Source organism: Microcoleus sp. B9-D4 (assembly GCF_036705105.1).
GTDB lineage: Bacteria > Cyanobacteriota > Cyanobacteriia > Cyanobacteriales > Microcoleaceae > Microcoleus.
On sequence record NZ_JAUBTS010000054.1, the window covers coordinates 1 to 50,677 of the forward strand.

The following is a 50,677-nucleotide window of genomic DNA, read 5'->3' on the forward strand; positions in this document are numbered from 1 at the left end:
GTCCAAAAAGGACGGGCGGGACGCCCATCCCACAATAACAATTAAAATTGTAAGTTATTTAATTCGCGATCCTAAATGACAGACCGTTCGCAGGAAATACGGGAGAAAATGTCAGGTTATCACGCACCCTAAAATAGGTTCTGATACACAATTAATATGATATCCGTTGCAATTGCCCCCCATCTGACCACGAATTTCAAAGGTGGTACCCGCCACGTGATTTATCCGTGGAATCAATCCAAAATCGAAAATCGAAAATCCTCTAGAAAGAGCATTTATCCCTGGGGTCGCCTCTAAAATCTAAAATCTAAAATCTAAAATCGATTGACGGTCGAGGGGGTTTACGCTCATCTGTGAGTAATATTATAGATTTGTGGTGAACTGGCCCCTACAAGAATTATGGTTAATTTACCGCCCATGATTTAACAGCTTATCCTAACTTTTAACTTTTAACTTTTGCGAAATCGGCAGTTCTATCGCAAATTCTGTTCCCCGGCCAACTTCTGAATGACACTCCAACTTACCGCCGTGGGTGTCTTTCACAATTTGGTAACTAATCGATAACCCCAAACCCGTGCCGCTGCCGGTCGGTTTGGTAGTAAAAAACGGGTCAAACATCCTTGACTGAACTTCGGGACAGATACCGGGCCCACTGTCAAAAATCCGCACACACACTTGATTTTCGCTGCTGAGTTCAGTGCTAATGCGAATCAGAGGATTTTCATCAAAAATTTGTCCAGAATCATTTGTAACTGTTGGAATGTTGTTTACTAAGGACGAATGACTGAGGACGAATGACTCTTCACAAGCATCGATCGCATTCATCAGCAAATTCATAAATACCTGGTTTAATTGAGCAGGATAACACTCGACTTTGGGCAGTTTTCCGTAATATTTAATAACTTGAATTTCCCGACGTTTTGGCTGTGACTGGAATCGGTGCTGCAAAAGCACCAAAGTGCTCTCTATCCCTTCATGAATGTCTATTACTTTGCGCTCTGTTTCATCTAGTCTCGAAAAGTTTCTCAAAGACAGCACTATCTGCTTAATTCGGTTAGCACCTTCTTGCATTGAAGCCATTATTTTCGGAAAATCGCCAGCAATAAAATCTACCTCGACTTCGGCCAATTCTTCCTCTATTTCGGGAACTGGTTCAGGATAGTATTGCTGGTAGAGTTCAATCAATTTTACCAAATCGCGAGCATACTGTGCGGCAGGAATAATATTGCCGTATATGAAGCTGATGGGGTTATTAATTTCGTGGGCTACTCCCGCTACCATTTGCCCAATACTTGACATTTTTTCTGCTTGAATAAGCTGAGATTGAGCTTTTTTTAAGTCGGCCAGAGTTAGTTCTAACTGTTGCGCTTTTTCTCGTTCTCGCTGTTCGCTAAATTGCAACTCTACTTCGGCTTGTTTGCGATCGCTAATATCAATATGCGTACCCGTCATCCGCAAAGGATTTCCCGAAGCGTCGTGTTCCATGACCTTCGCTTGAGCTAAAATCCACTTCCACTCGCCGGATTTTGTCAGCATCCTAAATTCCACTTCGTAAGTAGGATTTTTGCCTTCCAGGTGAGCATTTAGCGCTGCTTTAGCCGGAGACAAATCCTCTGGGTGTACCAGTTTCTCCCAGGATGCAAAACTATTTGCTATTTCCTCTACTTCATATCCCAGCATCATTTTCCACCGTGGATTAAAATAGACTTCTCCCGTGGCCAAATTCCAATCCCACAAGCCCATCGCACTGCCTTCAAATGCCAGATAAAAACGTTCTTCGCTAATTTGCAAAGCTGCTTCGGCTTGTTTGCGATCGCTAATATCCATCACTGTTCCCAACAGTTTGATTACTTCCCCAGTATCGCTAAAAACAGCTTCTCCCCTTCCTTCCACGTATATAATTTGACGGCTAGGATGCAAAAATCGAAACTCTCTTTTGTAGGCAATGCCTTGTGAGATAGTTAGGCTGACTGTTTGTTGAAATAATTCTCTGTCGTCGGGATGACACATCTTTAAAAGTTTGGCAGATGTCGGTTCAGTTGCACTTGAGTCAAGACCAAAAATGCGGAATACTTCTTCTGACCAAGTAATTTTATTGGTGACTAAATCAAATTCCCAACTGCCGATGTGGGCAATTTTCTGGGCTGCTGCTAGACTAGCTTCGCTTTGTTGAAGTTTAAGTCGCTGTTGTTTATCTTGTTCCAGAAGAGTTGCTTGAGCGATCGCAATTCCCATCTGTGCCGCCACAGCGCTCAATAATGTGATCTCCTCCTGCGTCCAGTGGCGGGGGCGATCGTACTGATGCAAGCATATCATTCCGTTGGCTTTTCCCTGGTAGGAAGTGCGGATGGATATCATCGATTTTAAGCCTATTTGACAGCACAAATCTCGGACGTTTTTTAGCAGTGGCTCAGAAAAAACATCGTCAGAAACTACAGCTTGATCTTGGGATAATAAAAACTGAACGTGAGGATTGCCCTGTACGGGAATTTCTAAATCTAAAAGCGATTTGGATGCGGATTTTCTGTACTCAGCGACATTATAAATTCTGGGAATAGGGTGTTCTGTGTAGGTGTGAACCAAGCAGCAATCAGCATTAAAAATTCTACCTATTTGGGCAGTAGCTGTTTGAAAAACTTGCTCTTGATTTAAACTGTATCGAATTTCAAGAGTAATTGTTTCTATTAAAAACCTTTGTTTGATTTGCCGTTCTAAAGCAGATAAAGCTGTTTTTAGTTCTAGTTCTGCTTGTTTGCGATCGCTAATTTCAGTAGCCGTCCCCAAAATTTTCCAAGGTTTGTCGTCTGCTGTTCTGGCAAACACTGTATCCACGCTAACAAACCACCGATATTCACCATTTTTGTGCTGAATTCGGTACTCACACTCAAAGCTTTCACCGTCTTTTGCTGCCTCAATCCTGCTGAGGTGTTCTGAGAATCCTGGCAAATCTTCAGGGTGTATTAAGTTAGGAAGAAATCCGCCTGCCATCTGCTGGATTTCTTCAAAAGAATAGCCAATATCGCTATATATTTCGCGGTTGATATACAAAGTTCGCTGTTCAATCAAATCGGAAACGTACAAAAGATTAGGATGTGTTTGAATTACTGCCGACAGCCAGCGTTGGCTGTCTCGGAGTTCTGCTTCGATCCGCTTGCGTTCTTCTATTTCTGCTTGCAGCCGTGCATTTTGTGCTAAAATTTGTTTATAAAGACGGCTCAGAAGCAGTTGATTTTCGACGCGGCTCACCACTTCTTCTGTTTGAAATGGTTTACTAATGTAGTCAGCCCCCCCCAGCGAAAAAGCTTTGACTTTATCAAAAACTTCATTTAAAGAGCTAATAAAAATCACAGGAATATGTTTGGTTTGCGGACAAGCTTTTAACTTTTCGCAGACTTGATACCCATCCATACCGGGCATCATGATGTCCAGCAAAATCAAGTCTGGTGGACTCGACATAGCAAAGTTAAGAGCCAATTTGCCATCTCGTGTCGGTCGCACTTTATATCCCCGCTTAGACAAAAGCTGGGATAAAAGCCGCAAGCTTTCTGGATGGTCGTCCACCATTAAAATATTTTCTTGTAAGACAGTGTTTTCAAGTCTAACTGTTTCTAGTCTTGGATTTTTATCGTCAGTTGTATTCACAGCAAACCCTCAAACTATTCAAGTTGTATATGTGGGAATATTTTTAAAGTCATTAACCGCTTGTAGCTAACACTCTCAGATAAACCAGCACAACTATTGGCTCTCTAGCACACTCTTAAATTATCTGTCATTATATCAAAAGTAACGATCTTTTGAAAATGTTGGTAGCTCAAATTATCGGAGTCTGGTGAGAAAACAGCCTAGATGCCTCTAATCACAGGCTAACCAAGCAATTTTGATTAAATAAAGGTAAAGATTTTATTTTTAGACTTTATACGACCATGTTTTGCAGCCCTTGATCGGGTGCTTTGTGTTGTGATTTTTCATTAGATATCCTCACTGAGAAGGTTAATTTAAACAAGCCGGAACATTGGTGTCAACTTAAGACTAAAAATTATTTTTTTCTGTTTTCTGGTTCGTATCCAAGTTGTGAGTCCCCTAAATTCCCCTTATTAAGCAGCCCTAGGGCAGTGTAGGCATAATTGTCAAACAGTTACCGTTACAAATTATGAGCTTAAGTTGACACCAATGGGCCCTGAAAAACTCCTACAATATCTTATATCTTATTTGCGGGATGGGGCTGATTTATGGTATCTTTGTCTCGGCCTGCAATTCCCCGCAAGCGGCGTAAACGGCTTTCACGTTATACCAATTCAGAAAAATTCGAGCAATTTCTAAAGCTAGCTGGGGCTTGCCTTGGTCAATCAACCACTGTAAAAAAGGAGTCATCGTTCGCTCGTTCAGCATCCCGCCCAAGGATAAAATGCCCCACAGTATTTGGTGCAGAAAAGTCATTTGAATCATCATCCGTACTTCCCAACTTGGGTGTTTTTGATAAAACAAAACTCCCATTCTCCCGCGCTGAATTTCTCGCTCAATCATGCCTGGAATTTGCTCCAAACTAAAAGGTGGATGCCAGTGATAGCCGACAGCAGCCGGACATTTAATGAGTTTTAAACCTAATTTTTTTAACCTAACTCCCAACTCTAAATCTTCCCATCCGTACAGTTTAAAGCGAGTGTCAAAAAGTCCAGCGGCCAGCAGCCAGTGGCGGGCGATCGCCACATTTCCCGTAGCAAAATAAGCCGCCGAAAAATCGGTTATTTTGTATGGCTCTGAGGTAGGATTGTCGAAATTGCAAGTATTAATCACGCTGCCGTAAGTAAAAACCGCATCAGTATCTTTGTAACCCTGTAGTAAAGCATCAGCGTGTGCTTGCAAAAAATGCTCCGTTACCACCAAATCGCTGTCAATAAAAATAATCGTATCGCCCTTAGCATCTTCAACGCCCAAATTCCGGGCCGCCGCCGGGCCCTGGTGAGATTGACAGATCGATCGCACATGGGGCAACAAGTCGGCATTTGCGGCCAACCACTCCAGCGTCCCGTCCGTCGATCCGTCGTCCACGACAATTACTTCATACTCTCTGACAATCTCACCGAACTGCTGATTTTCCAAAGCCAGTAGACATTTTGCCAAAATCGGTTTACGATTATACGTCGGAATTACAACACTAAAAAACACGATTTTTCCCCATCGCCACAGTTACCGTATCCCACGGTAGCAGATTTTCAGCAGCAACTCCTCCGGTAAATAGCCAAGTTTATCAAAAAAAGAATATATAAATCTGTACTATTTCTGACAAGAATCGATCTCAATTAGGTGCATAATGAAAAGTCGGTTAAATATCACATCTTGCACCATTCTCCAGAACAGGCAAGATGCCTGTTCCACAAACATTTAATTTTATTGTGGGGCAGGCATCTTACACCATTCTCCCGAACAGGCTTTCTGGCCTGTTCCACAAAAATTTAATTTTATTGTGGGGAGTAGGGGTTGGGCCGGAGAGCCCGCCCCTAAAAGGCAGATTCACAGCGGGTGCAAGATGTCAGTTAAATTCAGGATGTAAAGAACAATGAGTCGCGCTAAAAAAGTTGTCCTAGCATATTCCGGCGGAGTCGATACCTCCGTCTGCATTCCTTACCTCAAAAACGAGTGGGGTGTTGAAGAAGTAATTACTCTGGCTGCGGATTTGGGACAGGGAGACGAATTAGAACCGATCCGCAAAAAAGCTTTAGCATCCGGTGCTTCGGAATCTTTAGTTATTGATGCTACGGAAGAATTTGTCAAAGACTATGCGTTTCCAGCGATTCAAGCTAACGCACTTTACGAAAACCGTTATCCCCTTTCGACTGCCCTGGCTCGCCCGCTGATTGCTAAATTGTTAGTAGAAGCTGCGGAAAAATACGGTGCAGATGCGATCGCCCACGGTTGTACAGGTAAAGGAAACGATCAGGTGCGGTTCGATGTGTCGATCGGCGCGCTCAACCCCAAGATTAAAATCTTAGCACCAGCGCGGGAGTGGAAAATGAGCCGCGAAGAAACGATCGCATACGGCGAGAAATGCGGTATTCCGTCGCCCGTGAAAAAGTCTTCGCCTTACAGTATCGATCGCAACTTATTAGGAATGGCAATTGAAGCCGGAATCCTAGAAGATCCTTGGGCGGAACCGCCGGAAGAGGTGTATTTGATGACAAAGGCGATCGAACAAACTCCCGACACACCCGAATACATAGAAATCGGTTTCGAGTTCGGAAATCCTGTCACTTTGAACGACAAAGAGTTATCACCAGTCGCCTTAATTTCCCAACTCAACGAAATAGTTGGAAACCACGGAGTCGGCCGGATTGACATGATTGAAAACCGCCTCGTCGGGATTAAATCGCGGGAAATTTACGAAACACCAGCGATTTTAGTTTTGATGCACGCGCACCGAGACTTAGAAAGTTTGACGCTGACAGCAGATGTGACGCGGTACAAGCGAGGCATCGAAGAAACCTACAGCCAAATGATTTACAACGGCCTGTGGTACAATCCTTTGAAAACAGCTTTAGACGCATTTATTCAGGACACGCAAAAGCGAGTAACTGGAACCGTGCGGCTCAAACTATTCAAAGGAAATGCCACGATTGTCGGCCGCAAATCTGACAATTCTCTGTACAGTTTCGACTTAGCAACCTACGGCGCAGAGGACGAATTCGATCACAAAGCTGCCGAAGGATTTGTCTATGTTTGGGGACTACCAACCCGCATTTGGTCGGAGAAAAATAGAGGTTACAAATAGGAGGCAATTAGGGTTAAAAACCTGATGTTAAGCCAATACGGCTCAGTTAAGCTCGATCCCCCCTAGCCCCCCTTAAAAAGGGGGGGACAAGAAATTACTCTTGCGTCCCCCTTCTTAAGGGGGATTTAGGGGGATCTCCGAGGAATAAATAGTTTTAACTGAACCTTATTGGATGTTAAGCCGCCGATTCGCGGAATTAAAGTAGGGTGTACATGGCGCACCTTATTTGCCGCAGTCGCCCAACCTGTGCCAATTACCTAAGTTATGAGTTAGTAAGATACAGTAATAATTGGTAATTGGTAATTGGTTGTTTTCCTAATAATTTGTTAAACTGTCTTCAGACAAATTTAGCTTTGAGGCAGGGGTTTAAACCCCTGCCAGATTACTGTCAAATCGAGATTTTCGCCTGCTTTCTACCTTCCGATTACAGCCTCGGATCTACAGGTTCGCTCTCCATCGCTAAAACTCCGAAAACGCACTCGTGAACTTGTCTCAAAGGAGCACCCCCAACAAATCTCTCCAATGCTTCTACACCGAGAGCAAACTCTCGCAACGCCAAAGAACGCTTGCCGGAAAGCCCGCGCGATCGCAATTTTTCTAAATGTTCCGGCAAAGAATATTCCAGACCATAAATAATTCGCAAATACTCTTTACCGCGACATTTTACCGCAGGCTGTACGAGTCCTTTCCTATTTTTAACAATAAAATCCATTGGTTTAACAACCATTCCTTCGCCTCCCGCCGCCGTCAGTTTTTCCCACCATTGAATCCCTGCCAATTGGCTGTCAAAATCTGCAATTTCAACTATTTTGTATTCAGTAGCTAACAGGAATTCCGGGTCAGCTTTACAAATTTGTGAAATCTGTTCCATGTGCCAACAGTGATTTTTGTCAGTGTGAACAGTTCCCTCGGTTGCCAAGATGTGGAAAGGTGCTAATTTGAGGTCTGAGATGGATTTCACTGGCCAGCAGTAGCGCTGGTAGGCATGAACATAGCGATCGGCTAGTTCGGCTCGCTCTTGGTAGCTGGTTAGCAAAGAATTAATTTCAACTCCCCGCTGCTTTGCCTGTTCTAAGTTCTTAATCGCCTCCGCAAACCCGTGACGAGATGCTGTTCCCACGGCGGCGTATTGCTCTTTCAATAAACCTTGAGCTTTGGCTGACCAAGGCATTAATTCGCAGTCCAAACACACCCAATCGGTTTGAAAATTCTCCCAAAAATTGCTCGCAGTGAGAGCGACATTTACCCGCGCTAAAAATTCTGTTTCTAAGGTAGAATTATCGAAAAAATGCCGTCCCGTGCGGGTGTAGCAAATGCCGATACTCTCACTGAGAATGCCAAAGCGGCGTAAAGCTGCCTGTGCGTCGCGGCAAACAATCACAACTGCACGGGAACCCATGTGCTTTTCTTCGCACACAACTGTCGGTATGCCCTGCTGTTGGTAGTAGCTAAATGCTTCGGCTGGATGTTCTAAAAGTCCAGGTTCGTTGGAGGTAGCAGCGGGAGACATTGTGGGCGGCAAATAAATCAGCCATTTGGGATTGGCGGCAAACCGACTCATTACTTCTAGGGCTGCGATCGCATTTTCTTCTTTAATCGTAATGTTACTTTGCAGGCGAGTGGAAATAATGCGTTTTCCGAGTACGTCGCTAATGTCCAGTACGTCATCAAACTGCTGTTGGGCGGTGATATTCACTGCGGCCAAACCGCTATTGAGAAGGGGTGAATTAATGTCTCTATTGTTAAGTGGAGTTCGGCTGTCTTGAAAGAGGATCGGTTTGGCAGGTTCGCAGTAAATTCTAGCAGCAGGAACGCTGACAAATTCTCTTTCGGGATACCGCAAAGCTGTTAGTTTGCCTCCGAAAACGCAGCCGGTGTCAATATCAACAGTATTGTTCAACCATTCTGTTTCTGGAACGGGGGTGTGTCCGTAAACAACCGCTGCCTGACCTCGATATTCGGCGGCCCAATTGTAGCGGACGGGCAAGCCGAATTCATCGATTTCGCCAGTTGTTTCTCCGTACAACGCGAAATCTCGAACCCGGCCCGATGCGCGTCCCTGAAATTCAGCTTTCATCCCGGCGTGGGCGACGACTAATTTTCCGCCATCGAGGACGTAATGCCCAATCAAACTATCTAGAAACTGGCGGATTTCTCGTACTGCTGATTCGCGGGATTCATCCGGTAAAGCGGCAATTTCTGCTAAGGTTTGTTCGAGTCCGTGGTTAATTTTGACATTTTTGCCGCTGAGTTTTCGCAGCAGTTTGATGTCGTGATTTCCAGGCACGCACAAAGCTGTTTCTGCGAGTACCATGTTTCGCACGAGTTTGAGGGTGTCGAGAATGCGCGGGCCCCGATCGACCAAATCGCCCAAAAACACGGCTTTACGGCCTTCTGGGTGCGCGTAGGTGGGAAAATTCCCCAAATCGGATTCGCTGGATTTTTCGATAATTTGATAGCCCAACTGTTGCAGCAATTGTTCCAATTCGTCGCAGCATCCGTGAACGTCGCCGATGATGTCAAAAGGGCCGCAGTCGTGTTTGCGATTGTTCCACAAAGGTTGTCTCTCGATTTCCACCGCGTCGATTTCCTCTGGGGAACGGAGGACGTAAACGTAGCGAAATCCTTCCCTATCTAGAGATTTGAGCGATCGCTTTAAATTCTGAACGTGGCGGCGAATTACATGATTTCCAAAATTGCGGTTTGCACGTTGTTGATTGCGATCGCCACACAATTTTTCTGGTAAATCTAGCACAATAGCAACCAAAAAGCAATGGTATTTTCGGGCTAATTCCACCAAAGGTTTACGGCTTTCCGGCTGAACGTTGGTGGCATCAATCACAGTTAGCTTACCTGCGGCCAGACGTTTAGCAGCGATTAAATGCAATACTTCAAAAGCATCAGCGGTGGCCGCTTGATTGTTTTCGTCGTCGGAAACCAACCCGCGGCAGTAATCCGATGAAATGATTTCTGTAGGTAGGAAATGCTGGCGCGCAAAGGTGGATTTGCCGGAACCGGATGCACCGATGAGAACGACTAGGGATAGTTCTGGAAAAGTAATTTTCATTGTTTAATAATATAGATTTTTTACTCGTTTACTCGTTCGTTTACTCGTTACCAGGCTGTGCCTGGTAACGCAGATCCAGAGGCTCTGCCTCAAATTCTGATCGAACCTCGCGAGGCAGAGCCTCTGGGCATCGGTTCCCAGGAATATCCTGGGAACCAGTTAATAGATTTTTTACTCGTTTACTCGTTACCAGGAATATCGTGGGAACCAGTTAATAGATTTTACATCTCGAATATTGCCATTTGCGTAGGCGAACCTACTTCTAAATCTTCGCTTCCCACACAACGAAACTCTACCCCACAGCCAAACCGTTCGGCAACCCCTTTCGCCCAAGTTTGAAATTCGGCCCTTGTCCACTCAAAACGGTGATCCCGGTGGCGAAATTTACCCGCAGGCAAGTTTTCAAACCGAACATTATATTCAATATTTGGAGTTGTGACGATCGCACTTTTGGGTCGGATAAATTCAAACAAAACCCGCTCAAAAGCAGCTAACCGTTCTAAATCCAGATGTTCAATCACTTCAATTACCGTCGCTGCATCAAAACCAGTCAAGCGGCTGTCCCGATAAATCAGCGAACTTTGAATTAGTTGAATGCGAGATTGCTGTGCGGGAGACAATCGATCGATTTGCAAACGTTCCCTGGCAATTTCCAATGCACGAAAGGACACATCGACGCCTGTAATTTGTTCGATCGAGCTTTCTTTCAAAAGCAATTTCAGCAGTTTTCCCTCACCGCAGCCCAAATCTACCACTCGCTTAGCACCACTTTGCTTTAAAACCTCCGTCACAGCTTCCAAACGCTCTTGATTCAAGCTAATTCGCTGTTCTAAAACTTCCTCTTCTTGCTGATGAGAAACTTCGAGATACTCAGGGTCAATATTATCTTCTTCTGCTAATTGTGCCACAGCAATTCGCGTCAGACGGCGCTGGCGTTTCAGATAGCGGTTGGCAATTTGTTCGCGGGCGGGATGCGCGTTCAACCAACCTTCGCCGTGATGCAATAACTTCTCAATTTCATCATCGCCCACCCAATAATGTTTGTCGTCATCCAACACGGGAATTAGCACGTAAAGATGGCTTAACAAATCCGCCAAACGAACTGTATTTTGCAGTTCCACAGAAAAGTAAGGACTCGCGCCCCACTCGGGAAATTGCTCGTCAAGAATCAGGGGTTTTGCTGCGACTTGATAGCCCAGCGGCTCAAACATTTGCCGCAGGAACTTCTCGCCACCGCGACAGGGCAAAACCGACAGATTAACTGTCAAAGGAATAGCTGTTTCTGCGAGTTCTGGGCGGTCTTTGCAGCGACCGGATAGAGCTGTACTAAAGACTTTGGCGAGGGCGACAGACAGAAACGAAGAGGCAACGTAGGGGCGATCGTTCACGTATTGTTCGAGGGGGCGATCGCCCGATTTCGACTTGCCCCGCACCAAACCCACCGGATCGACATCTAAGAGTAAAGCCGCCGTGCACCTTTCTGCATTTGCCTCTGGATAAAACACGCTGGCTTGCCCGAAAGTCATCGGAAAGGATTGATGGCGATCGGGATGTTTGTGCAGCAAATAACCTAAATCTGTAGCAGGAACGCGAGTTGTAGAAATCGTTAATAACATAATATTAGGAATTGGGCATCGGGCATCGGGCATCGGGCATTGGGCATCGGGCATCGGGCATCGGGCATTGGACATCGGGCATCGGGCATCGGGCATCGGGCATTGGACATCGGGCATTGGTTATTGGTAGTTCCTCACAAATAACAAATAACAAATAACTACTCACTGTCGATAATTAATCCGTGTATCCGTGTCAAAATCCGTGTCGTGCCTTCTTCCTTTTTGCTTCTTCTCACTGCAATTTCTGTTTTTCCACACTGCCCAAATCCAACTTAGCCCGCAACTCTTCCTTAATCCGATTTAAAATAGAATCCTCATCCAAAGAAGACAAAATCTTGCTCACAACAGCCTTTGGCCCATCATCTCCCCAAGAAGCACCATTAGCCAAATAAGCCTTAGTAACTTGACCGATTCCGTAGGAAGAAACCCCCGCGATCGCAGCTTGCGTCACCGCCACAGACAAATAAGGCCCTAAAGCCAAACCCCCGGTCGCCGGCGTCGCCAAACCCAACAATCCTTTCAACGAGCTCAAGCCAAAATTAGCCAACAATTCACCCGCAGTAATTCCCCCCATACTAATCGCAATCTTTTGCAGCAATTCCACCGCACCTGCTTCCGTCATCGCAATGCCGTAAACTTTAGATAAAGTTAATATCATCACCACATCAATTACCGCACCGCTAAGAATATCAACTACAGTAATTGGATTAAGTGCGATCGCCACAGCTTTAGTCATTACCCCGTTCCAGATAATGCGATTAGCTGCGTCATCTCGAATCTCCATTTTTCGCTGCACCAACTGCTCGTTAATATCCCCCGCACAGAGCATCGTATTCAGCGCGACCAAAGATTTGCCTTCTCGGTCTAAAATCTCCAAAATCTTTAATTTTAAATCTTGCACTTGTGGCAAACTGCGAGTCATTTGCACGCCCATACTTCCGTCGGGACGGCGCACCGCCCTCGCCGTCAAAGGGGAAGCCGCCGCCATCACAATTTCATCGGGAGACAACAATTCTCTTACGCGATCGTCTCGAATTTTATGATAAATTGCCAGCCTGTCTGCATCAGGATATTGGTCAATTTTATTAAACACTAATAACATCGGTTTTCCGGCTTCCCGCAACTGCGAAAGTGCTGCGTATTCCACCTTCGTAATGTCGCCAGCCACCACAAACAAAATCAAATCTGCTTGTTGAGCAACGCGGCGGGCTAAAAGTTCGCGAGTTTCGCCGTCAACTTCATCTATTCCCGGAGTGTCGATTAATTCTACTTGCGACAAACGGTAAATAACTGGCGAAAGTCGTAGCGTAGCGGGGCGTAAGCCATCGGGCAAATTCTCATCAATTCCCTCTCCGACATCCCACTGACCGATAGTCGTCGTGCGAGTCACCCCGTGAGTCGGGCCAGTTTCAAACACATTTTGACCTAGCAGCGCGTTCAAAACCGAAGATTTTCCCCTTCCCACCATCCCAAACACAGCTATTTGCACGCAAGCGCGCTCTAGCTTGTCGAGCATTTTCTCCAACCCGCCAATTTCCGGTTCTAGTCCAGTTCGCTCTTGCACTGTCAAGTCGAGATTTTCTACTATATCTCGCAGAGCATCTTTAGCGTGGCGCAGGTTGAGTTCTGCCTGAATGTCTGCGAAGCTTAAAATTGTGTCATCTAATTCGCGATCGACATTTGAAAAATCCGAGGCTTCAGTCATTGTTACCTGATGTTATAGCTTTGCTGCACTTAAAGTTTCAACCGATACGATGCCATTCTAGCTTTTTCCCTCTGCTTTGTACATTCTCTCGGATTTATCCAACTCTAACTCTCGGATTTACTCAAGCCTGACTCTCGGATTTACTCAAGCCTGACTCAGCCAAAAGTTCTCGCATTCACCCGCAAGCCCGCCGGGGATTTAAATCCCCGTCTTATAGCAAAAGTCGGTTAAAACCGACTGCCAACCTAAATTAGATTGTGATAAATTTCAGTCCTCTTTGAGAGGACTTTCGCTATGAGACAGGGGTTTTTAACCCCTGTCGGACTATCCGACAGACCAATAAGCCGATTTACCCAATTTCAACTCATTTACAACAATGATTAACCGCCTCCAAAGAATAGCCAGTTATCCATTTCCTCTACGTGTGATAATTTTCCTATTAATATTGCTAGCAATTTGGCTGCCGCTAGCAGCACCCATTTATCTCTTAGTTAAAGATAGTAACCTAGCAACTATTCTGACAATGGGATTGTTGTTTACTGAGTTTCTGTTCCTAGTGCCGCGCTGGGGAAAACAGGTTTACGGACAAACCCAATTACTCAAGAGTTACGGTTTAATCAATACGCGAAAAAACGGTTTTGAGCTTTTAATCGGATTGGCGATCGGGCTTTTGCTCACTTTCAGCCTATTTGCGGTGCAAGGGCTGTTCGGCTTAGTCGCGTGGCAAAATTCTGATAATTTGCCTAGAATCATCGTAGAAGGGCTGTTAAGCGCCCTTGGAGTCGGTTTTGCCGAGGAGTTGGTATTCCGTGGTTGGTTGCTGGACGAGTTGCAGCGGGATTACAATTATAAAATATCTCTGTGGGCTAATAGTCTGGTGTTTGCCCTATCTCATTTTATCAAACCTGTTGCGGCAATGCTGCGGAGTTGGCCGCAGTTTCCGGGGTTGTTGTTGCTGGGTTTGATTCTGGTTTGGGGAAAAAGATCGCGCCAAAATCGCCTCGGTTTGTCGATCGGGCTTCATGCAGGTTTAGTCTGGGGATATTACATGATTAACATCGGGCAGTTAGTGCGATATTCGGCCTCTGTTCCTGACTGGGTGACAGGAGTTAATGGCAATCCGCTAGCTGGGGCGATCGGGCTGTTGTTTTTGAGTGTATTGGCCTTGGGAATGCGAAAATCAGCCAGTAGTCAGTAGTCAGTTGTCCGTTGACTGTTGTCCGTTGACTGTTGTCATTTTATCAATGACCAATGACCCATTCCCAATGCCCAATTCCCAATTCCCAATTACCTATGAAAGTCACGATTTTTGCCGCAGCTATACTGCTAATTAGTGCCAGCTTTTCGGCTCCCGCCAATGCACAAAATACCGAACCACTCAAGCCAAATACTTCTTTAGTTCAAGTGCAGCAAACGCGAGAACAAATTCTCAATGCTTGCGTGCAGAATCAGGCTGAAACCCTGCCAAATCCTTTTAGCGATGTACCTTCCAATCACTGGGCTTACAAAGCTGTTTTGACAATGTATTATTGCGGGGCTTACCGAGAAGGGATGAACCCTGCTTTAATTAAAGAATTACTGGAACCGGGAGATACTACTAGAGAAAGTTTGCCTTCCCCAGCGCTTTATCCCTTCCCATTACCAAGATTTTAAAACTCAGCCCGAACCGTAAACGAATAATCCCCACCTGGTTCTAATTGATAATCCCATTTTTCCAGAAAACGGTGCAGCGGTTCCTGAATCAATGCCCTACCCTGAGAAGGCTCAAGTATCAGTGTTTTTTCTGCTGTGAAACGCCACTGAAACTGCCACTCAAAATTGCCGGCAGTCACTTCACCCTCAATCGTGCCTTTTTGCCAAGATTGGCCAGTAACCCGGACATATGCAGTTGTTTCTGGCAAACGTCTCGAACTCACCTTTTTGTTTCCGCGTTTGTTTCTGCAATTGTGCGACTATTGTAAAGGCTCATGGCTTTTTCTACTCCTTGGTGCAGACTTAGTTCCACAGCTTCTACAACCAGTTTAAGCACTTTCTCTACTAACTGACTTTCCTCTGAGGAAAATTTTCCTAACACGAAGGAAATCGTATCTTTCTCATTTTTAGCAGCATCGTTTTGAGGTTTGCCGATGCCAATCCGCAAGCGGGGAAATTTGTCTGTGCCCAAATGAGAAATTGTCGATTTCATGCCGTTGTGTCCGCCGGCAGAACCCGCAAGTCGCATTCTCAATTTCCCGATCGGCAAATCCATATCATCGTATACTATTAATACCGACTCGGCAGGTATTTTGTACCAATCCGTCGCCGCCCGAATCGCTTGACCCGACAGATTCATGTAAGTAAGCGGTTTCAGCAAGCGGATTTTCTGTCCCCGCTGTCGGTTTCCCTCGCCAAATATGCCTTGAAATTTGCGATTTTCCGACAGGGAAATCTGCCAAGATTTAGCCAAGGCATCGACAGCATTAAAGCCGATGTTGTGTCGGGTGCGATCGTATTTAGGTTCGGGATTGCCCAACCCAACTATTAGCTGGGGAATCACTAACTCCGCTGGTGTTTCCGACTTCTGAGGGTTATTCATTTAAATGTCTGTGCTATCTTCCTTGGGAGTAGCCGCCGTGAGTTTTTCAGTTTCCGGTTTGCTGCTAGTTGCTACTGCTTCTTCTAACTGCTTAGCTTCCCGCGTGAACTCCGACTCAAAATCCCGCGAAGCGTCTTGAAAGCCCCGAATTGCTTTCCCCATACTCCGACCGATTTCAGGTAATTTTTTCGGACCAAATACCAATAGGGCGATCGTAAAAATAACGGCCATTTCGGGCAAACCAATGCCAAAAATATTCATGGTTTTTCTCCAGCAATTTGTTTAGTTACTTTTTGTTTATTTATGGCAAAAGTAATCGGAAAGGGTAAGGAAAAACGGGAAAACTTAGCTTTTGCCCTTTCTCCTCAACCCTCAGCTTTTACTTTTAGCCTTACTGTTTTGTGATCAATTTTTAGCGGCCGAGACTCGACCAGTCCATATCCACACTCTCCAGAATCAGAGAAGAGTTGTAGATTTGCAAAATAATCAACAAGAACACGAAAAACAGTCCAATGAACACGCTCATCAACAGCGTGGTGCCCCAGCCGGGGGCTACCTTGCCGTATTCCGAGTTAAGGGGTTTGAGTATATCTCCTAACCAAGTCCGTTGTGCCATAAGTCACCTGCAATGAATCTCTACAGAAAAGTTTGACATATTTCTACCGCTAATTGCGATCGCAATTTCTCAGAAATGCTGCAGGGGGGACTCGGAAAACGGGGAGTGGCGGTTGGCTGCCATACCGTACAGCGCCTAAAATCACGAGACTTTCAGACGGATTGTTATTTTTTGTAATATTATAGAGTGGAGCACTCATAATCGATCAAAAATATGGAACCCGCAGCAGTTCTCGGCATTTCACTGGGCGTGTGTCTGGTGGCAATCACCGGATTCTCGATCTACACCGCTTTCGGTCCCCCTTCTAAGGAATTGAGAGATCCTTTTGAAGAACACGAAGACTAAAGAAGGAAGAAGAAGGAAGAAGGAAGAAGGAAGAAGGAAGAAGGAAGAAGGAATATTTTTTTATCTCCCTCTCTCGCCATCTCCCTCTCCCCATCTCCCTCGGAGATATTTTTATACTGGGAAGGGAGTGATGCTGTGGGGCGATCGCCTGTCGCCTACTCGTCAAATGGTATATTTTTCATAAATACAGTAAATCTCTATTCCATTTAAGCTAAAAATTATTAGGTGTCAGGCTAAAGCATCATGGGGAACACATTTGGGCATTTATTTCGGATATCGACATTTGGGGAATCTCACGGCGGCGGTGTGGGAGTAGTAATTGACGGTTGCCCGCCCCTGGTGTCGATCGACGCATCGGAAATTCAAGCCGAACTCGATCGCCGTCGCCCTGGCCAAAGCAAAATTACTACGCCCCGCAAAGAAGCAGATACCTGCGAAATTCTGTCGGGGGTGTTTGAAGGCAAAACTTTGGGAACGCCGATCGCCATTTTAGTCCGCAATCAAGACACTCGCCCCCAAGATTACGGCGAAATGGCGACAACTTACCGCCCCTCCCACGCTGATGCTACCTACGATGCTAAGTACGGAATTCGTAACTGGCAAGGTGGAGGTCGCAGTTCGGCGAGAGAGACAATAGGTAGAGTAGCAGCAGGGGCGATCGCTAAAAAAATTCTCAAACAAGCAGCAGGAGTCGAAATAGTCGGCTACGTCAAACGCATCAAAGACTTAGAATGTGTCGCCGACCCGGACACTGTTACCTTAGAACAAGTAGAAAGCAACATCGTCCGCTGTCCAGATGCCGAATGTGCCGAAAGAATGATTGAACTGATCGAAAAAGTTCGCGACAGCGGAGATTCGATCGGCGGTGTAGTCGAATGCGTCGCCCGCCATGTACCCAAAGGGCTGGGAATGCCCGTATTCGACAAACTCGAAGCCGACTTGGCCAAAGCCATCATGTCCTTGCCCGCCAGCAAAGGCTTTGAAATAGGTTCCGGGTTTGCCGGGACTCTGCTCAAAGGCAGCGAACATAATGATGAATACTATACTGATGATAAGGGTGTAATTCGTACAGTGACGAATCGCTCTGGTGGAATTCAGGGTGGGATTGCTAACGGCGAAAATATCATTTTGCGGGCGGCATTCAAGCCGACTGCGACAATTCGCCAGCAGCAGCGCACCGTTACCCGAGAAGGCGAAGAAACGCTGCTGGCTGCCAAGGGACGGCATGACCCTTGTGTTTTGCCAAGAGCTGTGCCAATGGTGGAAGCGATGGTAGCTTTAGTGTTGTGCGATCATCTGCTGCGCCATCACGGACAATGTGGAACCTTAAAGCCTGAATTTTAAAATGGAAATCAGCTTGTCCTCTGTAGCGGCAACTCCCGTTGATTGCCCTCAACCCTCCGAATCAATAAAAGGTATAGATGATTTTGTCGTACAGTTCTGGGGCGTGCGGGGCAGTGTTCCGACACCCGGACAGGAAACTGTTCGCTACGGCGGCAATACTTCTTGTTTGGAAATGCGAGTCGCTGGCAAACGCTTGATTTTTGACGGCGGAACAGGCTTGCGGATGCTGGGAGACCAGTTGGTGCAAGAAATGCCTGTGCAAGCTTATATGTTTTTTACTCACTATCACTGGGATCACATTCAAGGTTTCCCGCTGTTCGCCCCAGCTTTCATCCGGGGCAATAGCTTTGATATTTACGGGGCGACTCCGCCGGATGGAGATTGCATGAAAAGGCACTTCGTTGAACGGGTGCTCCACTCGAATTCGCCGGTGCCGCTGATGGGTTTGCAGGCAGATTTGAATTTTTACGAACTCAATCACAACCAGACGATGATGCTGGACGATATTGAGATTAGGACGGGTTCTCTGAATCACCCTAATACTGCTATGGGATATCGGGTCAGTTGGCAGGGACGATCTGTTGTTTATTGTTCGGATACTGAGCATTTTCCCGATCGACTAGATGAGAATGTCTACAATTTAGCCCTCGACGCTGACGTGCTGATTTACGATGCGATGTACACAGACGAGGAATATCACAACCCCAAGTCTCCGAAGGTGGGTTGGGGACACTCGACTTGGCAGGAAGCGGTGAGAATGGCTAAGGAGGCCCGGGTGAAACGAGTGGTGATTTTTCACCATGATCCGGCTCATACTGACGATTTTCTCGATCGCATCGCCGAAGACGTGCAAATCGCTTTTCCGAAGGCTGTCATGGCCCGCGAGGGTCTTATTTTGCCGATCGGCTTCTGAACATTCGCCCTTGTGAGATCGATCGAACCATCAACCGATCAAACCATAATTGTTATGTGAATATGTGGATCAGGTCTCGCGCCCCGATCCACAATTTTTTTTAATATGCAGCAAACTCTTAACTGCATGGTATAATTCTTGCTTGTTAAGTTTTTAGGCACAGTATTTAAGGTTTTTTTTATTCTTCAACCGCGTCCGCAAGACGCCAAGACGTAAGATAATTGGAGGATTGCCAAGGGTGAAAAGGAGACAGTTTTGAATGTCAACAAACACGGGGAGGCGAGGATCTCGCACGCCTGAGTGCTAGTCTGAGGCCAGTAGACTTCCAGAAGCCTTGTTACAGATTAATTATTAAGGACAAAAACTGAAGTTATAGCTCGGATCAAATAAAAGCGCGATCGGTTTTTTGGGCTCATGAATATTGACAAATCTCAAAAGCTAATAGCTTTTAGGTACAAACTGAGAAAATTTTCAGCAGTCAATTTGACTAACCAGAAACAAACGATCGCTCTGGCGTTTGGCAGTAGCTGCGGCAAGCGAATGTTATGACTTGACTATCAAAATGGGAAATTTACGTTTTAGATCTTCAGCAAATCAATACAGATGGATTGCCCTAGGCAGTTTTGCTGTAATTATGGGTATTTCAGGCGCCCTGGCCTACCGCCTCGCCCCGCCCCCCGGATTCATGGCTCAAGGCACTCTCACTTCTAATAATCCGCCAGTCAAATTTTCGACCACGGGCACGACAATTCTCAAGCAGGGAGAGCAACTCACCCCGGAGGTTCTCCTAGCAGATAATGTTGTCAAAGCAGTGGCAGATGCAGTTAAGCTGTCGCCCCAGCAAGTTCGACAAAATGCTAGTGTCAAAATTTCTAAGCCGGAACAACCCCTAGAAATTGTGGTTGGGTATCGCTCGCTCGATCAGGAGCAAGCAATCCAAACGGCGGATATGTTGATGAAGGGCATGGTTGAAAAAAGCCGCCTGATTAACAGATATCGGTGGCAATCAGTCAATCAGTCCCTCAACCAACGCTTGGCACAAGTCACTCAAGACCTGAAACAAGCTCAGCAAAAACTCGACCAATACGAAAGAGAGCGCGCTCGCCTGTTGCAGCAAATGAAGCTTCAGCAAGACTTTTACAACAAAACTCAGCTTGCAATGGCGGATACGCAAGCGTCGGAAAAAGAAATGGTTAGCAGTTTGGCCGCCGCTACAGTGCCGCAAATTGTGGCGACGCCTACGAGCGATCCGACAGTGCCTCTGATTTTGGGAATTGGCTTGCTGTTGGCAATTTTGGTCAGCCGCGGTTTGATTCCTTCGGTGGCGGATTGGAGGTACAAAGCAGCTTTTCAGCGAGAAGAGAGCGAAAGGCTCCAAAGTGCTTTGTACCGACTGATCAAAGAAGGCCGGGGCGAAATAACTCTGGTGCGGTTTGCGATGGAAACGCGGCTGTCGCCGGATGTGGCTCAGCGTTTTTTGAACCAACAAGCTGAAGTTTTTAATGCCAATTGCGAAATTAAAGACGACGGCAGCATTTTGTATCACTTCCACATTTAAAGGGCTGGGGCGATCGCGCTTTACAGAAAAATTTAGCCGATCGGGCCCTGACAGCTCGATCGGCTTGTTTTTTTCTTAATCTGATATCTTGCACCATTGTCAGCAACAGGCTTTTCGGCCTGTTCCACAAGAAAATTTATATGTTGTGGAACAGGCCGAAAAGCCTGTTCATAAAAGACTAATTGAGAATGGTGCAACATCTCAGTTAATAGGACTTATATCAGGTTCGGTCGATCGACTATCCCCCTCTAGGTGGGCGCGGCTTTACGGGATCTATAACTTATACTACACTACAGATTTTGGTGAACCCGCCAACGCGAGCTGGCGTTGCGGTGATTTTACCCGACATGATATTACGCTCAACCCCAGGCCAGCAGTTTCGGGGCAACCACGGGGAGTAGGGGTCGGATTGCCCCTACGGAAAACGATGATTTTGACTCTTGTCGTGCCTTTCTTTGCCTACCCTCCCCATCCACGATTTGCGCTCGTGTTTCAGAGATTGGGGCAGCCACTCTTTGCTGCCCCTACAAGAGAATGAAACAGCCCTGCCCTCAACCCGGTTTCTTAGCTTGTAGGATGCCCAGGAGCTAAAAATTCCTCGATCGATAGAGGTGTTGACTAACCTAGAGCACCCGAAGATTGTGCCAGTTCGTCCCAGACAGGCTAAAAAATATTTTTTGTGTTCCGCTTGCTTTTTGCTTCATTATATGTATAATGATAAAAAATCAGTAAATGTACGGTTGCTTTTTACCGAAGTTACCGGATTAATGGGTACTTTATCCTTAAATATTTATTAAGGTAGAGATAAACTCAGTATAAATGCTGTAGTATAGAACAATAAGCGATTTAGGGATGTTATGTAGTTTCACATCAGAAACTTGATCGGGCAAAAGCCTGGAATTAAACTCCCCGACGGAAAGCGTACATCTTCATATTGAACTTTTGTAATCACCTAGAGGCTAAATCATGATTTTGGGAATAATTGGTTCTTCTTTCCTAGCTTACTTTTTGCTAATGTCGGTAGCTAATTACGGCGACACTGGAATGTAGATTAGTTAAGGCACTTATGCACCGAGACATAAGGCCGCAGGCAAAAAAAGCTGTTTGACAACTTCTTGACAACTTCGATGATTAAGTCTCAGCTTAGGCAATGTCTTTCGTGTCAGAGTCCTGTCTGATAGGACAAAAAAATGGATGAAGGAGTCGTTAAGTACCGCTGTGATTGGGAAGAGGCAGGCCCTGTAGCGGCCACCAACATAGCAGATTTGATGGACTGGCGCGATCGGCTCCACTCTTGGGGATTAATTGGCGTATACGAAAATGGCATAGGGTTTGGCAACGTCAGCGTCAGACTCGGCAATTCTGGCCAATTCGTGATTTCGGGAACCCAGACTGCACACTTGAAGACTCTGGGACCAGAATTCTACTGTACTGTTACCGAATTTAACTTAGAACAAAATTTCCTCGGCTGCCGGGGCCCCGTACAAGCTTCGTCGGAGTCCCTGACTCACGCGGCCCTGTACCTTGAGAGAGAGGATGTGAGCGGGATAATTCACGTCCACAATCCTAAGCTATGGAAGCAACTGCTGTTTAAGATTCCTACTACTAGAAAAGAAATACCTTACGGCACTCCCCAGATGGCCTTAGAAATGTTTAGACTTTTTGAGGAGGAGAATTTGGCCGATCGCAAAATTCTGGCGATGGCCGGTCACGAGGACGGAATTATCTGTTTTGGCAGCACATTGGACGAAGCTGGCAAAGTGCTTTGTGCTGCGATCGGTTACACATGATATCTTGCACTATTCTGAGAAAAATCTAAGAAACCTGGTTTATTGACAAAAAACCTAGGATTTTACCTGTGTATATGGCAAGAAACTAAGGTGATGACGTGGATGCCTGATTTGAGTTAGACTGAGCTTTACCCTTGACATTGGGCCGCTGGCTCAATTTAGCTGAAGGGGTTCAAAACTTTTGAAGTGCCTCTTGCCTCTGCGGTAAGGGAAAGATATTTTTAAAGAGAAACACATTATATAACAAAAGCTGAGAGTCATCGTGAATCAAACTAAACTTGTAAGCTCCAAAGAATTGCAATCAGAGGTATCTCGTCTCACCGAAGAGCTGCAAATGCGCGACCAATTGGTGCAGCAGTTGTCTCAAGAACTTTTCCGGCTGGTGAAGGGCAATTCTAATTTTGTGCCAGCGCCGGAAGTTTCCGATCGCCACCAAGCTCAAATGCAGGCAATGCGGGAACAACTCCAAGCTGTTGAAGAACAGGTGAGTTTTTATCAGGAACAAATCGCCGAACGGGATGCTGAGGTTTACCAACTGCGGCAGTCGGTGCAAGAATTGACGGATCGCTCTCGGATGCTAGAACAGGTGGTTCAGGAATTGCCGGGGGTTTACCGCCAGAAGTTTGCCGAGCGGCTCGATCCGATTAAGGAAAAGTTGGAGCAATTGCAAAAGGAAAACCGCCAGTTGCACACTGAGTTGCAAAGCGTAACTTACCGTCTCGCGGTGCGGAGCCGCAAGGCTAAGGGCCTGGATCTGCCGAGCGTCGATGAAACGGACGATCGGGGAATTCAAATGCCGAGCTTTGGCAATGTCTAAGGTTTTGATTGTGGCGGGTGGTGAGAAAGATCCGGCCGCAAGTCTCTCCGCGGCGATCGCTCAATCTGATCCTTTAACTGAAGTCAATATCTGTGGGGTTTCTGAACTCGATTCTGGCGCGATCGCTCCGGGTGGGGCGATCTTTTGTCCTTTGACGCTGGATGTGCCAGAAAATCTGGTTTTTCCGGCTCAAGAGGTGTTTCGATTTTGTAGCAATGTTTCGGCAGCGCGCGATCGAGTGTCCCAGGAGTTGCTTTTTCCCGTCGGCGGTGGCAATTTTTGGCTGCCTGTGGTGTTGACGGCAAAGGGCCCACTGTATGCTGAGGTGATTGGTGGGGAACCTTCTAAGCAGTCTGGCGAGTTTAGTTACTCTCAACCGGTGCATTTGTCGGATGTTTGGCGACAGCAGTTGTATGAGTTGGCTTACCGCTTGCTGAATCTTTTAAATGCGCCGCCAGCGACTTATTTGATGCAGTTCGGGTTCGTAGGGGAAAGGATTTGTTTCGATCGACTTTGGCCTTTTCCGGCTGCACCTGCGATCGCTTCTGTCGGCGTTCAAGTGCCGGATTTATTTGTTTGTCATTGGTATTGCTTGACAAATCAACCTATTTATGATATAGAAATTAGCTCTGCGGTTGCTTGAAGTCTCTGGGAAACTTGAGTTTTGAACTGGGCAGCTAATTTTAATCAAGCCACTAAAGCCGGAGTTTCAGTGGAGATAACTTGCTCGAAACTGTCGAAGATTTCAAAGAGTTGGTCGAGTTGAGTAATTTCAAATATTAGCTTGACTGTAACTGAGAGGTTGCAGATGACGAGGCGGCATCCCCGGTGGCGGGCGGCGTTGAGTCCGCCGACTAAGGCACAGAGCCCGGAACTGTCGATGAAATCTACGGCGGCCATGTCTATTACCCAGAGTTTGTGGCGATCGGGCACAATCTCGGCTAGCTGTTGCTGGAGGAGGCTGCCGGCTTGGGAGTCGAGGCAGTTGTGAGGTTGAAGGACGATGGGTGGGTTGAAGTTGGGAGATTCCATAGCAGTTATCCTACGCTCGTAAAGTATGAATAAGTTAGTTTAGTTGCTGACTCTCTTAGGAGACTCAGGGGATTTCCGCGTATGTTTTAGGATGGGCCATCGCCCTTGTGGGAATCGGTGGCGATCGCCGTTGTGATAAATTTAGTAGGAAACTGGCTAGCGATCGCGCGGAACGCAACCGCAACAATTCTCTATTCCTCTAGTATGCCTGAAAGGCTAATTTTTAGTTGGGCCAGCGATCGCGACAACAGTGTGTTTTTCATCACAGCGAAAGATTGCACTATTGGCTGAATCGAGCCAATATATAAATGTATTGAGCTTTGCAAAAGTTTACGAAGGCAGTATCGAATGTCTTTTGAGTTTTTATCGTTAGAGACTATTCAGCAGTTTGCGCGCGATTACGGCTACTGGGCAGTATTTCTGGGAATTTTGCTGGAAAATCTGGGAGTTCCTCTTCCAGGCGAGACTATTACGATTGCTGGCGGGTTTTTAGCTGGCAGCGGGGAACTGAATTACTGGTTTGTGCTCGGCAGTGCGATCGCTGGTGCTACATTGGGGGGAAATTTTGGTTATGCGATCGGCAGGTACGGCGGCTGGCCGCTGCTGCTGAAGCTGGGACAATTTTTCCGCTTTCGAGAAGAACAACTGTTTGACTTAAAAGAACAGTTTAGCAAAAATGCAGCTAAAGCCGTATTTTTGGGTCGTTTCATCGCATTGCTGCGAATTTTTGCTAGCCCCCTAGCAGGTATTGCAGAAATGCCTTTTTGGAAATTTTCGCTGTTCAATGTTCTGGGTGCTGCAAGCTGGGCATCTGTAATGGTAAGTTTATCCTACTTCTTGGGACAAGTTGTGTCTTTAGAGAAATTGGTAGCTTGGGCTGCTCAATTTGCGGTATTTGCTTTGCTGTTAGCAGTTGCTTGGATTGCAATTCCTATTTGGTTGGAGTCGCGGACTTTGGACAAGAGTAAGTAGGGTTGGAAGGCGTTCCCCAAAAACTCAATATTCTTGTGGAACGGGCATCTTGCCCGTTCTTCAGAATAGTGAAATATATGAAAATCACATTTTGCACCAATGTCAGCAACGGGCTAGAAGCCCGTTCCACAAATAATAAACTTTCTTCTGAGTTGGACTTCGACACCATACATTTATAAATAGGTCGAAATCATGGGATACACTACAACATTTGACGGAATATTTCATTTAAATAAACGGTTATTAGACAGCGAAGCTATTTACTTATTGGAGTTTTCTCGAACTAGACGAATGAAGCGAAATCCGGCGATTTTGCAAAGTATTCCCGATCCAGCGAGAGAAGCAGTTGGTTTGCCTTTGGGCGAAGAAGGCTGCTATTTTGTGAATGAAAAATGGGATGAAGATTCCGAAGTTTCTGTTGTTAATTACAACCGCCCGCCTAAGACTCAGCCCGGATTGTGGTTTCAGTGGATTCCGACTGCTGACGGCGGTGGGATTCAGTGGAATGGCATGGAAAAGTTTTATGATTATGTCGAATGGTTGCAGTATATTATCAACAATTTTATTGAACCTTGGGGTTATGTTTTGAGAGGCGAAGTGAATTGGCAAGGGGAAAGAGAAGAAGATGTGGGTATGATTTGGGTTGAGAATAATGTGATTATTTCGCCCGAAGGTGCAGAGGAATTGTTGAGGTATGCGGTGTCACCGGTATCGGTGCCAAAGTTTGTTTGGGATTGTTTCAAGACGATGGAAGCGACGGGATTTTCTTTGAGGGATTGGAAGGAGGTAATTGATAAAGCTGTGGAGTTGGGACACGGGGAAGCTGCACTGTGGATCAAGCCTAATTTTGACAAGTATTTTGATGGTATGGAGCGGGGTTTTGAGTTTGAAGGAGAGGTAATGGAAACACAAGATGAGGATTTGTGAGCTGTAGTTTGGATTAAACTTAGGCATGATGCCCAGAAACCGGGTTTTTTCCCAATCTGCGTCCTACAACGAAGTATTTCGTAAAAAACCCGGTTTCTTTGGTCGTAGCGCGTCCAGGACTATATAATTGTAAGTACGATCGTCCGAGGATTTACTATGACGGCCTTAACAGAAATACGCGAAGCAATCGAGAAAGCACAGCCTTATTACTCTCCATTCGAGTATTTTGAATTAGAAGAGGGAGCAGAGTATAAAAGTGAATATCATAGCGGTCAAATATTACCAATGGCGCTTGATTCCGCCAATCACAACCTGATAGTAGGTAATTTGATTGCTCCTTTGAACTTCGCTTTGAAAAAACAGAGAGATTATCATTTATTTGCTTTAGGTTTGCGTTTGTGGATACCGCAGAAGCAAGTTTGTACTTATCCTGATGTGATGTTAGTGGCCGGGAAGTTGGAGTTTGCGGAGGGTAGGAAAGATACGATTACTAATGCGGTGATGGTGGCTGAGGTTTTATCGGAATCGACGGCGGATTATGACAGAGGTGGCAAGTTTAAACTTTTTCGCATGATTCCTACTTTTCGAGAGTATGTTTTGATCGATCAATACGAGATGCACGTCGAACAGTTTGTTAAGACGGATGATAATAAGTGGGTTTTGTCTGAGTATGATGGTGCTGATGCGGTGTTAAAATTGAGTTGTATGGAGTTTGAGATGCTGTTGGGTGATATTTACGATCGTGTGGATTTTGAATCTGAGTCGGAGGAGTGAGCGATCGGATTTTGGGGAGAATCAGCTATTATATGTATGTGTATCGATCGGGTTAAATGCAGGAACTTTCGGGGGCTGGCGGGAATTGGCGGGTTATTGATGAGATAGTTGACGCCAATGTTGTGCAGCAACAAGACAATTTATCTTGCGGGCCTGCTTGCGGTGAAATGTTGCTTAGGAATCGGGGGGTAAATGATATCGATCGGTATGCGATCGCTTCGGAAAGTGGAGTACCCGTAAGTCCGCAAGTTTTGGCTAGCGTACTTAATGCACTCAATTCCACGTCTTCCGATCGGTGGGTAGGAAATTCTCTTAGTATTCCCGGGGCATCTGACATTCAACTCATTGAGGTTCTCAATACTACAGGGTCATGGGCAGCAATGCTGTGGGAATCTGAGAAAACCATCGGTCACATGATAATTGTTGATGGGTTTGATGATGAAGAAAAGATATTAATTCGCGACCCTTGGGCTGGCACGAAATATAAAATGGATATAGAGGAGTTTCTGAATTACTGGACTCTGTTTGCAGTTTACCGGGCGGGATGATGAACGTAACAATTTTGGCTGTTGAATCAGGAAAGGAAGCTGACTCACTCGACGTTTTACTATCGATTGGGGAAGAGAAAAAATCGTTTAGATTTATCAGGGAGTTTGACCTTATTGGCGGTCATAAAATTCAGATTATTAAACATGAGGATAAGTTTTGGGACACTTTTAAGTTTAATCAGCATATTGTTTTTAAGGTGACTGAGTTGGTTTTGGGGAAATACCGAGGGGAAGTCTTGGAACTGCCAGCGGATTTGGGAGAGTTTGGCCGGAAGGTAAAGGCGATCGCACTTCAAAAAGCTGTTCAAACGCCGTCATAGGATGCTGCGAAAAAGTGAGGCGGAAAGAAGGGCGCTATGACTTTATTTGTGATTAGTCTTGGACGCGCCGGAGCCCAGAAACCGGGTTTTTTACGAAAATACTTCGTGACAGCCCGCAGATTTGGTAAAAACCCGGTTTCTTCGATCGGAGTGCGTAATGCCTGTTGATACTAAGTCAATTGCGGATATGCTATTGATTTTGAAGCAAGTTTCACCGCAGCACGTCTGAATAACCAGAAGGACATTGTATGTCGGGAGAATTAGTAGCTGTTGGTGTTCCAGGAAGCTCTTGTGATGGTTGATTGCTTTCGCAAAGTCTAGATTGTGTAGATGTATATTGACCATCAGAGTTTTTAGTTAAAAAAACTATACCTGTATAGTTCTTTAATCCCTCTCTCTTGGCTAAGCCGAGCGCTTGCACCCAACGATTATCATTACTCAAAACAATACTATATGAGTAATTTTCTGTTTCTGATTTTATACCTACTCCCAATTCTTCTTGGGTAGATGCGAAACGTCCTTTTTCAGCGTAAACAGCTTGTTGTCCTTTGCTCATTGAACTAACATACTGTTTCGCTTCTGACTGTCTAGCCAATTTCTGTTGATCTTGCACATTAAAGACTCTAACATTAGCAGGCAATGTCGTTTGCTCAGAGATTTTCTGAAAAAGCTTTGCATTGTCACTAAAAGAAGTGGGTCGGGGCTGGGAATCTAAATTATCTAATTGTAAGCGCAATTGACCATCAGCCGTTAAATCAAAAATTGTCTTTGCAAAAATTTGTCCTCCCGCTAATAAATCCAGATGTTTCGGTTGAGGATTTACATTAGTCTGGTACTCCATTCCTGAAGCTAAAATAGGTGTCTGCAAAATAAATAACTTTCCTTCCGGCGTAAAAATTAATTTTAAAGAATATTCACCAGAAATTTGCTCTTGCCATTGACCTATCAATTGTTTAGCAACAGAATTTTCAGGAGTTGCAGTAGCTACAGAAGTTGACGTTGAAGTTGACGTTGAAGTTGAAGAATTTTTAGGATTCAGTAAATTATATAATCCAAAGCCAGCTAAGGCTAACACTAATGTCGAGCCAGCACCAATTAATGCCCATTTCCAAGGTGTAAGGTTAGAGTCTCTTTGAGGGGGAGTCATAATGATTTCTTTGAGTTGAGTGTATATAAAGATAGGAAGCTACCTATTAATTAATTATTGAGAAGTCATAGTCACAGTATAGTTTGTGTTCCCTCCTTTTTCTTTAACCACAACAATATAGTTGTCAGCACCTAAGTTTCTTTTAATTGTTCCGGCCGAATTGCTATCAGCCAAAGTATCACCTCTCTGTTCTCCATAATCTATAACTCCATTACCATTTGTATCAACATAGAGCCACATTCCAACTTGGTTAGTTACTTGATCTAAGATTATGTTGACATTACTGGTACTCTTCAAATTAAACAAGTAATATTTTTGGCGATTTTGGCGATTTAAAGAACCAGTGTCACTAAAAGTCTTACTGTCTTGCAAAGACTTAACATTAATTGCATCATTTGTATTGCTAACAATTTGAAGGTTATAGTCACTATTGCCACCTTTAAATTTAACATTAGCAATATAGCTATCCGGCCCTAAAGTTCTACTAATTGTTCCAGGAGAATTGCTATCAGCCAAAGCATCACCTATCTGTTCTCCATAATCTATAATTTTATTACCATTTGTGTCAACATAGAGCCACATTCCAACTTGGTTACTCACGTTATCCAAGTAAAGACTGACATTGCTTGGCTTATCTTTTATGGTGAAAAAGTAAGTTCTTTCCTGGTCTTTGGATGTGATCCGATCGCTAAAAATGCGACTTTCTTTTAAAATACCAATATTAGGATCGCTGGATTTCTTGGGTTCTACGACAGGTTTTTGCTCAATATCAGGTGTTTTCGTTGGGGATGGCGAAACTGGCGCTGGAGTTGGCGGTGCAGGAGAAGGAGTGGATGTCGGTGATGAAAAAGGAATAGGATCTTGTTTAACAGGCTCAGATGAAGGGGGAAATTTGGGGGGTAACGCTGGGGTTTCAGTCGCCGCTTTAGGCTCTGATGGATTATCACATCTCAAAAAGCCAACGTTTACGCCTTTCAAATTACACAGAAATTTATCTCCAAAAATAAATACTAAAATACCAGTAATTACCCCTAGAATAGCGACAACCTCTTTCCAATTTAGCCCACCGCCGCCGCCGCTACCGCCGCTACTACCAGATGACATTAATATTTTCCTCTTCTACTAAGAATTGTTGTTCAGTCACATTGCTTTCTAATAACTAGCCTGATGTTGTTGAGAACGACATCAAGCTAGTAGCGTTGATTTTTGCCGAGTTCCACCTAATCATCTTTTATATTTAAGTTGCTGACAGTGAAGGTATTGAATATATTTTCTAAACCTCCATTACTGAATACTAATCCTGTTAACGCCCAACTTCCATCTGTATAACGAGAAAATGTAGCTTCTCCTGCGCCCGAGTAGTTGACTTGTCTTTGTTCCGTTTTTATCCTTAAATCTGATACCTGTAATGTAGCTACAGCAGTATTATCTTGATTTTCCCGAACTCCTACTACCTTAATTGTCCCATCAGATTGTTTCCACTTATTAACCATTTTTTCTGCTTTACTTGCAGACAGGGATTTATCTTGTTTTATCAAGTCACAGCCAGTAGTTAAAGTAGACAATACTCCTACACTACCAATGTAAGATAAGGTAATTAAACTGAATGTTAGCAGTTTTTTACTTAACATGAAGCTTCCTATTAATTAATTATCAGCAATATTTGATCGAGGCTGGGATATTCTATGAGACTCCAACACAAACACTGTTTCTGTTGATTACATTCCATATTATCAAATCCACATCTGTCTTAAGAGTCAAAAAAGTAATATAAAAGTATTGGAAAAGTAGTATAAAAGTAACAATCCAAGTCTAGAGACCAAGTGGCTGGACTGTGGCGCTAGAATCTGGTATAGTGTGAGAGTTTTAGGTGTGAGGGGAGTTTAACATATGACCGTTGACGAAGCCATCGCGATCGCAGAAACAGCCCTCAACTACGATCGCCTCAACAAAGTTCAAGAGATAGTGTTTCGTCAATCCTGGGAAGGGCGGTCTTATAAAGAAATTGCAGCCAGCACTGAATATGAATATGATTATATCAAAGATGCTGGCGCTAAACTATGGAAACTACTTTCAAAAGCACTAGAAGAAAAAGTCAAAAAAGACAATCTCAAATCAGTCTTAAAGCGATACTTACGGCGAACTCAAGTGAATTTACAGCGAAATCTGACAATAGAAGTTAACCTCAGCGGTGCTAATCTCAGTGGAGCAAACTTAAGCGGTGCTAGATTATTCGCAAATTTAAATGAAGCTGATTATGTTCAAACCGATTTAGATAAAACAATAAATGCTGATAGTGCAACTGAATTATCTGAGTCAGAAAACGAAATTAACTGGAATGGTTTTCGCTTTCACTCCGACGCACAAGTGAAAATTGCCGAAATACTCGATCGCACTTCCACTCTCTTCATCCCCAACTCCCAACTGCGACTGACAACACCCGCCGGCAGACAAAACCAAGAAGCTGACTTTCTGATCTTCCACCAAAACAAGCTAGGGATACTGAAAATTGACAGTGGATCATCCCATCCAAACGCAACAGAAGATGAAATGTGCCAGCTTTTCATAGATTCTGGCATCAGTCTTGTCAAACATTACGATGCTACCCGATGCAGCGAACAACCGGATCTAGTTGTGCAGGAGTTTTTGGAAATTTTGAGTCACGTACAAGCCTAATAAGGTGTTTTTTATTTAAACTGTGATACAAACATTACCTTGGTTTTTGATGTTTTCTCCTTTCAACAATTAACCATCCTTCATTTCAGAGTCGATGTAATAAATAGTATAGCTCTTCAATTAATTTAAACATTCGGCGGAAATCTTTCCATTAATTCACGGAATTAATTGAGAATTATACCGTATTTAAAAGCACAATAGTTTATTTTTATTTTAGTTAAAATTGTAGCAACGAGTCATCTGTTGTGAATTCCTTTTTCTCTTTCTTCCTCTGTCTCCTCTGCGTCCTCTGCGGTTACTTTCAAAAGTATAAATTTAACCGCAGATCTACACAGATGAAGGCAGATTGAGATTGTCTGTTATTGCACAAAGCAAAGCGAAGCAATCTTCACCCCCTGCGATTGCTTCCTACTAATTACCCATGATCAATTCTCCTTTCCCCTCAATCACTTCCCCGATCGCGAACGCACCAATTCCCTGAGACTCAAACCATTTAACAGCCTGTTCTACTTCCCTGGCATCAAGCAACAGCACAAAGCCAATCCCCATATTAAAAGTATTGAACATATCTGCTGTGGCAACTTCGCCCGCTTCAGCAATCCACTGGAAAATTGGCAAATTTGGCCAGCTATTGCTGTCAATTTTCACGGATTGATTTGCGCCCAAACACCGGGGCAAATTTTCCGGCAAACCGCCGCCCGTAATGTGAGCCATGCCGTGAATTTCTAGACCACTCTTAATTGCTTCGAGGACTGGTTTAACATAAATTTTAGTCGGAGTTAGCAGCACTTCTCCTAAAGTTTTGCCACCTAACTTTTCGGGTTGGGAATCCCAGGCAAAACCCCGATCGCCCGCAATTTTTCTCACCAAACTAAAACCGTTGCTGTGCACGCCCGAACTTGCCAGCCCCACAGCCACATCTCCCACCTGCACCCGCGAACCGTCCAACAATTTGCTCTTTTCGACAATACCCACGCAAAACCCCGCCAAATCGTACTCACCCGCTTGGTAAAAACCGGGCATTTCTGCCGTTTCCCCTCCGAGTAAAGCACAGCCCGCTTGCTTGCAACCGTCAGCAATCCCGGCCACCACCGCAGCTAATTGTTCGGGATTTAACTTTCCCGTCGCTAAATAATCGAGAAAAAAGAGGGGTTCGGCCCCGGATGTCAGCACGTCGTTGACGCACATCGCCACCAAGTCGATACCTACCGTGTCGTGCCGATCGAGATTGTGGGCCAATTTCAACTTAGTCCCAACACCGTCAGTACCCGAAACCATCACCGGCTCTTTTAAACCCTCCGGGACGCTGAAAAACCCGCTAAACCCGCCGAATCCGCCCAAAACTCCCGATCTGTGCGTGCTCTTGACCATACTCCCGATGCGCGAGACAAAAGCTCTGCCCGCCTCAACATCCACACCTGCTTCTCGATAATCCATAAGTCCGCCAAATCGATTTCTTCTAATTTTTAGTTTATTCCCATAACAGTTGACAAACAGCTTTTTTAAGACTAGCCATTCCGTAGCCCACAAAATACACTAAAGTTTTGTAAATTTTTGTAAATTTTTCCGTAATGGCTGAAATGGCTGTAAGCACTGGAACTAAAGGGTTTTATGATAGAGGGTTTTGAGAAAATTTGATGAGGATTTGGTGAAAATCGCGATCGCAGCGATCCCCAACCGCAAAAGTTTGTGGTAGTCTGTTGCAGTTCGTGAACAAAACACAAATTGCGGATCGAGTATGAGTTGTCAAGTGTCAGGGAATTTTCCGCCAATTTTTTTTGGGGCGGAAGCATTAAAGCAAAAACGCACCCGGATACTTTGCTTTGACTCACGGGGGAATGGCGAAGGGCAAGAGAGAAATCCTTGAGGCCCGCCGCCAAATGGCCAATCCTCCAATCTCGGTTGGCAATGGCTATTCACAAAAATGGACGTATGAAGGAAAAATTTGTTGGTGGTCTACTCGCTGTCCTGTTAGTTCCTATGGTAGGAACGGCATCCTCTTGTCACGCACAAGCAACAGGTGCCGACAACCGAAACTCTCAGTCCGAGCAAGTAATTGCCACCCAACCGTCCCGGCAGTTAAACGCTACTCGGGTCGAAGCGCAAAAAGTCGGACAGTATCAGTATCAAGCAAGAGCTGAAATTGCCCGAGACTCGATCGCCAAAATTCAGCCCCACAACTTAGGCGGGCGACAAGCAGCGACAGTCTACGTGCGAAACATTCCAGTCATCACCTTTCTGAACGCGAATCCGGAAACAAAAACGCCTTTGGGAGAAACTGGCAACAGCCAAGCCGGTGCTAGCAGTCCGTCAAAAGTAGCGGGCGCCAGAGAAAATCCCAAAGTCGGAAACATTGCCAGCAAATCCAGCAACCAAGAACCTGATCCAGTTTGGCGGGCATCAACCTTAGCAGCAAGACTCAATCAGCTAGCCCGCAACAACATCGATCCCAACAGCATTACCGTTAAGTGGGAAAAAGGCGATCGCTACATTATCCAGGCAAACGGCGAGGACTTGGTAAAAATCAACGCCGAAACCATCCTCCCCGACACCACCAGGGACTTTAGCCGAGACGCCCTGCAAGCAACCAATCGCCTCCGCCGGCTTCTGGGCAACGCCCCACCCCTGGAAGAAGTCGCAGGCAAACCCCAACCAGAACCCGCTGTGCTGTCTATGGGCCCAATTCAAGTGCGCCTCAGCGGCTGGGCTTCCTGGTACGGCCCGGGATTTGACGGCAACCTCAGCGCCAGCGGCGAGCGTTTCAACCAAAATGATTTGACCGCAGCCCACCCCAATTTGCCTTTTGGAACGAGAGTCATGGTGAGAAATCTCGACAACGGCCGCACCGTAGTCGTCCGCATTAACGACCGCGGCCCCTATGTGGGCGATCGGCTCATTGACTTGTCCGCCGGCGCCGCCAGCGTACTGGGAATGATCGGCAGTGGCGTTGCCAGAGTGGAAATCCAAGTGATCGAACCGCAGCAGCAAACAACTGGTGGACGCTGAAGGTTGATTAACAGTAAGACTTTTTCTGAAATTTGCTAACAATCACTTAAATTTGCCTTCTTGTCTTTATCTCAGATAGAATGAATTTAGCCACTCAGATGTAGGTGAAAAACCTTGGTAGTACGCAACCGCTATATAAATAAGTTGCCTCTACATTATCAAAGCAAATAATCAGATTGGCTAATAGCTGTAAGCGATAACCAAGCTGAAGGCAAGAATATAAGTGCTTGTAGAAAATTCTACGGGCATCGGTTGATACGCCTTAGTTGAGATCAGCTCTCAACTTATGTATTTGTTAGCATTTGTTAGCAAAAAAGTATCGGCAGAAAGTAGAATAAAACTGACATCTTGCACCATTGTCAACAACGGGCTCTGGGGCCCGTTCCACAAAGAATGAGTTTTCTTGTGGAACAGGCCCCAGAGCCTGTTCCTAAACAAGTAATTGAGAATAGTGCAAGATGTGAGATAAAACTGACATCTTGCACCATTCTTTGTGGAAGAAGCCCGAAAGCCTGTTCTTGAGGATAGTGCAGCATCTCAGATCCAACAAATTCTGACAAACAAATTCTGCCTTCTGCCGAATGCCTTCAGGAGATTCTACCGGTGCGCCTGTTTACTACCATTGCAGCACTTCGCTGCTACTTAAATTTACAAAAGTCTGCTGCACCTCATTTGACAGTCGGTTTGGTGCCGACGATGGGAGCTTTGCACGCAGGGCATCTGAGCTTGATCCAGCGGGCAAGGCAAGAAAATGCGATCGCCCTGGTCAGCATTTTTGTCAACCCGCTGCAATTTGGGCCGACAGAAGATTTTCAAGATTATCCTCGGAATATCGAGCAAGACCGGCTGTTGTGCCAACAAGCTGGGGTTGATGCCATATTTGCTCCCTCAGCAACAGAAATGTTCGGCCATCAAGCAGTCGGCACAGAAACAGAGCAAACCGCCCAAAAACAGATAGAGATTCACCTTTCATCCTTAACTCAAGTAGTGCCGCCACCGGCGATGACATCGGTTTTGTGCGGCAAAGCAAGGCCCGGTCATTTTCAGGGCGTCGCGGCAATTGTTACTAAACTTTTGAGTTTGGTGCAGCCGACAAAAGCTTATTTCGGTCAAAAAGACGCCCAGCAGCTAGCAATTATTCGGAAGCTGGTCTTGGATTTTAACTTGCCTGTAGAGATTGTCGCTTGTCCGATCGTCCGCGAAGAGTCGGGACTGGCAATGAGTTCTCGCAATCAGTATTTAACAGTAGAGCAAAAACAGCAAGCCTCCGTACTCTACCGCGCGCTGCAACAAGCCTCGAAAACTTTTTCTTCAGGCGACCGCACCGCAGCAGCCGCACTCGCTGTCGCCCACGCAGCAGTCGCAGAAGAACCCGCAGTCAAGCTCGAATACGCCGAAATCGTCGAGCCCGACACTTTGACGCCGTTGCAGGTTGTGGAAACAGCGGGACTTTTAGCCGTGGCCGCCAGAGTTGGCTCTACTCGCTTGATTGACAATATAATTCTGAGGAATCGCCGGCCAATTGTGGCGATCGACGGCCCGGCGGGAGCAGGAAAATCTACCGTCACTCGCCTTGCAGCAACAGCTTTGAACTTGTTTTATCTGGATACCGGTGCGATGTATCGGGCGCTGACTTGGCTGGCATTGAAAACAGATACGCCGATTTCCGACGAATGCGCGATCGCCGAATTAATCAGTTCCAGTTATTTGGAATACAACCTCGATCCCGCATCAAAGATGTTGAAGATTAACGGCGAAGACGTAACCGAGGCAATTCGCAGTTTGGAAGTGACATCCCGCGTCTCGGAAATGGCAGCACTTCCCGCCGTGCGGCAGTTTCTGGTGGAGGAACAGCGGCGCTGCGGCACAAAAGGCGGAATTATAGCAGAAGGCCGCGATATCGGCACTAACGTGTTTCCCGATGCGGAACTGAAGATTTTTTTGACGGCTTCGGTACAAGAGCGATCGCGCAGGCGGCTGTTAGAACTTAAAGATAGTGATCGGGCTAATATTAGCTTGGCCCAATTGGAACAAGACATCGCCCTACGGGACGAAAAGGACAGCACCCGCGCGGTTGCACCTTTGCGTAAAGCAGCGGATGCTGTGGAAATTCAAACAGACAATCTGACTGTTGCTGAAGTTATCGATCGGATTGTCGGCTTGTACAAAGAGAGAATCGGCCCTAAAAATTAATTTTACGACCCTGGGGGCGCGCGATCGCCCTCATCTCAAATCCGGTTAACCTCACATCTTGCACTATTCTCGCTTAACAGGCTTTCCGGCCTGTTCCACAAAGAGTGAATTTTCTTGTGGAACAGGCCGAAAAGCCTGTTCCTAAACAAGTAATTGAGAATGGTGCAACATCTCAGTTTATCCCACATCCCATGAAGATTTTGATGCTTTCCTCGACTTTTCCCTATCCGCCAAGCCGCGGAGGAACTCAGGTAAGGACGTTTAATTTATTACAATACTTGAGCCAGCGGCATGAGGTAATTCTCGGCACTGTACGATCGCGCGATGTCACCGACGCACAAATCGACACATTGCGCCAGCACGTTGCAGAATTGGCAGTTTTTCCCCACCCGCAAGTACCCCCCCAACCCCCCCTTGCCAAGGGGGGGCTAACTCTGCACCAGGGGCTTGAGGAGAGCTTCTTGGCTTCCCCGCAATTACCCCCCCAAACCCCCCTTGTCAAGGGGGGGCTAACTCTGCACCAGGGGCTTGAGGAGGGCTTCTTGCCTCCCCCCCTTAATAAGGGGGGGACTGAGGGGGGGTTCTCTGAAATAATAGGAAAATTCCACAGATTCAGTAGATTTTTGTTGTTCGGGACACCTCCGAACGTCCTCTCAAGCTACTCCCAAGCAATGCAGAATTGGGCAGACGAATTAGTAACTGCAGGCAAATGCGATGTTGTCACCTGCGAACACAGCGTTAACGAGATTTACGTGCGTCCAGAATGGCGACAAAAAGTGCTGACAGTGGCAAACATTCACAGTTCCGTTTGGGGAACTTGCAGGGAAATGTTAGCAACCGGCACCTCGGAAAAACCCCTGCGCGATCGACTAAATTTACCCCTACTCGCCCGCTACGAAAAACGCTACTGTTCCAAATTCTCCCGCATTGTCGCGACAACATCCACCGACAGAGAGCAACTCCTAGAATTGCTGTCGCCTCCGGTTCGAGTGCCAGGAAAACAAGATTTTTTTGTACCTCCCATAGATGTAATTCCTAACGGCGTGGATTTAACTCAATTTCCGTACCGGTCGATCGATCCGGGAGGACACACCTTAATTTTTGCAGGCGCAATGAACAATTTGCCCAATATTGACGCGGCACGGTTTCTCAGTTTGCAAATACTGCCGCCTTTGCAGCAGCGCTATCCCGATGCTACCCTCACCTTAGTAGGGGCTTCGCCAGTCCCGGAAGTGCTCGCCTTGGGGGAACTCCCCGGAATTCAAGTAGTAGGCCGGGTGCAAAGGGTGGCAGAATATTTGCATCAAGCTGCTGTTTGTGTGGTGCCGATGCGGATTGGTTTTGGGATTAAAAATAAAACTTTGGAGGCGATGGCTGCGGGAACTCCCGTGGTTGCTAGCGATCGAGGTTTGGAGGGTTTAGCCGTCGATGGCGGCCCACAACTGATCGGGGCCTTGCGGGCGAACAAAGTTCAGGAGTATGTTGAGGCGATCGCCAGTTTGTTTGAAAATCAGCAGCTAAGACAGGAGCTCTCTGTCAGGGCTCGATCGCTCGTGGAAAGCCAATACACTTGGGATATCATAGGTCGGCAGTACGATCGGCTATTGCAATTTTAAACTCTAAATTCTAAAATCTAAATTCTAAAATGGCATGATGGAACACAAAATTAACCCCTCAAAAAATCGAGCCAAACCCCCAGAAAATCCCAAAGTTGCTCCTCCTCCGACAAGACGCCGGCGCCAAACCCGACGCCCCAAAAATCTTCAAGAGTCCCAGCGTCCAATACCTACTCCCCGAACTCGCGCCAGATATCCCTGGAAAAGACTGATAGCTAATTTGACAGCCCTCAGCATCTTGGGTGGCTGTGCAGCTTTAATGGGAGGCGGCGCTTGGCTGAGTTATCAGCTAATCGTCGATCCCAATGGCAACAAGTTGATCTCTCAATTTGTGCCGGAATGGTCGCGCCTGCCTACAGGTAGCAGAGATTCGATCCAAACTCTCGATCAAATCAAAGCCAGCATCCGCAAATTGGGATTCGTAACCGGAGAACCCCTGTCGCTTCCCGTCGATCAATCCCGCGATAATTCTATTTCCGATTTGCTATTGCCGGTGATGGTAGAAAGAACTGTTAAAGCTTCTACTGTTTGCAAAAATCCTTGCCGTCAAATTGTCGAACTTCGGGTGTACAAGCGGGTGCAGCTTCCCGATCGCAGTTCCGATAAAGAGCAGTATTTCCAACTAGCAAGTTCTGTGAATGTAGAAGGCCCTGCAGAATCTTTTGTCATTGCTTCTTTAGCTGACTCTACATCTGACAATCAAGCCTCGAATCAGTCCCTACCCCTAACAGAACTGCGCCGCTTTGACGGAAAGCCCCCCGCATCCGGCATTTGGTTTAATGTCAGCGGTCAACTAAAGCAGGGCGACAAGAAAATTCCCTACGGACAAGTCGTTCGCTACAACCCCAGCCAAAATCATTTAATCTCGCTTTTGGAGTGGACGAGTGCGGCTGGACAACCGCCGAATTGGCAGCAAATTGTTAAGGGCGAAAACCCGCAGTTAGCGATCGACCAAACAGTTGGTTTAGAGCCGCAATTTACCCTTTATCAAATTGGCCCGCGCAAATTTTTGCCGAACCCCGTTCAGTTAACGGCGATTTCTTTAGAAGAAATTGCTTTCAATGACGAGACTTACAAAAATGGGCTGCGACTGGCAAAAAGCGGGCTATGGTCTCCAGCATTAAATGTCATGCGTTTGGCGAAGGGGAAAGCCGGCAAAAATTGGCCTGCTGTCGCGCAAGCTCAGCTAGAAACGATCGAATTTCACGCTAAAATTACTCGGGCTCAGGCGATCGCATCTTGGGCCAGTCCCGGTCAACAAGTTCTCGCAGAATTGATCGACGGCCGCTGGACTGAAGCTTTGCAAGTATTTGAAGCCGATCCGAGTAACAGTCACGAAATAGCCACAACCCTCAAAAATGACGGCGGGCGGATCTGGAACCGCATCGACGCCGCCTTGAGAGTGAATGCCGCTGACGCCGATGTCAAGGCTTGGGGTGCCCTGATTGTAGCGTCTCAAGACGGCACTCGCGAGGCGATGAATTGGCTCGACCAGCAATCAGATACTGACAGCGAAACAAGAAGTCGAATTCGGAATTTGGTCAACAAACTTGAGGAAGCAGTTTCTCAGGCTGAAAGTTTAGAAGACCACAAAAGTCAAATTATGGGTTCTGCTACTTTAATTAACAGTGTCAATCCCGCTGAGTGGCTGGAACCAGAACCGAAAAACGAGTTAAAATTGGCAGGAGAACAAGTTTGGTATCAGGTGCAGGTAGCGAGTTTTTACGACGGTAGCCGCTGGGTTAATTCGCCATTTTCTGATGTTGAAGTGAGCTCTTTTCCTGCTACTCAAGTCAAGTGGCTGTGGGGGCGGCTGGGATTGCAGGCTGACCCCAAGATTAAGATTGAGGTAGCGATGGCTAACGGTCAACAAAGAGTTGCTGTGGGAACGGTGAAAGCAGTGCAGATTCAAGACGGAAGTCTGCGCTTGCTGGCGGCGGTTGACAAGCGATCGTAATCTGGCAGAAAGCATTCGGCAGATATAGCCATCCTCGCATCATTTGTGAATTTCTTACTCCCTCCCCTTGATAAGGGGAGGGTTGGGGTGGGGTCAAAAATTTACGACTCCTGCAAGGATTGCTATAGAACAGTCCCGGAGGCACTCTTGACACAAAGAAACCGGGGTTTTTTACCATTTCTGCCGATTGCAACAGAAGTATTTTCGTAAAAAAACCCGGCTTCCTTCCACCTGTACGTCCAAAACTAGGAAAAAGGAAAATTCTTTCTTTTGCGCCTCCCGTAACTCCGAAAGCAGCGCAATCTCAAAACTCTTTCCCTTGCTCCTCTCGAACTCGGACAACAATGCAGACAAAACTTTTGTTAATTTAATTAATTAACACAACCTGTGCACAAAAAACCCCGAGATGTCAAATCGCGCCCTTTTTAGAGAGTGCTGCAATCATCTGCCGTTTCACTGCTTTAGCCCAAAGCTCAAACTCCAAACTGTTGATATTCTGAATTTTCACTTCCTCAACAGGCTGAGTTGGGGCTTCTTTCTGTGCTGTAGTCTCCATTCTTTTTTCCTCGTCCAATAATTGTTAGTAGTCGATCAAAAACGGTAAGCATCATACATCTATTTTATGACAAATAATTCCTGCGATTAATTACACTAAAGGCAGAGAATTACACCATAAAATGCAGTAAATACATTGAGATAATGCAATTTACGAATTTAACGAAAAAAATCCTACAACCCTTGCTATATATAGGCTTTTCCTGACATTAAAATCTTACAATTTACATTGTCTGGCACTATCAAACCAATAGTTATGTTAGTAAACTTATTTTTCAATGAATGTATTGACATATACAGCAGAAAATAATTTTCTTGAATTCACATAGTCCCGTAAAGTCGATCGCCCGCATCTCCCAATCCCGGTACAATATAGCCATGCTCGTCTAAACACTCGTCAACAGCAGCCGTATAAATCTGCACGTCAGGGTGTTGTTCGTGAAAGTGCCCCACTCCCTCCGGTGCCGCCAGCAAGCACAAAAATTTAATAGACTTCGGATTAACTTCTTTCAGCCTATCAACTGCCGCCACTGCTGAATTACCAGTAGCCAGCATCGGATCGACAATTAAAACATCTCGCTGTTCGATATCCTGGGGAACTTTGAAATAATATTCGATCGCCATCCGAGTTGTCGGATCGCGGTACAAACCAATATGTCCTACCCTTGCGGACGGAATCAGTTCTAAAATACTATCTAACAATCCCTGACCGGCACGCATAATCGAAATAATAACAATTTTCTTTTCTGCAGCCAGCACCGGTGCATTCATTTTTGCGATCGGCGTTTCTATTAGTTCGTATTTTAGCGGCAAATCTCGCGTCACTTCATAGGCTAGCAGCATTCCAATCTCTTTCAGCAGTTGGCGAAATTTCGCCGTGCTCGTTTGAGTTTGCCGCATAAGAGTTAACTTGTGCTGTATCAAAGGATGGTCGATGACAGTAACTTTAGCACTCATTTTTTTGAAGAATTAATTGGCTTTATTCTAACTTATCAGCCCTCGAGGCATTCTTGACGCAAAAAAAACCCGGTTTCTGCCGCCCCTGCGTCCGGGACTACTTATATCAAACCCCTATTGAAAACACGAATATCGCGCGCATAAAATTCGCTCCGACAATTGCCTTTCATCCGCCCAGCGCGACACTAAGTATGCGAGGTTGGAAAATACACAAATATGTTATTCTCTCGTTTCCTCTCCTTCCCGCACTCTTCCTAAGAACGCAGATCCGGGCCCAAAAGCCTCCCCACTGGTTTCGCTGTCTCGCGCTCCATCCAAGCCCAATAACACAGATCCGGAGTTTCGCACCGAAATCTTCCGGAACTTTTACCAACAGATATGAATCTTAAGAAGTATCAACATAAAACCTATTCTTTCGATTAATTCACTAATCGAAAAAACCTGAATAGGAACTGCACATGAGGTCATAAACTTGGCTTGACTGGCTTTTCATCTTGCAACATGAAGGCTGCCATATCCAAGTTTAAAACACATTACCTAAATACAGTTCCATTTTTTTAGGGTGCTCCTAACACACAACTGAACTTATTAAGGAGAACATCCATGAAGTTTGTAAAACTATTGCTAGCTACGGCATTAATGACTGCTTCTATCAGCCCCGCCTTGGCTAATCCTGCAGTTCAAATTTTAGGTGCAAGCTACGGCGGTAGCGGTTGCCCCGATCGCTCCGCCAGCGTCAGCGTCAGCCCCGACGGTCAAGAACTGACCATCCTATTTGATAAGTTTGCAGCCCAGGGAAATGTCTCAACAGAAAGCCGGAAAAGTTGCAATCTGAGCATTCCCATCCAAGTACCCCAAGGCTACCAAATTTCTATCTACGATGCTGATTACCGCGGCTACGTGGCTCCCAAAACCACAGGCAACCTGCGGGCAGAATACTTTTTTGCTGGAACCCGCGGCCCAGTTTTTAATCGGAATTTCAGCGGCGAAACTAACTACAATGTTCGAGATAGCTTAGCCACTGTAGCGAATGTGTGGTCTCGCTGCGGCGACAGTGTAAATATGAGAGTAAATGCTGCAATGACAGCCCGCGGTGCTGGCATGGCCACCGTTGACTCCTTCGATTTGGCTCATCGCGGTTTAGTTTATCACGTCAAATATCGCACTTGCCGCTAAGCAGCTTGTGGGAGTGTAGTGTGAGGTATAGTTTTCAGGTTTGAATTTGGAATTTTGAGTTTAAAGTTGGAAGAGGGAATAATTTTCCCTCTTCCTTCTTCCTTCTTCCCTCTTTCTTCTTCCCTCTTCCTTCTTCCCTCTTCTTGACATCCGTTACGTCTGATATCTTGCACCATTGTCAGCAACAGGCAAGATGCCTGTTCCACAAGAAAGTTTATATTTTGTGGAACAGGCATCTTGCCTGTTCATAAAAAGCTAATTGAGAATGGTGCAACATATGACTTAGATCCGTTACATAATCCGTTGCCCAACTTCCCTCTTCCTTCTTCCTTCTTCCTGACATCCGTTACATCCGTTACATCCGTTACATCCCGTACATTGCTCGTTGCCGAACTTCCTTCTTCCTGACATCCGTTACATCCCGTACATTGCTCGTTGCCGAACTTCCCTCTTCCCTCTAAAACACCGTCCCGTCACTTTCAATCTGAATTGGCGGCACTCCACCGGGCCTCAATTCGCCCGCAATTTTCCGCCCCGCCGCCCAAGTTCCTCCTTGCAAAATCTTCACCAGCGGCAATTCTGTCGCACTCAAATGCAGCTTTTCTCGAATAGCTGCGGCAATTTTATCTAAAAGATTGACAGTGAGCGATCGCCATTCCACTATAACTTCCGAACCAGGCAAGTAACTCTGTTCAAAAATAGCCGAATCTTTTGCCTGCAGCAGCCCGATATCCAAACACAAACCGCCGTTGCGGTACTCCGGCAATCCCGTTAACTCATCCAATCCAGTCACTTCTAAACCAAGTTCCTGCAGCGGTTCCAACAGCGAATAAGTCAACCACTGCGAGAGTTTGTGAAACGGCACCAATTCATCGCCGAGATTTTCTCCTGTTAAAGCCGGATGCCGCCAAACATCGCCTAAATTAACGCCACCAATTGTATATCTTCCCGGCCAAATTTCCCCAAAACTGGTCAAAACAGCGCTCAACACGATCGCAGCATTCACAGTTTTGTCTCCAGAAACCTCACTGTCGAGCAAGTATTTTGCTAAATTGCCGGGACGCGGGTTTTCGCTGCCAAATAATAATGGATGCTGGCAAATCGCATTTCCCAAACGCTGCAATAATTCTAATCTGCCTGTTAAACCAACTAGCGGATTGTCTCGACTTACCTGAAATCCCGCAGCTAAGGTTTCTAGTTTTAATTGAGAAAGTCCCTGAGAATCAGCTTGCCAAGGAAAATCGGGATTGCTGGAAAAAACACCTTGACAAAACATCCGCAAGCTGGCTATTGCTAACCCTTCAGAACGGCGGTAAACCTGCCCGGTTTCTTGTTCACAATACTGCCAATCTGCACCAGCACCGGCATCGAGCAAAACGCTGACAATTGCTAAATCAAATTTGATCTTAGCTTGCTCTATGAGTGCAAATTCTGCTAAAGCTGCATTCAATTCGGCGAGTCGCGACAAGTTGCCAGCTTCAAAATGTCGCCAGCGACTGTGAAAGGGAATGTTAAAATCGGGATACTGTTGGTGCGTTGTGTCAATTACATAATTTGCTGCTTTGTCGAGTTGGGATAAATCGACGCGGAAGTAGCGAAGTTTGTCCTGGCTGGCTAAATCAAAAAGCCGATCGCACTTTTGACGAATAGCAGCCGGCGTTCTCAGATATTCTACAGTCTCCAGTTCACTATTGCCCAAGTTCATACTACCAAACAGCGGTAAACATCGTTTTCTTGAAAAAAGTCAAACTGACTGTAATCTAAAAGATTATCTAAAATCGCATTTTTATCGATTTTGATCAGCTTATATTCCCACTTCGACCCGCTGACTTCGCGTTTTATGTGATCGGAAACTATCACCGAGTTTTTTTCTTTTCCCGGAGACACTATTTTACTTAAATCTTCCAGCCTGTCCGCGATGTGAATATCTTTTCCGTAAGTGCAAGACCTAAATATATATAAATTTCCCTTAGCAACTCCCACCGACAAGCCACAAGGTATTTGATTGGCGTTAATAAAAAGTTTCCAATTCTCGCACAGACTTTCCATTGCCGCTAAGGCTGAGTGAGCTTCCGGGAAAGTCAACAAATGCGAATCACCAACAATACTCCGAATTGTGCCACCGTATTCTTCGCAAATTGTTTTTTCAAAAGTATCAAAGTTTGTGAGCAAATATTCAACGTCTTTGATAGAATTAGATTCTTGATAAGCTATAAAACCTCTCAAATCTGCTTTAATTATTGCTTGATTCTTGATGATTCGCGTTTTGTAACTTTGGTCAACTTTGTATACTTTTTCAGGTTCGCTCATCCCTTTCAAAGAAAACTCGTTGACAAAAGACGTTTGCACTTCTGCTTTGTTGAGCGCCAGCCATGCTGCTTGGGACAAATATATTTCATCCGGCGGAGTTACTGATTCTATGCGCGCTGTTAAATTCACCGTATCGCCAAAGATATCTTTATCTTGATGCAAGACATCTCCTAATGTAATCGACACGCGAATAGCCAATCGTTCGTCGTTCGCCTTGCTAGATTGTTGCGCTCTCAATTCTTGCTGCATTTCTATGGCGGCTACAGCCGCTGCTGTGACGCTAGGAAAAATTATCCAAAATGAATCACCTTCCCCTTTAATCACGCTGCCTTCATTTCTGGCGCTAATATCTGAAACAAAAGTTTTATGCTCGTTTAACAAACTACTTAAGTCCGACTGAGATAATTTTTTGACTCTGACGGTATATCCGCAAATATCTGTTTTTACGATCACAGTAGAACGCAAATTAGCCATAACCTACCCTGACTGATCAAAAACCAGCAATAAACTTTATTTAGCAAAGACGCGATTGTTCGCGCCCGATCGGTCGCGTCTTCGCCCTCTCAATCTCCTAAATCGCGTCCGATCGCTTCTGCAAGAATTGTAGCATCTGGCACAGGGTCTGGCGTGTAGTAGCCGGCGGCTTTTTTGGCGACGATTTCGACTTGTGCGTCTGCGGGAATCCAATCTTCAGGAATGGGGATGCGATCGACCACCTGAATGCCAGAATTGATAATCGCATTGTATTTCATATCGCTCATAGAAACTAAACTGTCAATGCGAGAGATCCCCAACCAGTGCAGCACGTCTGGCATTAGTTCTTGAAACCGCATATCTTGAACTCCCGCCACACATTCAGTGCGCGTAAAATAGGCATCAGCGCGATCGCCGCCTTGCTGCCGTTTTCTGGCATTGTACACCAAAAACTTAGTCACTTCCCCCAAAGCTCTCCCTTCCTTGCGGAAGTAAACAATTACCCCAGAACCGCCGGCTTGTGCCGTTTGGATGCAAATTTCCATCCCATGTACCAAATAAGGGCGACAAGTGCAGATATCGGAACTGAAGACATCAGAACCGTTGCATTCATCGTGTACCCGTACCGCCAACTGCTTATCCGGGTCAGAAATATTCGCGACATCGCCAATAATATAAACCGTAGTTCCGCCAATTGGTGGCAAGAAAACCTGTAAGTCCGGCCGCGTCACTAAATCCGAGAACATTCCGCCTGTTTGCTCGAAGAGGACACGGCGGAGAACGCTTTCTTGGGCGCCGATTCGCCGAGCAATTCCCGGCAAATACCACACCGGGTCGATCGCAATTTTAGTTACTGCTAAATTGCCACCTGCTTTGACTATTTTACCATCAATTTGCACTCGCCCCTTAGCGATAGCATCTTGCAATTCCGGCATATTCATGTGAGCTTTAGTGACAGCAATTGTCGGGCGAATATCATATCCCTCCTGGAGAAATGAAGTATAAACTTCGCTAACCAAACCCCCAAATGGATCGAGAGAAACAATCAAATTAGGATCGCCCCAACTCGGGTGCGGCCCGATGTGTGCCGCCGGAGAGGTGTTGGTAAAATCGGGGCGGTGATCTGCTTGGAGTGCGCCGGAAGCCACTGCTAGCGCGCGATAAACAGAGTAGGAACCAGAATGAGTGCCGATCGCATTCCGGTGAGACGATTTGGTGAGGCTACCAATCACAGGCCCCCGTTTCAGGGGATCGATTTCTCCCCAGTAAATGGGATGAGGTTTTGTGCCAGATCTGTCGGGATGGGATGTTAAAACTATATGCTTGGGTTTTGACACAGTTGTTTTTGGCTCTTGCTATGGATGCTGCTGTTGGTTGAAAGTGAAATTGCAATTTGAAGCAGTGATTTATGATAGCAAAAGGATTCAGGATCTGGAAGTATCCGGCATAGCCAAACTCGTGACGCTGATTTTCGCGCTGTCCTGAAAATATAAAAATTTTATATTTGTGCTTCAGTGATCAGGGCTGCCGTACCAACAACAAAGCTACCTATTTAATCGAAGTTTCTTTAGCGCTTCTATTTCATTTGTGCATGAGATTTTTTTGAACTAACCACAGAGGGCGCAGAGGAGGCAGAGGCTCTATAAAAGAGAGAAAGAGGAAAAGAGAGATGTTCACAATTCCTGCAAGGGTTGTTATAGTTACAACTGGTAGCCAGTAATTATCAACAAAATACTAACTCACAAAATTAATGTTGCCAAGTACATCTAATTATTTGCTCAAAAATGGTCGCGTACCCGCGTCTCTTCTAGAGATGAAATCGAGCGCGGCCTCAGCTTCTACTGTGGCGACAACGGGGAGTGAGAACAATTTGTGTTTGGTGGATTTGGAAATTGCAGCAGGGACGATCGCCCAAATTATCCCAGCAGGTACAAAACCTGTCTCCTCCTCTGGAGATATCCCAGTTGTAGATTTGCAGGGCGGCTTAGTTTGGCCTTGTTTTGTGGATATGCACACCCATTTAGACAAAGGCCACATTTGGGAACGATCGCCCAATCCCGATGGAACTTTTGCCAGCGCGATCGAAGCGGTAGGCGCTGATGCCCAAAAAAACTGGAATGCAGAGGATGTTTATCGGCGAATGGAGTTTGGCCTCAAGTGCAGCTACGCCCACGGAACCAAGGCTATCCGCACTCACATCGACAGCGCGGGCGAACAGGGAACCGTTAGTTTGGGAGTATTTGAAGCGCTGCAAGCCGAATGGGGCGATCGGCTGATCTTGCAAGCAGTTTCCCTGGTTTCCCTCGACTATTTCCTGACACCCGCCGGCGAAAAATTAGCCGATCGCATAGCCCAAATCGGCGGCATTCTCGGCGGCTTCGCCTATATGAATCCCGACTTAGACAAACAACTCGATCGAGTTTTTGCCTTAGCCAAAGAACGAAATTTACACCTCGACTTCCACACCGACGAAAACGACGCTCCAGAATCAGTAACATTGCGGGAAGTCGCAAAAACCGCCATCCGTCATAATTTTGCAGGTCAAATCATCTGCGGACACTGCTGTAGTTTAGCCGTACAACCGTCAGATTTAGTAACAGAAACTCTGGAATTAGTCAAGGAAGCAAATATTGGCATTGTCAGCTTGCCGATGTGCAACCTTTACCTGCAAGACCGAGAATCTGGGCATACACCGCGTTGGCGGGGAGTGACACTGTTGCACGAACTCAAAGCAGCCGGAATTCCCGTTGCAGTTGCTAGCGACAATTGCCGCGATCCGTTTTACGGATTTGGCGACCATGATGTTTTGGAAGTTTTTAATATGGCAGTCCGCATCGCTCATTTAGATAGGCCCTATGGAGACTGGCCCTGTGCAGTGACGAAGACTCCTGCAGATTTAATGGGATTGCCGAATTTAGGACGAATTGCAGTTGGTTTACCTGCTGATTTGATTTTGTTTAAGGCGCGGAATTTCAGCGAATTGTTATCTAGATCCCAGGGCGATCGCACAGTTTTGCGGCAGGGCATTAAAATTGATACAACTTTGCCCGATTACCGCGAACTAGACGAATTGTTAGGAACTTAAATCTGACATCCTGCATCAATCTCAAGAACAGGCAAGATGCCTGTTCCACAAAAGATGAATTTTCTTTCTACTCGTTACTAGGCAGAGGCTGGGAACCAGTTAATTGAGTTTTGTGGAACGGGCATCTTGCCCGTTCTTGACAATGGTATAATATGTAGGTTTTAAAAAGCATTTAGCATTGCTATATTGTCAATTTGCCACTAATTTGATATAAATATAAAAGCTAATTCGAGTGAGGATGTTTTAAGTGAAAGCAGTTATTTTATTGTCGGGAGGGCTAGATTCCTCAACAGTTTTGTATCAAGCCAAAGCCGACGGCTGCGAGTGTTACGCTATTTCCTTTGACTACAAGCAAAGACATCGGCGGGAGTTGGAATCAGCAAGGGCGATCGCACTTTCGGCAGCGGTTAAGGCACATCAGATAGTAAACTTTGACTTGACACTGTGGGGCGGTTCGGCTTTGACGGATAATGAGATGGAATTGCCGATCGATCGCAATCTTGCAGAAATGTCCCAAAACATCCCAATTACCTACGTTCCTGCCAGAAATACAATCTTTCTCAGCTTTGCCCTCGCCTACGCAGAAACTCTAGAAGCCGATCGCATTTACATCGGCGTCAACGCTTTAGATTATTCTGGCTATCCCGACTGTCGCCTCGATTACATCCAAGCCATGCAGGAAGTATTTCGGTTAGGAACAAAGCAGGGAAGAGAAGGAGAACCTATTAAAATTATAACACCTTTGATCGAACTTAAAAAAACCGAAATTATTCAATTAGGCAACAAATTAGGAGTACCTTGGGAGCAAACTTGGTCTTGCTACGCAGGCGGCGAAAATGCCTGCGGCGTTTGCGATTCTTGTCGGTTGCGGCTGGCTGCTTTTGAGGAATTGGGATTAAAAGATCCGGTGCCTTACGCTTAAATATGACTTACGCATTTCGTAGGGTGCGTCAGAGGTAAAACCTAATTATTTCGTACTCGCTTCAAGCCTGACGCACCTTACAAACAAAACTAAAATTTAGGCGGCTTATTTACCTTCCGGCTCATCCTCAACTTCCGGTTGACCCTGGTCTTCCTGGTTAAACTTAATTTCATTTTGCAGCGAATTCAACGGGACTAAAAGCATATCAGCTATTTGCGATTGTCCTCTAGCCCTGTAGATATCTATCGCTTTCTGAACATCTTCTACTGCACCCTGTAGGTTTTCTAATAAAGTTTGAGCATCAGCGCGAACCATATGCGCTTCGGGAAAGCTAGGATTGAGATTAATTGCTTGAGTTAAAAGTTCAACTGATTCTTTATATTGTCCTTTGCGAGCGAGGTCTAATCCTTGTTGATAAAGTTCTTGAGCTTTCATAATGTTTTTTAATTTCTGCTGTTCATCGCGCTTGCATAAAGGATCGAGTCTATTTACTTGACCTGATGAATCAATTATAAAGCACCCTGGTTCTTCCTGAGCAGTCGCTACAGTCTGAAAAAGAGGTAGAGACGCAATAATTACAGAAGAAAAAACAGAAATTAAGTAGGGGTGTTTCAGCATTACTGGTACTGTTTAAATATTATTTACAGCAGATTCCACGTTTATAAAGTACAACCGAAAGCGATCCCTGTAGGGACACGGCAATGCCGTGTCCCTACACTTCATAAACCTGCAATGCGCTATATGTAGACAGATATCATACCTGTCTGGTTCCAAATGTAACATTGGTCATAGCAATAGGTGATTTATATCACTTACAGTGAAATGCTCTGCTCGTAACATCCTATAGCGCCTCGCGTGAGAACCCCGGTCTTTTAAGCCGGGGATGAAACGCAGTTGTAGCCTTTAGGCTACGAGTGT

General features: G+C 45.7%; 46 protein-coding genes. 25 read left to right on the forward strand and 21 right to left on the reverse strand.

Features of this window, described 5'->3' with window-relative positions:
• Positions 1–435 precede the first annotated feature (435 nt).
• Both QUB24_RS25060 and QUB24_RS25065 read right to left on the reverse strand, forming a co-directional pair.
• Complete coding sequence (locus tag QUB24_RS25060; RefSeq protein ID WP_333156292.1) at positions 436–3,642, reverse strand: PAS domain-containing protein; 3,207 nt, start codon at positions 3,640–3,642, stop codon at positions 436–438.
• A 585-nt stretch (positions 3,643–4,227) separates the two neighbouring features.
• Positions 4,228–5,166 carry a glycosyltransferase family A protein gene (locus tag QUB24_RS25065; RefSeq protein WP_333156294.1) on the reverse strand — a complete coding sequence of 313 codons (939 nt, stop codon included), beginning with the start codon at positions 5,164–5,166 and terminating at the stop codon, positions 4,228–4,230.
• A 391-nt stretch (positions 5,167–5,557) separates the two neighbouring features.
• On the opposite strand from QUB24_RS25065, the gene QUB24_RS25070 reads away from it, so the two are divergent.
• A complete protein-coding gene (locus tag QUB24_RS25070; RefSeq protein ID WP_333156295.1) occupies positions 5,558–6,766 on the forward strand; it encodes an argininosuccinate synthase in 1,209 nt (402 codons plus the stop codon).
• 424 nt (positions 6,767–7,190) lie between these two features.
• On the opposite strand, the gene QUB24_RS25075 is transcribed toward QUB24_RS25070, so the two are convergent.
• From QUB24_RS25075 to QUB24_RS25085, 3 genes are all read right to left on the reverse strand, one after another.
• Positions 7,191–9,833, reverse strand: coding sequence for a polynucleotide kinase-phosphatase (locus tag QUB24_RS25075; RefSeq protein ID WP_333156296.1), 2,643 nt, complete (start codon positions 9,831–9,833; stop codon positions 7,191–7,193).
• Between the two features lie 221 nt (positions 9,834–10,054).
• Positions 10,055–11,566, reverse strand: coding sequence for a 3' terminal RNA ribose 2'-O-methyltransferase Hen1 (locus QUB24_RS25080; RefSeq protein WP_333156297.1), 1,512 nt, complete (start codon positions 11,564–11,566; stop codon positions 10,055–10,057).
• A gap of 115 nt (positions 11,567–11,681) precedes the next feature.
• The gene (locus QUB24_RS25085; protein WP_333156298.1) at positions 11,682–13,154 is read right to left on the reverse strand and encodes a GTP-binding protein; all 1,473 of its coding nucleotides are present in this window, start codon (positions 13,152–13,154) and stop codon (positions 11,682–11,684) included.
• A 376-nt stretch (positions 13,155–13,530) separates the two neighbouring features.
• On the opposite strand from QUB24_RS25085, the gene QUB24_RS25090 reads away from it, so the two are divergent.
• A complete protein-coding gene (locus QUB24_RS25090) occupies positions 13,531–14,352 on the forward strand; it encodes a CPBP family intramembrane glutamic endopeptidase (RefSeq protein WP_333156299.1) in 822 nt (273 codons plus the stop codon).
• 95 nt (positions 14,353–14,447) lie between these two features.
• On the forward strand, positions 14,448–14,807 hold the full coding sequence (locus QUB24_RS25095; RefSeq protein ID WP_333156301.1) for an S-layer protein: 360 nt from the start codon (positions 14,448–14,450) through the stop codon (positions 14,805–14,807).
• Here QUB24_RS25095 and QUB24_RS25100 read toward each other — a convergent pair.
• The 4 genes from QUB24_RS25100 to psbH form a co-directional block, all read right to left on the reverse strand.
• Entirely contained in the window at positions 14,804–15,070 is a 267-nt protein-coding gene (locus tag QUB24_RS25100; RefSeq protein ID WP_333156302.1) for a DUF3146 family protein, read from the reverse strand. The genes QUB24_RS25095 and QUB24_RS25100 overlap by 4 nt on opposite strands.
• On the reverse strand, positions 15,067–15,729 hold the full coding sequence (gene pth / locus QUB24_RS25105; RefSeq protein ID WP_333156303.1) for an aminoacyl-tRNA hydrolase: 663 nt from the start codon (positions 15,727–15,729) through the stop codon (positions 15,067–15,069). Before pth ends, QUB24_RS25100 begins: the two co-directional genes overlap by 4 nt.
• Positions 15,730–15,990 carry a TatA/E family twin arginine-targeting protein translocase gene (locus tag QUB24_RS25110; RefSeq protein ID WP_333156304.1) on the reverse strand — a complete coding sequence of 87 codons (261 nt, stop codon included), beginning with the start codon at positions 15,988–15,990 and terminating at the stop codon, positions 15,730–15,732.
• 151 nt (positions 15,991–16,141) lie between these two features.
• Positions 16,142–16,345 (reverse strand): photosystem II reaction center phosphoprotein PsbH, encoded by a 204-nt coding sequence (psbH, locus tag QUB24_RS25115; protein WP_015176007.1) that lies wholly within the window; start codon positions 16,343–16,345, stop codon positions 16,142–16,144.
• 213 nt (positions 16,346–16,558) lie between these two features.
• Between psbH and psbN the strand changes: the two genes are divergently transcribed.
• From psbN to QUB24_RS25155, 8 genes are all read left to right on the forward strand, one after another.
• Positions 16,559–16,690, forward strand: a complete 132-nt coding sequence (psbN, locus tag QUB24_RS25120) for a photosystem II reaction center protein PsbN (protein ID WP_006633693.1) — start codon at positions 16,559–16,561, stop codon at positions 16,688–16,690.
• Complete coding sequence (locus tag QUB24_RS25125) at positions 16,671–16,874, forward strand: hypothetical protein (RefSeq protein WP_333156306.1); 204 nt, start codon at positions 16,671–16,673, stop codon at positions 16,872–16,874. The genes psbN and QUB24_RS25125 overlap by 20 nt, the downstream gene beginning before the upstream one ends.
• A 59-nt stretch (positions 16,875–16,933) precedes the next feature.
• Positions 16,934–18,034 (forward strand): chorismate synthase, encoded by a 1,101-nt coding sequence (gene aroC / locus QUB24_RS25130; RefSeq protein ID WP_333156308.1) that lies wholly within the window; start codon positions 16,934–16,936, stop codon positions 18,032–18,034.
• Between the two features lies 1 nt (position 18,035).
• Positions 18,036–18,947 carry an MBL fold metallo-hydrolase gene (locus tag QUB24_RS25135; protein WP_333156309.1) on the forward strand — a complete coding sequence of 304 codons (912 nt, stop codon included), beginning with the start codon at positions 18,036–18,038 and terminating at the stop codon, positions 18,945–18,947.
• Positions 18,948–19,581: 634 nt separating this feature from the next.
• Positions 19,582–20,505, forward strand: coding sequence for a hypothetical protein (locus QUB24_RS25140; protein ID WP_333156311.1), 924 nt, complete (start codon positions 19,582–19,584; stop codon positions 20,503–20,505).
• A gap of 1,190 nt (positions 20,506–21,695) precedes the next feature.
• Positions 21,696–22,295: a class II aldolase/adducin family protein gene (locus tag QUB24_RS25145; protein WP_333156312.1), complete on the forward strand. Its 600-nt coding sequence runs from the start codon at positions 21,696–21,698 to the stop codon at positions 22,293–22,295.
• Positions 22,296–22,557: 262 nt separating this feature from the next.
• The gene (locus QUB24_RS25150) at positions 22,558–23,112 is read left to right on the forward strand and encodes an Npun_F5560 family protein (RefSeq protein ID WP_333156313.1); all 555 of its coding nucleotides are present in this window, start codon (positions 22,558–22,560) and stop codon (positions 23,110–23,112) included.
• A complete protein-coding gene (locus QUB24_RS25155) occupies positions 23,105–23,755 on the forward strand; it encodes a hypothetical protein (protein WP_333156314.1) in 651 nt (216 codons plus the stop codon). The genes QUB24_RS25150 and QUB24_RS25155 overlap by 8 nt, the downstream gene beginning before the upstream one ends.
• Before the next feature lie 44 nt (positions 23,756–23,799).
• Here the strand turns inward: QUB24_RS25155 and QUB24_RS25160 are convergent, their stop codons facing one another.
• Positions 23,800–24,144: an STAS domain-containing protein gene (locus QUB24_RS25160; RefSeq protein ID WP_333156315.1), complete on the reverse strand. Its 345-nt coding sequence runs from the start codon at positions 24,142–24,144 to the stop codon at positions 23,800–23,802.
• A 348-nt stretch (positions 24,145–24,492) separates the two neighbouring features.
• On the opposite strand from QUB24_RS25160, the gene QUB24_RS25165 reads away from it, so the two are divergent.
• From QUB24_RS25165 to QUB24_RS25190, 6 genes are all read left to right on the forward strand, one after another.
• Positions 24,493–25,116, forward strand: a complete 624-nt coding sequence (locus QUB24_RS25165; protein WP_333156317.1) for a DedA family protein — start codon at positions 24,493–24,495, stop codon at positions 25,114–25,116.
• Between the two features lie 192 nt (positions 25,117–25,308).
• Positions 25,309–26,043: a hypothetical protein gene (locus tag QUB24_RS25170; RefSeq protein ID WP_333156319.1), complete on the forward strand. Its 735-nt coding sequence runs from the start codon at positions 25,309–25,311 to the stop codon at positions 26,041–26,043.
• 156 nt (positions 26,044–26,199) lie between these two features.
• Positions 26,200–26,817 carry a Uma2 family endonuclease gene (locus tag QUB24_RS25175; RefSeq protein ID WP_333156320.1) on the forward strand — a complete coding sequence of 206 codons (618 nt, stop codon included), beginning with the start codon at positions 26,200–26,202 and terminating at the stop codon, positions 26,815–26,817.
• A gap of 56 nt (positions 26,818–26,873) precedes the next feature.
• Positions 26,874–27,365 (forward strand): papain-like cysteine protease family protein, encoded by a 492-nt coding sequence (locus QUB24_RS25180; RefSeq protein WP_333156322.1) that lies wholly within the window; start codon positions 26,874–26,876, stop codon positions 27,363–27,365.
• Entirely contained in the window at positions 27,362–27,685 is a 324-nt protein-coding gene (locus QUB24_RS25185) for a hypothetical protein (protein ID WP_333156323.1), read from the forward strand. Before QUB24_RS25180 ends, QUB24_RS25185 begins: the two co-directional genes overlap by 4 nt.
• Positions 27,686–27,721: 36 nt before the next feature.
• Entirely contained in the window at positions 27,722–27,853 is a 132-nt protein-coding gene (locus QUB24_RS25190; RefSeq protein ID WP_333156324.1) for a hypothetical protein, read from the forward strand.
• A 43-nt stretch (positions 27,854–27,896) separates the two neighbouring features.
• On the opposite strand, the gene QUB24_RS25195 is transcribed toward QUB24_RS25190, so the two are convergent.
• The 3 genes from QUB24_RS25195 to QUB24_RS25205 form a co-directional block, all read right to left on the reverse strand.
• A complete protein-coding gene (locus QUB24_RS25195) occupies positions 27,897–28,832 on the reverse strand; it encodes a type IV pilin-like G/H family protein (RefSeq protein ID WP_333156326.1) in 936 nt (311 codons plus the stop codon).
• Between the two features lie 54 nt (positions 28,833–28,886).
• Entirely contained in the window at positions 28,887–29,936 is a 1,050-nt protein-coding gene (locus QUB24_RS25200; RefSeq protein ID WP_333156327.1) for a hypothetical protein, read from the reverse strand.
• Positions 29,937–30,052: 116 nt separating this feature from the next.
• Positions 30,053–30,463, reverse strand: a complete 411-nt coding sequence (locus QUB24_RS25205; RefSeq protein ID WP_333156328.1) for a hypothetical protein — start codon at positions 30,461–30,463, stop codon at positions 30,053–30,055.
• 259 nt (positions 30,464–30,722) lie between these two features.
• Here QUB24_RS25205 and QUB24_RS25210 point away from each other — a divergent pair, with 259 nt between their 5' ends.
• Positions 30,723–31,508: a pentapeptide repeat-containing protein gene (locus tag QUB24_RS25210; protein ID WP_333156330.1), complete on the forward strand. Its 786-nt coding sequence runs from the start codon at positions 30,723–30,725 to the stop codon at positions 31,506–31,508.
• Positions 31,509–31,919: 411 nt separating this feature from the next.
• Here the strand turns inward: QUB24_RS25210 and purM are convergent, their stop codons facing one another.
• The gene (purM, locus tag QUB24_RS25215; RefSeq protein WP_333156331.1) at positions 31,920–32,945 is read right to left on the reverse strand and encodes a phosphoribosylformylglycinamidine cyclo-ligase; all 1,026 of its coding nucleotides are present in this window, start codon (positions 32,943–32,945) and stop codon (positions 31,920–31,922) included.
• Positions 32,946–33,416: 471 nt separating this feature from the next.
• On the opposite strand from purM, the gene QUB24_RS25220 reads away from it, so the two are divergent.
• The 4 genes from QUB24_RS25220 to QUB24_RS25235 all read left to right on the forward strand — a co-directional run bounded on the left by QUB24_RS25220 (position 33,417) and on the right by QUB24_RS25235 (position 40,280).
• Positions 33,417–34,514: a septal ring lytic transglycosylase RlpA family protein gene (locus tag QUB24_RS25220; RefSeq protein WP_333156332.1), complete on the forward strand. Its 1,098-nt coding sequence runs from the start codon at positions 33,417–33,419 to the stop codon at positions 34,512–34,514.
• 603 nt (positions 34,515–35,117) lie between these two features.
• Entirely contained in the window at positions 35,118–36,707 is a 1,590-nt protein-coding gene (locus QUB24_RS25225) for a bifunctional pantoate--beta-alanine ligase/(d)CMP kinase (RefSeq protein ID WP_333156333.1), read from the forward strand.
• A gap of 191 nt (positions 36,708–36,898) precedes the next feature.
• On the forward strand, positions 36,899–38,323 hold the full coding sequence (locus QUB24_RS25230) for a glycosyltransferase family 4 protein (protein ID WP_333156344.1): 1,425 nt from the start codon (positions 36,899–36,901) through the stop codon (positions 38,321–38,323).
• A gap of 34 nt (positions 38,324–38,357) precedes the next feature.
• On the forward strand, positions 38,358–40,280 hold the full coding sequence (locus QUB24_RS25235; RefSeq protein ID WP_333156334.1) for a hypothetical protein: 1,923 nt from the start codon (positions 38,358–38,360) through the stop codon (positions 40,278–40,280).
• A gap of 409 nt (positions 40,281–40,689) precedes the next feature.
• Here QUB24_RS25235 and QUB24_RS25240 read toward each other — a convergent pair whose 3' ends face one another.
• Together QUB24_RS25240 and upp are read right to left on the reverse strand one after the other, a co-directional pair.
• Positions 40,690–40,836, reverse strand: coding sequence for a hypothetical protein (locus QUB24_RS25240; RefSeq protein ID WP_332946242.1), 147 nt, complete (start codon positions 40,834–40,836; stop codon positions 40,690–40,692).
• 320 nt (positions 40,837–41,156) lie between these two features.
• The gene (gene upp / locus QUB24_RS25245) at positions 41,157–41,792 is read right to left on the reverse strand and encodes a uracil phosphoribosyltransferase (RefSeq protein WP_333147071.1); all 636 of its coding nucleotides are present in this window, start codon (positions 41,790–41,792) and stop codon (positions 41,157–41,159) included.
• 603 nt (positions 41,793–42,395) lie between these two features.
• Here upp and QUB24_RS25250 point away from each other — a divergent pair.
• Positions 42,396–42,968, forward strand: coding sequence for a DUF4360 domain-containing protein (locus tag QUB24_RS25250; RefSeq protein WP_333156335.1), 573 nt, complete (start codon positions 42,396–42,398; stop codon positions 42,966–42,968).
• Here QUB24_RS25250 and QUB24_RS25255 read toward each other — a convergent pair.
• The 4 genes from QUB24_RS25255 to QUB24_RS25270 form a co-directional block, all read right to left on the reverse strand.
• Positions 42,965–43,204 carry a hypothetical protein gene (locus QUB24_RS25255; protein WP_333156336.1) on the reverse strand — a complete coding sequence of 80 codons (240 nt, stop codon included), beginning with the start codon at positions 43,202–43,204 and terminating at the stop codon, positions 42,965–42,967. The genes QUB24_RS25250 and QUB24_RS25255 overlap by 4 nt on opposite strands.
• 221 nt (positions 43,205–43,425) lie before the next feature.
• Positions 43,426–44,673: a URC4/urg3 family protein gene (locus QUB24_RS25260; protein ID WP_333156337.1), complete on the reverse strand. Its 1,248-nt coding sequence runs from the start codon at positions 44,671–44,673 to the stop codon at positions 43,426–43,428.
• Entirely contained in the window at positions 44,670–45,752 is a 1,083-nt protein-coding gene (locus QUB24_RS25265) for an adenylate/guanylate cyclase domain-containing protein (protein ID WP_333156338.1), read from the reverse strand. Before QUB24_RS25265 ends, QUB24_RS25260 begins: the two co-directional genes overlap by 4 nt.
• A gap of 89 nt (positions 45,753–45,841) precedes the next feature.
• A complete protein-coding gene (locus QUB24_RS25270) occupies positions 45,842–47,089 on the reverse strand; it encodes a GTP cyclohydrolase II (RefSeq protein WP_333156339.1) in 1,248 nt (415 codons plus the stop codon).
• A 413-nt stretch (positions 47,090–47,502) separates the two neighbouring features.
• On the opposite strand from QUB24_RS25270, the gene QUB24_RS25275 reads away from it, so the two are divergent.
• Together QUB24_RS25275 and queC are read left to right on the forward strand one after the other, a co-directional pair.
• Entirely contained in the window at positions 47,503–48,837 is a 1,335-nt protein-coding gene (locus tag QUB24_RS25275; RefSeq protein ID WP_333156340.1) for a cytosine deaminase, read from the forward strand.
• 247 nt (positions 48,838–49,084) lie between these two features.
• On the forward strand, positions 49,085–49,759 hold the full coding sequence (gene queC, locus QUB24_RS25280; protein ID WP_333156342.1) for a 7-cyano-7-deazaguanine synthase QueC: 675 nt from the start codon (positions 49,085–49,087) through the stop codon (positions 49,757–49,759).
• Between the two features lie 105 nt (positions 49,760–49,864).
• Here queC and QUB24_RS25285 read toward each other — a convergent pair whose 3' ends face one another.
• Positions 49,865–50,377 carry a tetratricopeptide repeat protein gene (locus QUB24_RS25285; protein ID WP_015179403.1) on the reverse strand — a complete coding sequence of 171 codons (513 nt, stop codon included), beginning with the start codon at positions 50,375–50,377 and terminating at the stop codon, positions 49,865–49,867.
• Positions 50,378–50,677 lie beyond the last annotated feature (300 nt).

Excerpts from the sequence above, each read along its gene's own strand:
- QUB24_RS25285 (WP_015179403.1), bottom strand. The coding sequence starts at position 50,377 with ATGCTGAAACACCCCTACTTAATTTCTGTTTTTTCTTCTGTAATTATT.
- QUB24_RS25210 (WP_333156330.1), top strand. The coding sequence starts at position 30,723 with ATGACCGTTGACGAAGCCATCGCGATCGCAGAAACAGCCCTCAACTAC.
- QUB24_RS25250 (WP_333156335.1), top strand. The coding sequence starts at position 42,396 with ATGAAGTTTGTAAAACTATTGCTAGCTACGGCATTAATGACTGCTTCT.
- QUB24_RS25260 (WP_333156337.1), bottom strand. The coding sequence starts at position 44,673 with ATGAACTTGGGCAATAGTGAACTGGAGACTGTAGAATATCTGAGAACG.
- QUB24_RS25085 (WP_333156298.1), bottom strand. The coding sequence starts at position 13,154 with ATGACTGAAGCCTCGGATTTTTCAAATGTCGATCGCGAATTAGATGAC.
- QUB24_RS25185 (WP_333156323.1), top strand. The coding sequence starts at position 27,362 with ATGATGAACGTAACAATTTTGGCTGTTGAATCAGGAAAGGAAGCTGAC.
- QUB24_RS25140 (WP_333156311.1), top strand. The coding sequence starts at position 19,582 with ATGGGTATTTCAGGCGCCCTGGCCTACCGCCTCGCCCCGCCCCCCGGA.
- QUB24_RS25220 (WP_333156332.1), top strand. The coding sequence starts at position 33,417 with ATGGCTATTCACAAAAATGGACGTATGAAGGAAAAATTTGTTGGTGGT.
- QUB24_RS25160 (WP_333156315.1), bottom strand. The coding sequence starts at position 24,144 with ATGGAATCTCCCAACTTCAACCCACCCATCGTCCTTCAACCTCACAAC.
- QUB24_RS25145 (WP_333156312.1), top strand. The coding sequence starts at position 21,696 with ATGGATGAAGGAGTCGTTAAGTACCGCTGTGATTGGGAAGAGGCAGGC.
- QUB24_RS25135 (WP_333156309.1), top strand. The coding sequence starts at position 18,036 with ATGGAAATCAGCTTGTCCTCTGTAGCGGCAACTCCCGTTGATTGCCCT.
- QUB24_RS25235 (WP_333156334.1), top strand. The coding sequence starts at position 38,358 with ATGATGGAACACAAAATTAACCCCTCAAAAAATCGAGCCAAACCCCCA.
- QUB24_RS25265 (WP_333156338.1), bottom strand. The coding sequence starts at position 45,752 with ATGGCTAATTTGCGTTCTACTGTGATCGTAAAAACAGATATTTGCGGA.
- QUB24_RS25170 (WP_333156319.1), top strand. The coding sequence starts at position 25,309 with ATGGGATACACTACAACATTTGACGGAATATTTCATTTAAATAAACGG.
- psbH (WP_015176007.1), bottom strand. The coding sequence starts at position 16,345 with ATGGCACAACGGACTTGGTTAGGAGATATACTCAAACCCCTTAACTCG.
- QUB24_RS25075 (WP_333156296.1), bottom strand. The coding sequence starts at position 9,833 with ATGAAAATTACTTTTCCAGAACTATCCCTAGTCGTTCTCATCGGTGCA.
- QUB24_RS25175 (WP_333156320.1), top strand. The coding sequence starts at position 26,200 with ATGACGGCCTTAACAGAAATACGCGAAGCAATCGAGAAAGCACAGCCT.
- QUB24_RS25165 (WP_333156317.1), top strand. The coding sequence starts at position 24,493 with ATGTCTTTTGAGTTTTTATCGTTAGAGACTATTCAGCAGTTTGCGCGC.
- QUB24_RS25070 (WP_333156295.1), top strand. The coding sequence starts at position 5,558 with ATGAGTCGCGCTAAAAAAGTTGTCCTAGCATATTCCGGCGGAGTCGAT.
- QUB24_RS25190 (WP_333156324.1), top strand. The coding sequence starts at position 27,722 with ATGACTTTATTTGTGATTAGTCTTGGACGCGCCGGAGCCCAGAAACCG.
- QUB24_RS25195 (WP_333156326.1), bottom strand. The coding sequence starts at position 28,832 with ATGACTCCCCCTCAAAGAGACTCTAACCTTACACCTTGGAAATGGGCA.
- QUB24_RS25230 (WP_333156344.1), top strand. The coding sequence starts at position 36,899 with ATGAAGATTTTGATGCTTTCCTCGACTTTTCCCTATCCGCCAAGCCGC.
- QUB24_RS25240 (WP_332946242.1), bottom strand. The coding sequence starts at position 40,836 with ATGGAGACTACAGCACAGAAAGAAGCCCCAACTCAGCCTGTTGAGGAA.
- psbN (WP_006633693.1), top strand. The coding sequence starts at position 16,559 with ATGGAACCCGCAGCAGTTCTCGGCATTTCACTGGGCGTGTGTCTGGTG.
- QUB24_RS25255 (WP_333156336.1), bottom strand. The coding sequence starts at position 43,204 with ATGCCTGTTCCACAAAATATAAACTTTCTTGTGGAACAGGCATCTTGC.
- QUB24_RS25090 (WP_333156299.1), top strand. The coding sequence starts at position 13,531 with ATGATTAACCGCCTCCAAAGAATAGCCAGTTATCCATTTCCTCTACGT.
- QUB24_RS25095 (WP_333156301.1), top strand. The coding sequence starts at position 14,448 with ATGAAAGTCACGATTTTTGCCGCAGCTATACTGCTAATTAGTGCCAGC.
- QUB24_RS25180 (WP_333156322.1), top strand. The coding sequence starts at position 26,874 with ATGCAGGAACTTTCGGGGGCTGGCGGGAATTGGCGGGTTATTGATGAG.
- purM (WP_333156331.1), bottom strand. The coding sequence starts at position 32,945 with ATGGATTATCGAGAAGCAGGTGTGGATGTTGAGGCGGGCAGAGCTTTT.
- QUB24_RS25110 (WP_333156304.1), bottom strand. The coding sequence starts at position 15,990 with ATGAATATTTTTGGCATTGGTTTGCCCGAAATGGCCGTTATTTTTACG.
- QUB24_RS25080 (WP_333156297.1), bottom strand. The coding sequence starts at position 11,566 with ATGCCCGATGTCCAATGCCCGATGCCCGATGCCCGATGCCCGATGTCC.
- QUB24_RS25205 (WP_333156328.1), bottom strand. The coding sequence starts at position 30,463 with ATGTTAAGTAAAAAACTGCTAACATTCAGTTTAATTACCTTATCTTAC.
- aroC (WP_333156308.1), top strand. The coding sequence starts at position 16,934 with ATGGGGAACACATTTGGGCATTTATTTCGGATATCGACATTTGGGGAA.
- QUB24_RS25200 (WP_333156327.1), bottom strand. The coding sequence starts at position 29,936 with ATGTCATCTGGTAGTAGCGGCGGTAGCGGCGGCGGCGGTGGGCTAAAT.
- QUB24_RS25155 (WP_333156314.1), top strand. The coding sequence starts at position 23,105 with ATGTCTAAGGTTTTGATTGTGGCGGGTGGTGAGAAAGATCCGGCCGCA.
- pth (WP_333156303.1), bottom strand. The coding sequence starts at position 15,729 with ATGAATAACCCTCAGAAGTCGGAAACACCAGCGGAGTTAGTGATTCCC.
- QUB24_RS25275 (WP_333156340.1), top strand. The coding sequence starts at position 47,503 with ATGTTGCCAAGTACATCTAATTATTTGCTCAAAAATGGTCGCGTACCC.
- upp (WP_333147071.1), bottom strand. The coding sequence starts at position 41,792 with ATGAGTGCTAAAGTTACTGTCATCGACCATCCTTTGATACAGCACAAG.